Source organism: Soonwooa sp. (assembly GCF_032062245.1).
Lineage (GTDB): Bacteria > Bacteroidota > Bacteroidia > Flavobacteriales > Weeksellaceae > Soonwooa.
Window position 1 is genome coordinate 342517 of record NZ_DAMBQF010000001.1, and the last position, 40470, is coordinate 382986.

Annotated in this window: 39 protein-coding genes and 1 tRNA gene; 24 read left to right on the plus strand and 16 right to left on the minus strand. The window is 34.3% G+C overall.

The features are described from left to right. Positions 1-425 precede the first annotated feature (425 nt). Positions 426-499: transfer RNA gene (locus tag RT037_RS01575), tRNA-Asn, on the plus strand. 55 nt (positions 500-554) lie between these two features. Then, positions 555-863: a GIY-YIG nuclease family protein gene (locus RT037_RS01580; protein WP_313027551.1), complete on the plus strand. Its 309-nt coding sequence runs from the start codon at positions 555-557 to the stop codon at positions 861-863. 140 nt (positions 864-1003) lie between these two features. Here RT037_RS01580 and RT037_RS01585 read toward each other — a convergent pair whose 3' ends face one another. Both RT037_RS01585 and RT037_RS01590 read right to left on the minus strand, forming a co-directional pair. Beyond that, complete coding sequence (locus RT037_RS01585; protein ID WP_313027553.1) at positions 1004-1510, minus strand: hypothetical protein; 507 nt, start codon at positions 1508-1510, stop codon at positions 1004-1006. A gap of 65 nt (positions 1511-1575) precedes the next feature. Continuing rightward, the gene (locus tag RT037_RS01590; RefSeq protein ID WP_313027555.1) at positions 1576-3699 is read right to left on the minus strand and encodes a carboxy terminal-processing peptidase; all 2124 of its coding nucleotides are present in this window, start codon (positions 3697-3699) and stop codon (positions 1576-1578) included. 209 nt (positions 3700-3908) lie between these two features. On the opposite strand from RT037_RS01590, the gene surE reads away from it, so the two are divergent. Continuing rightward, positions 3909-4676, plus strand: coding sequence for a 5'/3'-nucleotidase SurE (gene surE / locus RT037_RS01595; protein ID WP_313027559.1), 768 nt, complete (start codon positions 3909-3911; stop codon positions 4674-4676). A gap of 35 nt (positions 4677-4711) precedes the next feature. Here surE and RT037_RS01600 read toward each other — a convergent pair whose 3' ends face one another. After that, complete coding sequence (locus RT037_RS01600) at positions 4712-5305, minus strand: 5'-methylthioadenosine/S-adenosylhomocysteine nucleosidase (protein ID WP_313027561.1); 594 nt, start codon at positions 5303-5305, stop codon at positions 4712-4714. A gap of 193 nt (positions 5306-5498) precedes the next feature. On the opposite strand from RT037_RS01600, the gene RT037_RS01605 reads away from it, so the two are divergent. Both RT037_RS01605 and RT037_RS01610 read left to right on the plus strand, forming a co-directional pair. Continuing rightward, the gene (locus RT037_RS01605; RefSeq protein WP_313027564.1) at positions 5499-5783 is read left to right on the plus strand and encodes a hypothetical protein; all 285 of its coding nucleotides are present in this window, start codon (positions 5499-5501) and stop codon (positions 5781-5783) included. A 3-nt stretch (positions 5784-5786) separates the two neighbouring features. Continuing rightward, the gene (locus RT037_RS01610) at positions 5787-6068 is read left to right on the plus strand and encodes a hypothetical protein (protein ID WP_313027567.1); all 282 of its coding nucleotides are present in this window, start codon (positions 5787-5789) and stop codon (positions 6066-6068) included. Between the two features lie 119 nt (positions 6069-6187). On the opposite strand, the gene RT037_RS01615 is transcribed toward RT037_RS01610, so the two are convergent. The 6 genes from RT037_RS01615 to RT037_RS01640 all read right to left on the minus strand — a co-directional run bounded on the left by RT037_RS01615 (position 6188) and on the right by RT037_RS01640 (position 11386). Beyond that, positions 6188-7591, minus strand: coding sequence for a radical SAM protein (locus RT037_RS01615; protein WP_313027569.1), 1404 nt, complete (start codon positions 7589-7591; stop codon positions 6188-6190). A gap of 9 nt (positions 7592-7600) precedes the next feature. Next, a complete protein-coding gene (locus tag RT037_RS01620) occupies positions 7601-7837 on the minus strand; it encodes a hypothetical protein (protein WP_312323402.1) in 237 nt (78 codons plus the stop codon). Next, the gene (locus tag RT037_RS01625; protein WP_312323401.1) at positions 7815-8600 is read right to left on the minus strand and encodes a prolipoprotein diacylglyceryl transferase family protein; all 786 of its coding nucleotides are present in this window, start codon (positions 8598-8600) and stop codon (positions 7815-7817) included. The genes RT037_RS01620 and RT037_RS01625 overlap by 23 nt, the downstream gene beginning before the upstream one ends. 57 nt (positions 8601-8657) lie before the next feature. Further along, positions 8658-9401 carry a 3-oxoacyl-[acyl-carrier-protein] reductase gene (fabG, locus tag RT037_RS01630; protein WP_313027575.1) on the minus strand — a complete coding sequence of 248 codons (744 nt, stop codon included), beginning with the start codon at positions 9399-9401 and terminating at the stop codon, positions 8658-8660. An 81-nt stretch (positions 9402-9482) separates the two neighbouring features. Then, on the minus strand, positions 9483-10157 hold the full coding sequence (rsmI, locus tag RT037_RS01635; RefSeq protein ID WP_312323398.1) for a 16S rRNA (cytidine(1402)-2'-O)-methyltransferase: 675 nt from the start codon (positions 10155-10157) through the stop codon (positions 9483-9485). After that, on the minus strand, positions 10157-11386 hold the full coding sequence (locus RT037_RS01640; protein ID WP_312323397.1) for a hypothetical protein: 1230 nt from the start codon (positions 11384-11386) through the stop codon (positions 10157-10159). The genes rsmI and RT037_RS01640 overlap by 1 nt, the downstream gene beginning before the upstream one ends. A 131-nt stretch (positions 11387-11517) precedes the next feature. Between RT037_RS01640 and RT037_RS01645 the strand changes: the two genes are divergently transcribed. From RT037_RS01645 to RT037_RS01670, 6 genes are all read left to right on the plus strand, one after another. Continuing rightward, positions 11518-12117, plus strand: a complete 600-nt coding sequence (locus RT037_RS01645) for a thymidine kinase (protein ID WP_313027581.1) — start codon at positions 11518-11520, stop codon at positions 12115-12117. Between the two features lie 15 nt (positions 12118-12132). Next, positions 12133-14580, plus strand: coding sequence for a bifunctional UDP-N-acetylmuramoyl-tripeptide:D-alanyl-D-alanine ligase/alanine racemase (locus tag RT037_RS01650; RefSeq protein ID WP_313027583.1), 2448 nt, complete (start codon positions 12133-12135; stop codon positions 14578-14580). A 2-nt stretch (positions 14581-14582) separates the two neighbouring features. Further along, positions 14583-16739: a patatin-like phospholipase family protein gene (locus RT037_RS01655; RefSeq protein WP_313027585.1), complete on the plus strand. Its 2157-nt coding sequence runs from the start codon at positions 14583-14585 to the stop codon at positions 16737-16739. A 4-nt stretch (positions 16740-16743) separates the two neighbouring features. Beyond that, a complete protein-coding gene (gene ybeY, locus RT037_RS01660; RefSeq protein WP_312324590.1) occupies positions 16744-17163 on the plus strand; it encodes an rRNA maturation RNase YbeY in 420 nt (139 codons plus the stop codon). Positions 17164-17222: 59 nt separating this feature from the next. Further along, positions 17223-19085: a tRNA uridine-5-carboxymethylaminomethyl(34) synthesis enzyme MnmG gene (mnmG, locus tag RT037_RS01665; RefSeq protein WP_313027588.1), complete on the plus strand. Its 1863-nt coding sequence runs from the start codon at positions 17223-17225 to the stop codon at positions 19083-19085. Between the two features lie 137 nt (positions 19086-19222). Next, positions 19223-20047 (plus strand): class I SAM-dependent methyltransferase, encoded by an 825-nt coding sequence (locus tag RT037_RS01670; protein ID WP_313027591.1) that lies wholly within the window; start codon positions 19223-19225, stop codon positions 20045-20047. Positions 20048-20266: 219 nt separating this feature from the next. Here the strand turns inward: RT037_RS01670 and RT037_RS01675 are convergent, their stop codons facing one another. Continuing rightward, positions 20267-21460: a phosphoglycerate kinase gene (locus RT037_RS01675; protein ID WP_313027594.1), complete on the minus strand. Its 1194-nt coding sequence runs from the start codon at positions 21458-21460 to the stop codon at positions 20267-20269. A gap of 635 nt (positions 21461-22095) precedes the next feature. Here RT037_RS01675 and rpiB point away from each other — a divergent pair. The 5 genes from rpiB to RT037_RS01700 all read left to right on the plus strand — a co-directional run bounded on the left by rpiB (position 22096) and on the right by RT037_RS01700 (position 26807). Further along, complete coding sequence (gene rpiB / locus RT037_RS01680; protein WP_313027599.1) at positions 22096-22527, plus strand: ribose 5-phosphate isomerase B; 432 nt, start codon at positions 22096-22098, stop codon at positions 22525-22527. A 54-nt stretch (positions 22528-22581) separates the two neighbouring features. Then, entirely contained in the window at positions 22582-24726 is a 2145-nt protein-coding gene (gene rnr, locus RT037_RS01685) for a ribonuclease R (RefSeq protein WP_313027602.1), read from the plus strand. A gap of 86 nt (positions 24727-24812) precedes the next feature. Continuing rightward, the gene (locus RT037_RS01690; RefSeq protein ID WP_313027605.1) at positions 24813-25499 is read left to right on the plus strand and encodes a LysE family transporter; all 687 of its coding nucleotides are present in this window, start codon (positions 24813-24815) and stop codon (positions 25497-25499) included. Between the two features lies 1 nt (position 25500). After that, positions 25501-26436, plus strand: a complete 936-nt coding sequence (locus RT037_RS01695; protein WP_313027609.1) for an LD-carboxypeptidase — start codon at positions 25501-25503, stop codon at positions 26434-26436. Between the two features lie 2 nt (positions 26437-26438). Then, on the plus strand, positions 26439-26807 hold the full coding sequence (locus tag RT037_RS01700; RefSeq protein WP_313027612.1) for a YraN family protein: 369 nt from the start codon (positions 26439-26441) through the stop codon (positions 26805-26807). 32 nt (positions 26808-26839) lie between these two features. Here RT037_RS01700 and RT037_RS01705 read toward each other — a convergent pair whose 3' ends face one another. Further along, entirely contained in the window at positions 26840-27346 is a 507-nt protein-coding gene (locus tag RT037_RS01705; RefSeq protein ID WP_313027617.1) for a superoxide dismutase family protein, read from the minus strand. A 192-nt stretch (positions 27347-27538) separates the two neighbouring features. Here RT037_RS01705 and RT037_RS01710 point away from each other — a divergent pair, with 192 nt between their 5' ends. From RT037_RS01710 to RT037_RS01725, 4 genes are all read left to right on the plus strand, one after another. Further along, positions 27539-29749, plus strand: coding sequence for a carboxypeptidase-like regulatory domain-containing protein (locus tag RT037_RS01710; RefSeq protein WP_313027624.1), 2211 nt, complete (start codon positions 27539-27541; stop codon positions 29747-29749). A 105-nt stretch (positions 29750-29854) separates the two neighbouring features. After that, positions 29855-30502: a hypothetical protein gene (locus RT037_RS01715; RefSeq protein WP_312321776.1), complete on the plus strand. Its 648-nt coding sequence runs from the start codon at positions 29855-29857 to the stop codon at positions 30500-30502. Positions 30503-30598: 96 nt separating this feature from the next. Further along, the gene (locus tag RT037_RS01720; RefSeq protein ID WP_313027629.1) at positions 30599-32719 is read left to right on the plus strand and encodes a prolyl oligopeptidase family serine peptidase; all 2121 of its coding nucleotides are present in this window, start codon (positions 30599-30601) and stop codon (positions 32717-32719) included. 96 nt (positions 32720-32815) lie between these two features. Continuing rightward, positions 32816-33250, plus strand: a complete 435-nt coding sequence (locus tag RT037_RS01725) for a hypothetical protein (RefSeq protein ID WP_312321778.1) — start codon at positions 32816-32818, stop codon at positions 33248-33250. A gap of 44 nt (positions 33251-33294) precedes the next feature. Here RT037_RS01725 and RT037_RS01730 read toward each other — a convergent pair whose 3' ends face one another. Together RT037_RS01730 and RT037_RS01735 are read right to left on the minus strand one after the other, a co-directional pair. Next, positions 33295-33765 (minus strand): YdeI/OmpD-associated family protein, encoded by a 471-nt coding sequence (locus tag RT037_RS01730; RefSeq protein ID WP_313027631.1) that lies wholly within the window; start codon positions 33763-33765, stop codon positions 33295-33297. 61 nt (positions 33766-33826) lie between these two features. Further along, positions 33827-35368 (minus strand): glycine--tRNA ligase, encoded by a 1542-nt coding sequence (locus RT037_RS01735; RefSeq protein ID WP_313027634.1) that lies wholly within the window; start codon positions 35366-35368, stop codon positions 33827-33829. 323 nt (positions 35369-35691) lie between these two features. On the opposite strand from RT037_RS01735, the gene RT037_RS01740 reads away from it, so the two are divergent. The 3 genes from RT037_RS01740 to RT037_RS01750 all read left to right on the plus strand — a co-directional run bounded on the left by RT037_RS01740 (position 35692) and on the right by RT037_RS01750 (position 37321). After that, a complete protein-coding gene (locus RT037_RS01740) occupies positions 35692-36024 on the plus strand; it encodes an SMR family transporter (protein WP_312321782.1) in 333 nt (110 codons plus the stop codon). Positions 36025-36383: 359 nt separating this feature from the next. Continuing rightward, complete coding sequence (locus tag RT037_RS01745; protein ID WP_312321783.1) at positions 36384-36578, plus strand: DUF4177 domain-containing protein; 195 nt, start codon at positions 36384-36386, stop codon at positions 36576-36578. Positions 36579-36631: 53 nt separating this feature from the next. Continuing rightward, positions 36632-37321: a VIT family protein gene (locus tag RT037_RS01750; RefSeq protein WP_374330173.1), complete on the plus strand. Its 690-nt coding sequence runs from the start codon at positions 36632-36634 to the stop codon at positions 37319-37321. An 8-nt stretch (positions 37322-37329) separates the two neighbouring features. Here the strand turns inward: RT037_RS01750 and RT037_RS01755 are convergent, their stop codons facing one another. Next, positions 37330-38379 carry a DUF389 domain-containing protein gene (locus RT037_RS01755; protein ID WP_313027641.1) on the minus strand — a complete coding sequence of 350 codons (1050 nt, stop codon included), beginning with the start codon at positions 38377-38379 and terminating at the stop codon, positions 37330-37332. 117 nt (positions 38380-38496) lie between these two features. Between RT037_RS01755 and RT037_RS01760 the strand changes: the two genes are divergently transcribed. Further along, entirely contained in the window at positions 38497-39198 is a 702-nt protein-coding gene (locus RT037_RS01760; protein WP_313027644.1) for a pseudouridine synthase, read from the plus strand. Between the two features lie 37 nt (positions 39199-39235). Here RT037_RS01760 and RT037_RS01765 read toward each other — a convergent pair whose 3' ends face one another. Further along, positions 39236-39550 carry a hypothetical protein gene (locus tag RT037_RS01765; RefSeq protein ID WP_313027647.1) on the minus strand — a complete coding sequence of 105 codons (315 nt, stop codon included), beginning with the start codon at positions 39548-39550 and terminating at the stop codon, positions 39236-39238. 313 nt (positions 39551-39863) lie between these two features. Then, the gene (locus RT037_RS01770; RefSeq protein WP_313027656.1) at positions 39864-40289 is read right to left on the minus strand and encodes a GEVED domain-containing protein; all 426 of its coding nucleotides are present in this window, start codon (positions 40287-40289) and stop codon (positions 39864-39866) included. Positions 40290-40470: the final 181 nt, after the last annotated feature.

Here is a 40470-nt window from a genome sequence, read left to right on the forward strand (position 1 = left end):
CCGAAACTTCGGGATTAATCAGAGGGTCGCTGGTTCGAGCCCAGCAGGAGGAGCTTTTTTACAAAACACTTACTTTAATTAGTAGGTGTTTTTTTTGTACATTAAAGTTAGTTGAAAAAATTTTCAATCCAGGTTTTAGTTCACTGGAGAGGCTTAGTCAGTTGGTTAGAGTCCCGAAACTTCGGGATTAATCAGAGGGTCGCTGGTTCGAGCCCAGCAGGAGGAGCTAAAAGACTTACAGAAATGTGAGTCTTTTTTGTTTTAAAATTCCTGATTGAATCAAAATCAAACAGACTTATCTAATTTTTTTTAATTCAGAATCAAACAGATAAGAATTTTTTGATTTTTTTTCTTTATTAAAGCATGATAGGCTTGATTTGAAACAAATTAATTTTTATATTTGCACCACTTCAAACGAAGAACATTCCTCCTTAGCTCAGTTGGTTAGAGCATCTGACTGTTAATCAGAGGGTCGCTGGTTCGAGCCCAGCAGGAGGAGCTTCTTTACTAAAACACTTACTTTAATTAGTAGGTGTTTTTTTGTACATTTAATTATGTATTTTATTTACATTCTTTACTCGGAAACTGCAAATCTTTATTATGTTGGATATACTTCTAACATAGAATTAAGATTGCAACAACATAACGAGCAAAACAGCTTTAATACGTTTACATCCAAACATCGACCTTGGAAGCTTGCTGCACTTTTTTCTTGCGGAGATCAAGAAAAAGAAGCTATCTCCATTGAGCGATTTATTAAAAAACAGCATAGTAGAAAGATTATAGAAAAGCTCGTCGATCCAGATTTTAGTCCAGACGGAACACTTAGTCAGTTGGTTAGAGTCCCGAAACTTCGGGATTAATCAGAGGGTCGCTGGTTCGAGCCCAGCAGGAGGAGCTTCTTTACTAAAACACTTACTTTAATTAGTAGGTGTTTTTTTGTTTAAACAGAAAAAGAATCTCATTACTGAAATTCCCTTTTTAATTTTAAGTTTTTGAAAGCTTAGCAACCAGTTCCTCCCTTAAATTCTGCTGAGCCTGTTGCTTTTGCTTTTTTATTGGTAACTTTTATTATTCCGTGGGCTTGCGCCGTGTCACTGTCAATACTTACTTCTCCTATAATGGCATCAATTATTACTTGGTAATTGTCGTCTTCTAATTTAATAGTGAATTTATTTTCGTCATCATTTTCTCCGGAACTAGATTCTTTTGTATAAAATTCAATTTGTTTTCCATCAATGTTTAAAAAGTTAAGCCAACCTTTTTCATCAGGCGCACCAGTTTGCATAAAAATTAAATCTTTATATTCTTTTTCTTTCCGATAATATTCGGTAATACAACCTATTCCGATTTTGTCATCTGGCACCGTAATCGTTCCAATTTTGATATTCTTAACACTAGGAATAGAATCAGATTGTTCAATTTTATTTTGAGACTTATTTTCCTCTTTTTGACAAGATAAACTTCCTAGACTAAAAACGGCTAAGAAAAAGATGCTTTCTAATTTCATAAATTTTAGTTTAATCAAAATTAAATTCTATTATGAAAAAAGCGCTCAATGATGAGCGCTTTTTATTATTTTGAAGATTGTTCTAAGGCGTCTAAAGTTTCCTTCAGATAAAAATCTTTCTGTAAATTTTTAATCCAATTTTCGGACTTTTTCGCAAAAGCTTCGTCTTTCTTTTCTCTTGCAACTTCATCTGCATGCAAACTAATTTTGAGACCATTATTGTATTTATCCAAAGCTTTGAATTTTTCAATCTGCGCTTTACGTTCTTTCATCAAAGCCATATATTTAGCTTCGTTCAACGTAATTTTTTCTTCTTTAGATAAAGCTTCTCTCCATTTTGCAGACTCTACAAGCAGTTGATAATTCGTATTATTTTTAATTTTAGAATCTATTGATTGCTGCAAAGATGCTGTATTGATGTTATTAACTTTATTGAACTTTGCTGGTGCAATTTTATCCCAAGGCAAAGCAAATTGGTCATAACGCTCCCCTATTTCTGCATAAGTATACAAATCTTGCATCTTAACGTCGGATTCCACACCTTTTCTCTGTGTCGACTCACCCGTGACACGATAATATTTTTGAATTGTTAATTTAAGATCACCAAAGTCATCGCTGGTATTTAAAAATCTGTTTAGAGACACAAAAGTCTGCACAGTTCCTTTACCAAAAGATTGTGGAGAACCAACAATTGCAGCTCTTCCGTAATCTTGCATTGCTCCTGTCAAAATCTCAGATGCAGAAGCCGAAAGTTCGTTTTGCATAATAACAAGCGGACCTGTCCAAACTGGCGCATTGGTTTTGTTACTAAGAACATTTATTTTTCCGTTTCCGTCTTTAACCTGAACAACTGGACCAGCATTGATAAACAAGCCCATAATATCAACAACTTCTGTTAATGAACCGCCACCGTTATTTCTTAAATCTAAAACAACGCCATCAACTTTTTGAGCTTTTAGTTTTAAAAGTTCAGCTTTAACATCGTCTGAAGCGTTTCTTCCTTTACTATCCTCAAAATCTGCGTAAAAACCTGGTAGATAAACATAGCCTAATTTTTTCCCGTTTGGAGAGTTAATAATCGAACTTCTTGCGTAAGTGTCTTCAATCGCAACTTCTTCTCTTATTAAGGTAACATCTTTAACTGTACCATCGGTTTTCTCAACAGTTAAAGTGACTGGCGTTCCTTTCTCTCCGCGGATAAGTCGCACCGCTTCTTCTGTCAACATCCCAACGACGTTAACTGGATCTTCTTTGGGTTTTGATCTAACTTTAAGGATTTTGTCTCCTTTCGCTAATTGTTTAGACTTCCAAGCTGGTGCACCGATTGTTAAATCGCCTAAATATAAATATCCTTTTTTCTCTTGGATTAAAGCACCAATACCAATAATTTTCCCTGTGAAATTAGTATCGAAATCTTCTTTATCTTTTGGTGAAAAATAATTGGTGTGCGGATCAAACACTTCTGTATAAGCGTTCATATAAACTGTAAACCAATCATTTTTCTTTCTCTTTTTGTAACGACGGAACATATCCGTAATCAAATCCTTAACCTCACCTTGCGCTTTGATTCTTTTTTGATCTGCAGAAAGGATTTCTAACTTAACTGTATCCTTTAGTTTATTAGCAATTAATGAGTCTTTTCTTTTCTTAGCAGATTCTTCCTTGTTATTCAAAGTTTCCATCTCGCGAAGAATATAATACTTAACATAACGCTTCCACTCAGCTTTTTGATCAGCATTAGTAGTTGCATTTTTCTTAAGTTTTGGTTCAAGAATCATACTGTCATCTTCATTGAGATCGATTGGCTTGCTCAAGATATCTTGTGTCATTTTATCGATATCATCCAATCTTTGATAAAGACGATCTGTTGTCGCTTTATAAAAAGTCAAATCACCGTTGTTAAGGTAATCATCAAGCTTGGTTTTATGTTTCGAAAACTCATCCATATCAGATTGTAAAAAAATTCTTTTGTCTGGATCTGCAGACTCAAAAAATTTATTATAAACTTCTGCTGAATAAGCATCATTAATAGGTTTTGGCGCATAATGCAAATACGAAAGTGTGTTCTTAACACTTACCATAATGGTTTGCATTTTTTCGTCGTCATTCTGTGGTGCGTTGAAACAAAACATCAGCGTCATAAGTGGCGCAAACATGAAGATTCTGTTCCATTTAAAATTCTTAAACATATAGATTACTTAAGTGATAAAATATTGGTAATTAGCTTTTGATTTTTGTTACAAATCTTTGAAAATTTATTTCTAAATCATAAGTCGAAGTCACATCAAATTTAATACCTTATTTTTATTCGACTGCTATATTTTAGCTAATTTTGTGATATTCTTTAAAAAAGAGCATCTACAAATTAAGATGCATCACGATATTTTTGAAAATTATTATGGAAAAACCTTTGATATTAGTAACCAATGATGATGGCATAACAGCGCCTGGTATTAGAAATTTGGTAAGTTTTATGAACGAAATTGGCGACGTTATTGTCGTTGCGCCTAACTCGCCACAAAGTGGAAAAGGACACGCAATAACCATTAATGCAACTTTAACTTATGAAGAAATAAATCTCGAAGGTCCACAAACCGATTATGCGCTAAGCGGGACGCCTGTTGATTGTGTGAAATTTGCACTCGATAAAGTTTTAACAAGAAAACCCGATATTGTGGTTTCGGGGATTAATCACGGTGCCAATTCTTCGATTAATGTTATTTATTCTGGGACAATGTCAGCGGCAGTTGAAGCTGGTGTAGAAGGTTTGCAAGCTATTGGCTTTTCGTTATTAGATTTTTCTTGGGATGCCGATTTTTCTCAAGCTAAAGAATATATCCAAGCGATCGTCAAAAAAGTTCTTGACAATCCACTTCCAAAAGGTGTTGTGTTAAATGTCAACATTCCTAAACTTGCAAAAGAAGAAATAAAAGGTGTAAAAGTCTGCAAACAAGCGCATGCAAAATGGGAAGAAAGTTTTGATGAGCGTGTTAACCCACACGGCAAAAAATATTATTGGTTATCCGGCTATTTTAACAATATGGACAAGTCAGAAGATGCTGACGAAACGGCTCTGGCAGATGGTTACATCTCAATCGTTCCTGTTAAATTTGACCTAACCGCGCATGAATATCTTAAAGAACTAGATACCATCATGAAGTTTTAAAATAGAAAACGGTCAAAATAATTTGACCGTTTTTTTTATCTTCCTAAAGCTTTACTCAAAGCTTCGGATGCTCGTTTAACTTCTGTTGTCCAATCGTCAACGGCATTGCCATCGGCGCCATCAGAAATATATTTTAAAGCCAAAAAAGGAATGTTTTCCAAATTGGCGACTTTAGCTAAAGCATAAGCTTCCATTTCTATAATATTGTATTCGTGGTTGTTATGTTCCATTTCGAATTGATCGCCCGTACCACAAATGCCTATCGGAAAATTTGGGAGTTCGATCCCGGTATTCAAGATAATCGCTGAGTTTTCGAAAGGTGTTTCGAATTTTGCAAAACCTAAAGCTGACACTTCCATATCACGTTGGATAAACTCTGTACAACACACAACACTTCCACGATCAAAAACAGTACTTCCTGCTGTACCAAGATTAATGATAATGTCTGGTTGATATTTCGCAATTGCTTTTGTTAAATGATAGGTTGCATTAACTTTCCCTACACCAACAAAAACTTTGTTATCCTTATCAAAATGACTACCAGCTTCGCTTTCTAATGCAAAAACAAAAAGCGGATTTTCATAGGTTTTAGTATTAATTGTAATCAAAACTTTATAGAATTTGGTCAAATATAGTTTTTTTTGATAAAATATTTTTCAAATTAAATATTTACGAATTTAAAAATTATTTTAAATAACTTTTATTAATTAAATTGATATTAAAAACGATTATTTTTCTATCATAATATCTTTTTAGTTATTAAATATAGTACAAATCCCTAATTTTATACTGGTTATATCATAACAAAAACCACTTTCTTAAATGATGAATTATAAAGACTATTTAACCTCATTCGGGATTGAAATGACCGACAAAGATTGGGAAATATATGAACCTAGAATTTTTGTCCAAGCCTACAAAAAAAATGATTTTATAATAGAAAAAGGCGAAGTCGAAAATCATCTTTCATTAATAACAACAGGTATTGGACGATGCTTTTTAAATAAAAAAGAAAAAGAAATCCCCGTTAATTTTCTTTTCGAAAATGATTATTTAACATCATACGAATCTTTTCTCACGCGAGAACCTAGCCAATACTCGATATAAGCAATGACCGACATGGTCTTGTGGCGCGCCACGCACGACAGTTTTTTACACTTTTTCGAACATTCATCAATCGGGAATTTTCTTGGTAGGATTTCTGCGGAAGCACTTTATCTTTCAAAAGCGGCACGAGAACTTTCTCTATTAACCGAATGTGCCGAAGAGCGCTATCTAAAACTTTTAAAAACAGACAAGAACTTATTGCAAAAAGTTCCGCTCAAATATATAGCTTCATATATCGGCGTTACGCCACAAGTTTTAAGTCGTATTCGGAAGCGAATTAATTAACCCAAGTTCATTTCATATTAAAACTAATAAAAGTACATTTGTGTCAGTATTTTAAATAATACTTCTAAAATCACAAATGATAAAAGGGTTTTGAGATGATTTTCAAAACCTTTTTTGCCTTAAAACAACACTCTTGTATCTTTTCTCAATTCCTCTAGACATTTTTGTTTGTCATCACGGTAAAAAAGATTCATGGTTTCAAACGGAATCAATTTTAAATCTTTATTTACGATGTGGACACAAGATTTTTTCACAGCTCGAACATCAAAATCGTGAGCATCCATAAAATTCATGATGATAATTCTGAACAAATTGTCATAACCCAAATCTGGCGCTACAACTTCTGGAAGACAACATAATAATTGATTAACTTTTGGCTGAACTTTATCAACAGAAATTCCAGTGCTGAAAATATCAATTAATTGCACTTTTAAACCCTCATCCTGTTCGTAAACAATGGTGTTTTTCGATTCATTATTCAGTAAATCAGCTGGATTGATGTATCGAGTTAAAGGAATAATTTCATCATTCAATTTTAAAATATATCCCATTGCCAAAGCATCTGGATTGCATGGAACAGGAATTAAATCATCAGAATTTAAAGCAGGAAACTGATTCAATATTTCTTGTCGAACTTCTGTTAAAGTAATTTTTTCTGCAGCAGAATCGTCGCGATTTCGTCCCGCAATTTCTACAGGTTGGAAGGTAATTCCGCGAACACATTTTTGTTTTAAAGCAAAATCGATGATTTTTCCGATTTCATCAATGTTTTTACCTTGTTGCAAAACAACAACCAGCGTTGTAGAAAGATTTAACTCATTCAATTTTGCTAAAGCTTTCATACGAACATCCGTCAAATTTTTTCCTCTGAAGTCTTCCAAAACTTCTGGTTTAAAAGAATCAAATTGAAGATAAACCTCAAATTCTGGGGCATAAGTTGCCAATTTTTCTGCAAAACCGGAATCGTTTGCAATCCGAATTCCGTTGGTGTTCAACATCAAATGTTTAATCGGTTTCGACTTTGCAATATCCATGATTTTAAAAAACTCTGGATGAATGGTCGGTTCGCCACCGCTTATTTGGACAACATCGGGCTCGCCTTCATTTCTTACAATCGTGTCGAACATCGCTTCAATTTCGTCCAAACTTCTGTGGCTTCCATAATGCGGCGAAGACATTGCGAAACAAGTCGGACAAGTCAAATTACAGCGGTCCGTAACTTCCACAATAGATAAACAACTATGTTGTTCATGATCTACACACAATCCGCAGTCGTAAGGACAACCGTAATTTACATCAGTCCCAAAATGCAAGGGCATTTCTGAGGCTTTGTTGAAATTCCTGATGTTTTTATAATATTCTACATCGGTTGCTATTTTAGTTTTGAAAAAACCATGATCTGGGCAACGTTTTGTCATAAAAACCAAATCGTCTTCAATAATAATTTTTGCGCCCACACGCTGCAAACATTCTGGACAAAGACTTATCGTATAATCGTAATAAGTATAATTTCTTACTGGCATAATTGTAAATTAAATTCCACCTCCGCAAATCATTCCACTAATCAATCCGCAAATAAGCAGACACACTAAAACTGTTCTCCAAAATTGACCTTTTGTGAGTTTTCTGCCAGCTTTGGATTCGTAAATTAATTTAAAAATTCCAGCAACTACTAAAGATATCACGAAAGAGGCAACAGCAATCATCGCTACAATCATCACTACAACCCCTTCTAAGTTGCCGACTTCAAGAATTACTAATTGGTTCATCTGAATATTGGTTTTGTATTTTGGTGTTGAAGGTTAAATATATTTTATAAATGTAATAAATAATCATAGAAAGACATACAACTTGAATGGTTCCAAGATTAAAAATAACGTCAACTTTAGGTTTAATAAAATCAAGTAAAAATCTAAAAGTGAAGTAGCTTATCATGAAAACTTGAAATACAAAACCCGATGGATACTTCCTTTTCTTTTCGATTTTTTTCAGAATAATCCAGAGGATGATGAGGAATACAATCTCATACAAAGCAACAGGATGACGTTTCACATTATCTCCTAAGTACATCCCGAAAACCGAATCGGTGGGAACTCCGTATGTTTCTTCATAAATTCCTGTGAAAAAGCAGCCGATTCTACCAATAATCATAGCAAGAATTAACGGAAATGTAATTAAATCTCCCGTGCTTTCTTTGTGTCCAACAATTTTCTTTGCGAATTCAACTCCTAAAAGTCCAAAAGCCAATCCGCCAACGATTGTATTATTCGACCAAAATGTTTTGAAATTAAACGCTTGTTCGACTAGTTTGTATGGATTTTCAAGATTTCCAATTAGTTTAGAACCAAACAACGCGCCTGCCGTTGCACCAATGAGAATCGCTAATGAAACATTTAAGTTCATTTTTTCATTGGATTTTCTTTTCAAAAAATAGTAATAGCGCATCGCAATGAAAATCCCTAACGATTCCAAAATTGGATGCAGCAATATATCGTGTCCGAAAAGATGAAGCGTAACAGGAAAATCTATCATAAAATGAAGATAAAAAAAAGCAGCCCGAAAGCTGCTAAATATTGTAAAAAATCTTGACTAAGTCAACATTCCGCCATCTACGTTAATCACTTGTCCAGTGATATAACCTGACATATCACTTCCTAAAAATACGCAAGCATTTGCCACATCTTCTGGTTGTCCACCGCGCTTCAACGGAATTGCTTCTCTCCAACCCTTAACCGTATTTTCGTCAAGAACAGCCGTCATTTCAGTTTCGATGAAACCCGGGGCAATCACGTTGCAACGGATGTTACGAGAACCCAACTCCAAAGCCACAGATTTTGAAAAACCTATAACGCCAGCTTTAGAAGCTGCGTAGTTTGCTTGACCAGCGTTTCCTTTAACACCAACCACAGAAGACATATTGATGATAGAACCCGACTTCGCTTTCATCATCGGTTTGATCACCGCTTTTGTAAGGTTAAATACAGAATCCAAATTCACTTTGATAATCGTATCCCAATCGTCTTTTGACATTCTCAACATCAAATTATCTTTCGTAATACCAGCGTTATTAATCAAAATATCAATTTGTCCAAACTCTACCATAACATCGTCTACCAACTTTTGTGCAGCATCAAAATCAGATGCATCAGATTGGTAAGATTTAACAGTTGTAATCTTAGAAAGTTCCTCTTCTAAAGCTTTTGCCTTGTCAACAGATCCTGCATAAGTGAAAGCCACCTTTGCGCCTTGCGCTGCAAAAACTTCGGCAATTCCTTTTCCGATTCCTCTTGTTGCACCTGTAATTAAGGCAACTTTTCCTTCTAATAGTTTCATATATAGTTTATTCTTTTTCTATTTTCAAATGTAGCGAATAATATTTTTATTGAATTTGAATCAATTTAAAAACACCAAATTTTAGACAACATTATTCACAATCAATACAATTTCTCCTTTTAAAGTTTTACTTTTGGAGAATTCAATTAACTCATTGATTGTACCACGTTTAGTTTCTTCAAACTTTTTCGAAATCTCACGACTAAGACTTGCCTTAGTTTCTTCACCAAAAAATTCTTTTATCTGCTCCAAAGTTGTATTAATCTTATGCGGACTTTCATAAAGAATGATAGTTTTCTTCTCTTCAGCAAGTTGTTTTAATTTGGTTTGACGACCTTTTTTCTGCGGTAAAAATCCCGCAAAATAAAAATCATGATTCGGCAACCCCGAAACAACCAAAGCCGGAACAAAAGCTGTTGCGCCTGGCAAGCATATCATTTCGATATCGTTATCAGCGCCAGCTTTTGCTAACAAATAGCCAGGATCCGAAATCCCTGGCGTTCCTGCATCCGTGATAATGGCGATGTTTTGACCACTTTGCAAATCCTGAATCACCTTTTCCGTCGCTTGATGTTCGTTGTGTAAGTGATAGGATCTCAACGGTTTCGAGACTTCGTAATGTCTTAATAAAATACCAGAAGTTCGGGTATCTTCACACAAAATATAATCGACTTCTTTCAGAACTTTAATTGCTCGAAAAGTCATGTCTTCCAAATTCCCAACTGGCGTTGGAACAAAGTACAAAATGCCTGACATTACAAAAATCTGTTTTCTACCAAAGTCCAAAGTCGTTGTGCGTAACTATCTGCCTTTTCCCAATTTCTATCATAATACAAATCGCTCAAAAATTCTTTAGCATCGTCAATATTATCAAATTCATTCAACTTATGAACAACTTGATTCAGCTCAACCTGACTATTTTTAAACAAGTGTTGTGTAAAGGCAATTTTATCATTTAAATCCAAACGGAATTCTGGTTTTGGTTTTGGCGCCTCCATATAATCAGTTGGCATATTGCTTTTACCAAGACTTCCACTATTTTTAGGTTCAGAAGTAGTTTCAGAAGCTTGTATTCTCTCTAAAGGATCATTATCAAACAAAGTTTTGTGAATACCTTTAATGTTAGATAATTTAATTTTTTTAGAATTTTGGTTGTCATCGGCATTTGATTTTTCAGTATCAAATAATGATTTTTTTTCTTCTTCTACATCAGAAATTTCATCTTTAGTATCTTCTATTTTTACTGAAGATTCACTTACTAATTCTTCTGATTTTGAAATAGTTTCAGTTAAATTTTCTTTAACTTCATTAGCATCTTCCGACACTGAGATTTCTGAAACCAAACTTGGCTCTTCAACAGTTTCCACTTTAGACTCCTCAACAGAATCCATCGCAAAAGAGAAGGTACTTTCATTGTTTAAAGAAGCTTCTTTTTCTTTGACAAGATTTTCTTCGTCTTTAGCAAGCTCTTCAACATCATGCTCCGTATCGTCATCTTTCAACATTTCGTTGTCTGACAAATCTAGGTGATCATTTTCAACTTCGTCATCATGATCAACATTTTCGATTTCCTCAGTTTTGTCAAAATCTTCGACATTTTCAGTCTCCACAATTTCTTCTTGATGCGCTTCCGCAAGAATTTGGTTATCGATTAAGTCCAAATCATCATCTTGAATATCATCTTCAGTAGCTTCGTTTTCAACGTTTTCAACTTGTGACGGTTCTTCAACATTATCATCTTCGGTTACTTCGAAAATTTCCTGTTCATCTACAACAGAAACAACGGGAAGAACTTGAGGTTTATTTAAAATTTGATTTAATCCAAAAGCTTCACTTAATTTTAGAAAATTGGTCTTTTCTGACAATTCTCGGATCAATTTTTCTTTCTGTAGTAAGTCGTCGATAGAAGAAATATCGTTTAATTCTTCAATAATATTTTGAATATCAAGAAACAACTCGTCATGGATTTCTTGCAGCCCATTCATAACAATCTAATTATCTTTTTCGTAATTTTGAAACTTAATTATAAGTCCACTTCAACCTGTCAAAACTTCAAAAAAACGAAGCAAAAATTTGTTGAAAAAAAAATGGCTTATATGAATTGCTAAATTAAAGAATGTTTTTAGAAAATACAATAAATCATTCTAAACAGAGTGGTTGGATGGAAGTCATCTGTGGATCGATGTTTTCAGGTAAAACGGAAGAATTGATTCGCCGATTACGACGTGCCGAAATGGCCGGACAAAAGGTTGAAATTTTTAAACCGAAAATCGATACGCGATATTCAGATGAAGATGTTGTGTCGCATAATCATAACAAAATACCAAGTACAGCGGTAGATTCTTCTAACGAAATCTTGCTACTTGGTTCAAATTGTGATGTTGTTGGTATCGATGAGGCGCAGTTTTTCGATGATGGTATTGTCGAAATTGCTAATCAACTTGCGAATGGTGGCACACGAGTGGTGATCGCTGGTCTAGATATGGACTTTCTTGGACGCCCTTTTGGTCCAATGCCTAACCTTATGGCAACGGCCGAATATGTAACAAAAGTGCATGCTATTTGTAAAAGAACCGGAAATCTCGCGAATTATTCGATGAGAATTTCTCACGGCAAAGATATTGTAGAACTTGGTGAGACCGAAAGCTACGAGGCTGTTAGCCGAAGAGTTTTCATGGACGAAGTTCTGTCAAAAAATAATCCGGAGTCAAAATAATGATTCCACAAAACAATGAAATATACAACTCAAGAGCTTGCTTTTTTTACCAATTCTGAACTGATTGGTAACCCAAAAATGATTGTCAAAAATTTGGCTTTCGACAGTCGTAGCATTTATTCTTCCAAAAACACTGCTTTTATAGCCATTAATTCTTCCAAAAATTCTGGCGAAAAGTACATAGAATCTGCGATCGAAAAAGGTATTGAAGTTATTATTGCAGAGAAAAAGACTTCCGACAATCCGCAGATTACATGGATAATTGTAAAGAATAGCTTACAATTCTTGAGGCAACTCGCCAAATATCATCTCGAAAATTCTTATATAAAAAGTATTGGAATTACAGGCAGTAATGGTAAAACGATTCTTAAAGAATGGCTTTACCAAAGTCTTTGGAACGAATATCAAACGGTGAAGAGTCCAAAAAGTTTTAATTCTCAAATTGGTCTTCCGCTCTCTTTGTTACAAATAAATGCAAAACATGAGCTGGGAATTTTTGAAGTTGGAATTTCTAAACCCAACGAAATGGAATTGCAGGAAGAAATCTTCCATCCCAACATTGGAGTTTTGACTTACATTGGATCAGCACATTCTTCGAATTTTGAAAATGAAGAAGAGCTGATTGATGAAAAAATTAAACTTTTCAAATATTCTAAAACTATAATATACAACGGAGATAAAGAATTGGTTAATAATAAAATAACTAACTTATATTCAAGTAAAAAATTAATTAGTTTTGGTTTTAAGTCAAATAATGACATTCACATTATTAATGATTATAAAAACCGTCAAGAACTTGTAAAAGTTAAAATTTTCGAAGATGAAATCGAATTTGAAGCAAGTACTCGCGATGAAGCAACTTTGTCAAATGCTTTAGCTTTAATTTCTGTTTTAAAAGAGCTTGGTTTCTCTAATTCAAAAATTGTTGAAAAAATCAATGCTTTACAAGCGATCGAAATGCGTCTAGAAGCTGTAGAAGGCGTTCGTAATAATTTGATTATCAACGATTCGTATAACTTAGATTTAGATTCACTTAAAATAGCTTTTCAGTTTATACAAGAATATAATAAGCCAAAAAAATCTTTGGTATTGACAGATTTTGTAGATTCAGATTCTCACAATCCTAGTTTCTACAAAGAAGTTATTGATCTTGTAAACGAGCAAAATTTTGAACAAGTTTTCTTAATAGGAACTGAAATTTCAAATTTTGCAAAAGATATCAAAACAAATGTTTTTAGTTTTGATTCAACATCAAGTTTTATTGAAAGTAAATCTTTTGAAGAGATTGATAATCAATTAATTCTACTAAAAGGTGCGCGAAAATTTGAGGTTGAACGCATCAAAGATATTCTAGAACTTCGTAAACATGAAACCCGATTAGAAGTTAATCTGAACGCACTTTTACATAACATTAATGTTCATAAATCGCTTCTAAAACCCGAAACCAAAATGATGGCAATGGTTAAAGCCAATGCTTACGGATTAGGAAGTTTTGAAATTTCAGAATTTCTTCAACATCATCATATTGATTATCTTGGTGTTGCAGTTGCTGATGAAGGTGCCGATTTAAGAAAAAAAGGAATCACCACTCCAATTATTGTGATGAATCCTGAGCAACATAGCTACAGAACGGTTATTGAGTACAATCTAGAGCCAGAAATCTATAGTTTCCGAGTTTTAGAATTGTTCTGTAACGAATTGAAGAAACTTGGTGTCACCGAAAAATATCCTATACATATTAAGTTAGAAACAGGTATGCATCGTCTTGGTTTTAAAGATCAAGAAATATTGCAACTAGCTGATTTTATAGCAAATAACAATATTAAAGTACAAAGTATTTTTAGTCATTTGGCAACAGCTGACATACCAAATGAGAAATCTTATGTCGAATTTCAATTAGAAAATTTTGAAAAGACTTCAAATAAATTAATAAATTTACTTGGTTATCAACCTATTCGACATATTTTGAATTCGTCAGGTATATTAAATTATACTGATAATCAATACGATATGGTCAGAATTGGGATTGGTATGATGGGAATTGCTTATAATGATGAGATTCAGAAAAAGCTTAAAAATACTGTAAGTTTCCAAACCGTTATTTCTCAAATTTCTGATATAAATACCGGAGAAACAGTTGGTTACGGTAGACGTTTTAAAGCTGAAAAAGAATCTAAAATAGCTACAATCCCAGTTGGTTATGCTGATGGAATTCCGAGATTAATCGGTAATAAAATTGGGAAAGTTAATGTACAAAATAAATTAGTACCAATTGTTGGTACAGTTTGTATGGATATGTTGATGGTCGATGTTTCAGATTTGGAAGCTAAAGAAGGTGATGATGTCATTATTTTTTCTGAAAAACCAAGCTTAATGGATTTTGCTACTTATTGTAATACAATACCTTACGAAGTTTTAACTTCAATATCACCTCGGGTAAAAAGAGTTTATATAAAAGATTAAACATGAAGAATTTTTGGATATTAATAGTGTTTTTGTGTTTTAATTTGTTTCAATCACAAGTTAAAGAGCCACTAGTCATACCCAAAAATGCAAAAATTGGTCTTTCGTTAAGTGGCGGCGGCGCTAAAGGCTTCTCACATGTAGGCGTTTTAAAAGTTATCGATTCATTAGGAATTAAAATCGATTATATCTCGGGAACCAGCATGGGCGCAATAATTGGAGGAATGTATGCGGCTGGTTATACAGGAAAAGATATCGAAAAAATTGTAATGGACACCGATTTTTATTCGTTAATTACGGATCCAACTTCACGAAAAGATGCTACTTTTTTTAATAAATCCGTTGACAAATATCTTCTAAATATACCATTGCAAAACGGTAAAGCTAGCTTTCCATCGTCTATTTCGACTGGTCAGCGTAATGTTTATATGTTGAAAGAGCTCCTGAAAAACGTATCAACAGTAACAGATTTTTCAAAGCTTCCGATTCCGTTTTTATGTGTTGCAACCAATCTAGAAAGCGGAAATATGCAAATTTTTGAAAAGGGTGATTTGGTTCAGTCCATTATGGCAAGTTCGGCGTTTCCATCATTGTTAGAACCTGTTAAGATTAATGATAGTTTGTATGTTGATGGCGCAATGACGGTCAATTATCCTTCAAAACCTTTAAAAGAAAAAGGAATGGATATTGTCATTGGTGTAGACCTTAACCAAGGTCTAGCAAAGCGTGATGATCTTAAAAGCATGATTTCGATTTTAAATCAAATTATAGATTTTGGAATTCAACGGGATACCAAAAGACAATATAAATACACGGATATCAACATAAAACCAGACTTGACAGGAATGACGGCTACAAGTTATGATAACAAAAAGTCTATTCTTGATAGTGGATATGTTGCTGCACATCGTTACGAAACAGTACTTGATCGACTTCCTAAACGCGAATACGAGCGTCTTAGAGTACCAATTAACCCAATATATAGCAATGTGTATAAGATTGATAGTCTCGTGCTAGAAAATGGTAAAATCTACGGTAAAAACTATGTTTTAGGAAAGATGGGATTGCGTACGCCATCCATGCAAACTTATGGTAGCGTTAACAAAATGATTGATAAGCTTTATGCAACCAACAATTATCGAATTATCAACTACGATATCGTTCAGAATGCTGAAACCAATTATTTAAAAATACAAGTAACAGAAGACGATACAAGACATTTCATCAAGTTTGGATTGCATTATGATGAGATTTTTAAAACTGGTTTATTATTAAATTATTCAGCAAAACGACTGTTATTTAAAAACACAGATTTATCTTTAGATTTAGTTGTTGGTGATAAACCGCGATATTATTTCAATTATTTTATTGACAATGGCTATATTCCTGGCTTTGGACTTTATGCATCTGGGATGAGTTTTGAATTATTAAATAAGAGCAAAAACGTTATCGAAGATTGGAAATGGTTCCGTAATGAAGCCTATCTACAATCTATCTGGAAAGATAGATATGCTTTGGGAGGCGGGCTAAGTTTTGATTATTTCGATACTGAAGATGCGTCTGGACAAAACTACAATTCGGACAGATATCTAAATCTTTATGCATTTGTAAAAAGTGATACGCAAGATGACAAGGACTTCCCTACTCGCGGATTTTATCTGAATGGCGAAGTAAAAGTTCTTGACGTATTTTCTAACGAGCTTGAGAAGAAACCTGTCCAAGCAAAGGCAGATATTAGGATGAGCTTTAGATTGTCCAAAAAATTCACATATAGACTTAATCTTTTTGGAGGATTTAGCTTTGGTGATGTTATTCCACATTTCTATCAATACAGGTTAGGCGGGATTTTCGAACAAAATTTTAATAATATAAAAGCCATGTCAGGTTATCAGTTTGGTCAAATTAATGATAATAACTTGATTTATGCTTCCAACGATGTGCAATTTAGATTTAACAAAAACTATTACATCATCGGTAATTTTAGCATTGCAAATATGTTCAAGGATTTTGGATTGGAAGATACGGCAAAAATTAGTTTTAGTTCTGTTGGTATAACTGCAGGATACAAATCGCCATTTGGTCAGATTAAACTTAATTTTAGTCAATCTATTAATAAACAAAAAGGAATTTTCAGTGTGATATTAGGACACTGGTTTTAAAATTATGATACAATTTTTCTTTGAAGATGTAGAGAATACGATTCAGCCGAACTATACAAATTGGCTTGAAGATTTAATATTAACAGAAGGTAAAAAACTTGGAGAAATCAATTACATCCTTTGTGACGACGAATATCTTTTAAAAATAAATCAAGATTTTCTTCAACATGATTATTATACCGACATCATCACTTTTGACAAAGTAAAGGGCAAAACAATAAACGCTGACATTTTTGTATCTTTGCAGCGCGTAATAGATAATGCGGAACAAATAGGAAAATCTAACGACGAAGAGTTGAGACGCGTCCTTGCACATGGCCTACTTCACCTTGTTGGATACAAAGATAAATCCGAAGCAGAACAAACAGAAATGCGTTCTAAAGAGGATTTTTATCTCGCATTATTTAGCGAAAAGTATCTTTAAATTAAAAATGTTTCACGTGAAACATTTTGTTTTTTTTTTTTTATTAAACTGAATGTAAAATGATATCAGAAATATATGACGTTATCGTCGTTGGTGCAGGTCATGCAGGTTGCGAAGCTGCTGCTGCTGCTGCCAATCTCGGTTCAAAAACTTTAATGGTTACCATGAACATGCAAACCATTGGTCAAATGAGCTGTAATCCTGCAATGGGAGGAATTGCAAAAGGACAAATTGTTAGAGAAATTGACGCTATGGGCGGTTATTCAGGGGTAATTTCTGATAAGTCCGCAATACAATTCAAGATGTTGAATCTATCAAAAGGTCCAGCAATGTGGTCGCCAAGAACACAAAATGACCGTATGTTATTCGCGCAAGAATGGCGTATCGCATTAGAAAACACGCCTAACCTTGACTTCTTCCAAGATATGGTTAAAAACCTTATTATCGAAGATAATAAAGTGGTTGGTGTTGTCACGTCATTAGGCATCGAAATTCGTGGAAAGTCAGTTGTATTAACTAACGGAACTTTCTTAAATGGTTTAATCCACGTTGGTGATAAACAACTTGGTGGCGGTAGAATGGGCGAACCTAGAGCATATGGAATAACCGAACAATTGGTTTCTTTAGGCTTTGAATCTGGCAGAATGAAAACTGGCACACCTCCACGGGTAGATGGTCGTAGCCTAGATTATTCGAAAATGGAGGAACAATCGGGTGATGAAAATCCGCAAAAATTCTCTTACTTAGATACTCCAAAACTAAAAGAACAAAGAAGCTGTTATATTGTCTATACCAACGAAGAAGTACATGAAGTTTTGCGTTCAGGATTCGATAGAAGTCCAATGTTTAATGGTACCATCCAAAGTTTAGGACCACGTTATTGTCCAAGTATAGAGGATAAAATTAATCGTTTTGCAGAACGTACAAGACATCAACTTTTTGTTGAACCAGAAGGCTGGAACACTGTTGAAATATATGTTAATGGATTCAGTTCTTCGCTTCCAGAAGATGTACAAATCAAAGCTATGAAGCTTATACCTGGTTTTGAAAATGTTAAAGTTTTCCGTCCTGGTTATGCGATTGAATACGACTACTTCCCTCCTACTCAACTTTATCATACATTAGAAACAAAATTAATTCAGAACCTTTATTTTGCGGGTCAAATTAATGGTACTACAGGTTATGAAGAAGCGGCTGGGCAGGGTTTAATAGCAGGTATTAATGCTGCTCTTAAAGTTCAAGATAAGCCTGAATTTACACTTAGTAGAGATGAAGCTTATATCGGTGTTCTTATTGATGATCTCATCACAAAAGGCACTGAAGAACCTTACAGAATGTTCACATCAAGAGCTGAATATCGTCTACTTTTAAGACAAGATAATGCTGATATTAGATTGACTGAAAAGTCTTATAATCTAGGCTTGGCAACGCAAGAAAGACTTGATCGCGTAAAAGACAAAATCGCTAAAAGTCAGCAACTCGAAGACTTCTTACGAGAAATGTCTTTAAAACCTGGTATTATAAATCCTATCTTAGAAAGTATAGAGTCAAGTCCTGTAGATCAAGCTTATAGAGCTGCACAAATCCTTACAAGACCTAATATGACACTTGAAAAACTGGAAGAAATTCCTGCCATTAAAGAGTTTGCAAGCCAATTTAATGATGAAGTTAGAGAGCAAGCTGAGATTAATATTAAGTACAGAGGTTATATTGAAAAGGAAAAAGAGAATGTATCTAAACTTAATCGTTTAGAAAATATCAAGATTCCTGAGGATTTTGACTTTACTAAAATCTCTAGTTTATCATCTGAAGCTAAACAAAAACTTAGTAAAGTAATGCCAAAAACTATTGCTCAAGCTGGTAGAATTAGCGGTGTTTCTCCTGCAGATATCAATGTTTTATTGGTATTTCTTGGTAGATAAATTGTGGATAACTTGTTAAATGTTCCACGTGAAACATTTATATAAGCTTAAAATATAGAAAAAGTATTAGATTGTGGAATTGTGGATAACTACAATTCCACTTTTAGAAAAGAATAAAACCTATTCATCAAAATTTAATGAAAATAAAAGATCATTTTCTTACTCAAGAAATTTTTGAATTAAAAGAAACCGAAACTAAAGGCGTTTGGAAAACCTCCCCTATTCCATCAAATCTTTCTAAATATTACGAAAGCGAAGATTACATTTCACACCATCAAGATAGCGGAAGTGCAAAAGAAAAATTATATAAATTCTTACAAGGTTTCAATCTTTCTTACAAGAAAAATATACTTTCAAAAAGCATAAATTCTGGACAAAATAAAAAAGTTTTAGACTATGGCTGCGGCGCTGGAGAATTTGTAAAATATATCGAAAATGATTTTAAAACTTTCGGTTTCGAACCAAATGATGATGCTAGAAATGCTGCAAAACAAAAAACTAGCAAGACCACTTTAGTATCGAATCTTGATGAAATTGAAGATCATTCTTTAGATGCCATTACGCTTTGGCATGTTTTCGAGCACGTGGAAAATCAAGAAGAAATGCTTTCTATCTTTTATAAAAAATTAAAAGCTGAAGGAAAATTAATTATTGCTGTTCCGAATCCAACTTCACATGATGCAATTTATTATAAAGAATTTTGGGCAGCCTACGACGTACCTCGACACGTTTATCATTTCTCAAGAAACGGAATGTTGAAACTTATGAACAACCATTCTTGGAAAGTTGAAAAAGTTAAGCCTCTCTTACTCGACTCGTTTTATATTTCGATGTTGAGTGAAAAATATAAAAATTCGAGCCTTTTTTGGCTTAAAGCAAGTCTTCGTGGAGCGATTTCTAACATAAAAGCATCTTTTTCTGGCGAATTTTCGAGTTTGATATATATTATCGGAAAAAAGTAGAAAATCGATTTTTGGCTATATTCTGAAAGCCGATTTTTGAGCATTTTGTGATTTTTTTGTGAAAACTTCAAAATTTTAGAAAAATAATGTGAATTTTAAAAATTCGACTACTAGCTTGAGAATCGCTCAAAAAAAATAATCAAGACCTTGACAAAATCTAAGACAAAAAAAACCGACATCTATTTGTCGGTTTTCATTTTTTTTATAATCTAAAAAGAATTAATCTTTGTTAATTGCAGCAACTCCTGGAAGTTCTAGACCTTCAAGACTTTCTAACATGGCGCCACCGCCAGTTGAAACATAACTAACCTTGTCAGCATAACCGAATTGCTTAACAAAGGCTACACTATCGCCACCTCCTACTAAGGAGAATGCTCCAAGTTTAGTGGCTTCTTCGATACTATCACCTAAAGCAATTGTACCATCAGCAAATTTTGACATTTCGAAAACACCAATTGGCCCATTCCAAAGAATTGTTTTAGAATTTAAGATCACATCATTAATTTTTGATCTCGATTGACGACCAGCATCCAATCCCATCCAACCTTCTGGAATTTCGTAAACGTTTACTTCTTCAGTATTCGCATCATTACTAAATTGATCAGCAATAATCACATCACTAGGCAAATAAACTTCAACTTTATGTTGCTTCGCTTTTTCTAAAATTTCTAAAGCTAATTGCAACTTATCATCTTCTACTAAAGAGTTTCCGATTTTGCCGCCTAAAGCTTTAATAAACGTAAATGCCATACCACCACCAATAATTAAATTATCAATTGCTGGTAAAATATTTTCAATAATAGTAATTTTAGTAGAAACTTTAGATCCACCAAGTATTGCAGTTACAGGTTTTTGACCAGATTTAAGAACTTTATCAATAGCTTCTAATTCTTTAGCCATCAACAAACCGAAAAATTTAGTTGAAGGGAAAAATTTAGCAATAACTGCTGTCGAAGCATGAGCTCTATGCGCAGTACCAAAGGCATCATTAACATAAGCATCACCTAGTTTCGAAAGTTGTTCAGCAAAAGCTTCGTCTCCTTTCTCCTCTTCTGCATGGAATCTAAGATTCTCTAACAACAAAATTTCACCCGCTTGTAAAGCAGCAGCAGCTTGTTCTGCTTTTTCACCAATCGATTCTTCAACAAACTTAACTTCTTTTCCTAAAACTTTAGAAACTTCAGAAACAATGTTCTTAAGAGAATATTTATCATTAACTTCACCTTTTGGACGACCAAGATGCGTCATTAAGATTACCGAACCGCCATCAGCCAAAATCTTATCAACTGTCGGTTTAACAGCAACAATTCTTGTATTGTCACTTACGTTAAGATTATCATCTTGCGGAACATTGAAGTCAACGCGTACCAAAGCTTTTTTGCCAGAAAAATTGAAATCCTTAATTGTTTTCATTCGTATTTATTAAATTTATTTCAGATTGGTTTGATATTTGAAACACTAGTTTCAACGATTACAAATGTAAGATTTCTCTTTAGCAAAAGACGAACTTTTCACACAAAAGATTCCACACCACTACAACAATCATTATCTAACAATTTTATTTATTTAAAAAAGAAAGAATATTGTTATTGTATATTGTAGTTGTGAGTTTTGTGGAAAAGTATTTTTGAAATTTTTGATAACATTTAATTTAAAGTCTATTCATATTCTATTAACATTTAAGATATTTGATTTTCAATAATTTAACTGAGTTTTCCACAAATGCTGATAAATATTAATAAGTCTAGATTATGGATATTTTAACTGGGGAATATATTTGGATTGGCACATCAAAAGTTTTTCAAGTTTGGGAATTGTTTTTCCATTTAGAAAGTGCAATATGAATTTTAATTCAAACTAAAAAGAACAATCTCAACCTAGTTTTCCACATTTGTTTTCGTAGTTTTCCACAGGTTTTGATAGGTAATATTAACAAAGTATTAATTATCGAGATCTTATTTAGTTATTCTTATCTTCCAAAGATTATCAATCAACAGAATAATATTAAATTTGTAGAAAATCTATCTAATATTATATAAAAGTAAATTATGAAAAAAATAGCTATTGCCGCTGACCATGCAGGTTTTGAGTATAAAGAATATCTTATAGAACAATTAAAAGATAAATACGAAATTCAGGATTTTGGGACACATTCTTTTGATTCTGTAGATTATCCAGATTTTGTACATCCTGCGGCTTCTTCTGTGGAAAACGGTGATAACGAACTTGGGATTTTGATTTGTGGAAGTGGTCAAGGTGTACAGATTACAGCCAACAAACATCAACAGATCCGTTGTGCGCTAGCGTGGATGCCAGAGATTGCAGCATTGTCTAGACAACATAATAATGCTAATATGGTCGCTCTTCCTGCAAGATTTATTGCAAAAGAGCTTGCCTTAGAAATCATTGAGAAATTCCTCACAACAGATTTCGAAGGAGGCCGACATCAGAACAGAGTCAACAAGATTGCTTGTTCTTAATTGTAAAAACCTTAGTATTTCTTAAAATATTAAGGTTTATTAATTTTTAAACCTATGAAAAGAAATAGAAGTCTAAAAAACGATCAGAAACTCATCGAATTAGGGAGAATTATTCTGCGTTTTATGAACCAAAATACCAACAAAATCTATAATTATAAACAGATTGCGAATGGTATAGATTACAAAAATCCAAGACAACGAGAATTGGTTATACAAGCCTTACATCGTCTTCTTGCGAGTGAAAAAATTAAAGAAACTGAAAAAGGTAAATACATCATCAACTTAAAAATCGAAGGTGCTTTAACTGGTATTATCGATTTTAACCAATCTGGTAACGCTTATGTAAGTGTCGAAGGTATAGAAGATGATATTTTTATCCATCAAAAAAATGTAAAAGATGCCTTACAAGGTGATAAAGTCCTTATTGTGACTTATCATTTTAAAGGAAAAAAACTAGAAGGTTCTGTTGTTAATGTTATCGAACGTGCAAAAGATACTTTTGTTGGGACTTTCCAAGATATTCCACATAAGGATTTTGGATTCGTAGTTTTTGATAAAAAGAATATGCATTCGGATATGTTTATCCCGAAAGATAAAGTCCATGATGCGACAGATGGCGATAAAGTCATTGTTAAAATGATAAAATGGGATGCGGGTAGCAAAAATCCAGAAGGCGAAATTATTCAAGTTCTAGGAAAACCTGGCGAACACGAAACCGAAATTCATGCAATTTTGGCTGAATATGGTTTGCCTTACAATTTCCCACCAGAAGTTGAAAAAGAAGCTGACGAAATCGATACCGAAATTCGTCCGGAGGAAGTTGCAAAACGTTGGGATATGCGAAATATTTGCACATTTACCATTGATCCAAAAGATGCAAAAGACTTTGACGACGCACTTTCTATTCAAAAATTAGAAAATGGAAACTGGCAAATAGGTGTTCATATTGCGGACGTTTCGCATTATGTACGTCCTGGGACTTTACTGGATGACGAAGCTTATGATCGCGCAACTTCAGTTTATCTAGTGGATCGCGTGGTGCCGATGTTACCTGAGGTTCTTAGTAACGGCGTTTGTTCGCTTCGTCCTAATGAAGACAAATACACTTTCTCAGCAGTTTTCGAAATGGATGATCAAGCTAAAGTTAAAAAACAATGGTTTGGTCGTACAGTAACGCATTCTGACAGAAGATTTACTTATGAAGAAGCACAAGAACGTATCGAAACTAAAGAAGGTGATTATCAAGAAGAAATTAATAAATTGGATGATCTTGCAAAGATTCTCCGTGATGAACGTATCAAAAACGGCGCGATTACTTTTGATAGAAGTGAAGTAAGATTTAATCTAGATGCAGATGGTAATCCGATTGGTGTTTATTTTAAAATTAGCAAAGATTCGAATCATTTGATTGAAGAATTTATGCTTTTAGCAAACAGAAAAGTGTCAGAATTTATTTCATTAAATAAAAGAAATGAGCCTTCTCACAACACTTTTATTTATCGTGTTCACGAAGATCCAGATCCTACCAAATTAAATGCTTTACGCGATTTTGTTGGTAATTTCGGTTACAAAATGAATTTAGCCAATGCTAAAACTACAACCGAATCTATGAATAAACTTTTACAGGAAGTAAAAGGTAAAGCGGAAGAAAATATGATCGAAACGCTTGCTATGCGAAGCATGAGTAAAGCTAAATACACCACCGAAAGTCTTGGTCATTACGGCCTAGGATTTGAGTATTATTCGCACTTTACATCGCCAATTCGTCGTTATCCAGATGTTATCGCACATCGATTGTTGCAACATTATCTAGATGGCGGCAAGTCGGTTGATGTGCACGAAGTTGAAGAAAAAGCTAAACATTGTAGCTCGATGGAGCGTCTTGCAGCCGATGCAGAAAGAGATTCTATCAAATACATGCAGGTCAAATTTATGGAGAAACATGTTGGCGAATATTTCAACGGTGTTATCTCTGGAGTTTCGGACTTTGGTTTCTGGGTAGAAATCCCTGAAAACGGTGCCGAAGGTATGATAAAACTTCGTGATTTAATCGACGATTCTTATAGTTTTGATGCTAAGAATTATGCGATCGTTGGTAGCAGAACTGGTAATACTTACCAATTGGGTGACCAAGTTAAGATAAAAGTTATGAAAGCTAATTTGTTGGCTAAACAGTTGGATTTCAAGATTATCAATTAATTATAATCATTAAGAATTTTTTAGTAAAGCTTAATTTAAGCTAAGGTTTATTAAAAATTCTTTTTCTTTGCAAGATACTATAAGCTATGTTAGAACTTATTTTATATGCAATTGTACTAGGAATCATGCTGAGTTTGGTGTTCATCGGGCCCATCTTTTTCCTCCTTATAGAGACAAGTTTTTCGCGTGGTCCCAAGCATGCTTTAGCATTGGACTTTGGGGTGATAACTGCCGATATACTCTGTATTGTTGCATCGTATTACGCAAGTGCCGACCTTGTGGAACTTATTGACAAACATCCCTCATTTTATCGGATTTCGGCGCTCCTCATTTTTATTTATGGCTGTATCATGATAGTTTCTAAAACCAAAATGCACATGAAGGGAGAAGAAAAACTTATCAGTCGTAATTATTTCAAAACCTTTGCTAACGGCTTTTTATTAAATTTATTAAATGTCGGGGTTATCTTATTTTGGTTGGTGACGGTAGTTTCCGTTCGTAATCAATATCCAGAAACTAATGATTTTATACTTTACATTGGGATTGTAATTTGTACTTATTTAGCGATAGATTTAGCGAAGATTTTCCTTGCAAAACAATTCCATGATAAGTTAACTCAAAAGGTTGCAAATGCCATCAGAAAGGGCGTTGGCGTTATCTTGATTATATTTAGTTTCTTTATATTTTTACAAAGTTTCAAAAAATTCAATCAGTTTGATAAAAAACTAGAAGAAGCCGAAAAAACTGAGGTTAAATACAAACGTTCGAAATAAAATGAAGTCTATTATTTTTCCTAAAAGTCTTAAAAAAGCTGATAAAATTGCTATTATTTCGCCAGCTGGTTCTGTTGAAGAATCGCAATTACAAAACACTTTAGATTTAATAATTTCTAAAGGTTACGAACCTATTTTGGGACAATATACTTTAGAGAAATTTCAAGATGGTTATAGTTACGCTGGTAACGAAGAACAACGTATTTCGGATATCAATTGGGCGCTCAACGATCCCGAAATTAATGCAATTTGGACAACACGTGGCGGTTACGGATGTCAACATTTGTTAGAGCATATCAAACTAACGGACTTTAAGAAAAATCCAAAATGGTACATCGGTTATTCGGACAATACTGCGGTACAAAGTTTACTTTTAAAGAAAGGTTTTGCGAGTGTCCATGGGCAAACTTTGAAGACTTCTTCTTTTGGCGTTAGCGAAGAAAGTTATGATTTGGTTTTTGATATTTTAAAAGGGAAAAAACTTAATTATACTTTTAAATCAAACGATTTTAATAAAAAAGGAAATACCGATGGACAAATTGTTGGCGGTAATTTAGCTTTGATTTATGCACTTTTAGGTACCAAATATTCTTTCGATTTTAAAGATAAAATTTTATTAATTGAAGATATCGGCGAGAATTTCTATGCGTTGGACAGAATGTTGATGAGCCTCGAATTGGCTGGTGTTTTCAGTAAAATTAATGGATTAATTGTTGGCGGAATGACCAATATGGGAAAAGAAGGCGAAAACAAAGCTTTTGAGGAGTCTTTTGATCCTTTCGCTTATCATTTGATAGAACATCGTGTAAAAGGCTATAATTTCCCTGTTTTGTACGAATTCCCTAATGGACATATTTTCGACAATCGACCAATTATTTTGGGCGCTGAAGTTGAATTAAACATTGGCAAAAAATCGGAAGTTATTTTTAAATCTTAAAAATGTCAGAACATTATGATTTCGGAAAACGCGCTGAAGATGCAGCTTGCGAATTTCTAGAGTCTAAAAAGTATCAGATTCTGGAACGCAATTTTCGATTTCTGAAAGCAGAAGTTGACATCATTGCAAAGCAAGATCAAAAACTTGTTATTATTGAAGTTAAAGCGCGAAGCGATAATCACATCATCAATCCGGAAGATGCCGTTAACAAAAAGAAAATGAAACTTCTTATTATGGCGGCTGATGGGTATTGTCAAGAATTAAATGAAGAATTGGAAGTAAGATTTGATATTATTTCTGTTCTTAAAACAAATACCAACGACTTAGAAATTCATCATATTGAAGATGCTTTCCAAAGTCATGAAATATAAAAACTCCGAAAATTTTCGGAGCTTTTGGTTTATTATTTTATCTCAACACAAGCGACTCTTCCACCTGAATTACCTGTTGGCTGCGTATGGAAATCATCTTTGTCCGCGTGAATAATGATCGCTTTACCGATAATATTTTTACTTTCATCCTTACATCCTATACACCATTTATCAGTTTTAAACTCCAATTGTGCCGTTCCGTTGGCATCAGCTTTTAGGTTTCCGATATCACCCATGTGGAAGTGTTCAGTTTCCCATTTACCATGTTGAGCGCCAGCAGGATTCCAGTGTCCACCAGTCGAAGTCCCATCTGTTGCCGAGCAATCCGCCTTCTCGTGAAGATGGATGGCGTGTTCTCCAGGTTTTAAATTATAGACATTAAGCTTCATGGTGACTTCCTTCCCTTTTTGTGAAAAATCTACATATCCTTGCGTATTAGTACCACTTTTTGGATAGATTGTGTAATGTTTATTTTGAGTAGAACAAGACGTTACTGCAACAGCAGCGCCCAAAACTCCGAGTAAAAATATAGGTTTCATAATCTTAAAATTTATATTGCTTTTTTGATTTTACAAAATATAAGCCAATCAGTTTGCTTACAATTAAGACTTGTGATAATAACAAAATTACTAAAAATTACCATTCAGTCTTGTTATTTTACCGTTCAGAAAAAATTAATTTTAATAAACGATTTTGGTATTTAATTTTGAGCCAGAAATAAACAACAAACTATGACTTCCAATTTTGCATTAAGAACAATGATTTTAGCTTGTACAAGCGTTGCAGCGTTTTCTTTTGCTCAGGTTAACATATCTGGAAAAGTGCTTTACAAAAACAAACCCGTTAAAGATGTTAATGTTAGCTTGAAAGATTCTTATGATGGCGCAACAACTGATGCCGAAGGTAATTACAAATTTCAAACTGATGAAAAAGGTGCTAAAATTTTGGTTTTTTCCCATCCAAAATATGAAAATTCTGAACAAAGTATTAATGTAGAATCAAATGATATTACAATTAATACAAATCTAAAAGAAAGTCTTAGCGAAATAGATGCGGTGGTGATTACTGCGGGAAGTATCGAAGCAAGTGATAAAAAGCGTGCTACTGCTCTACTGACGCCGCTTGACATCTATACAACTGCAGGAGCCGATGGACAAGTTACTGCAGCTTTAGGTTATCTTCCAGGTGTGCAAAAAGTAGGTGAATCGGAAGGACTTTTTGTTCGTGGTGGTACAGCTGGCGAAACCAAAATCTTTATAGATGGGACTTTGGTAAATAATTATTTTTCGCAATCGACGCCAGGATTATCGGGGCGAGACCGTTTTAATACGTCATTATTTAAAGGGAATGTTTTTTCGAGTGGTGGTTATTCGGCGCAATATGGACAAGCTTTATCTTCGGTTTTGTTGTTAGAAAGTGTCGATTTGCCGAGCAAAACTTCTTATGATTTTTCTTTGTCTCCTTTGTTTGCTGGAGCGAATTATCAAAAATTAAATGAAGCTAAAACCGCTTCTTGGGGCGTTTCTGCTAATTACAGCAACCTTGGATTAGTAAATGGCGTTTTTAATGCCAACACAGATTTTAGTAAAAGTCCTAATGGTTTTGGATCGGATGCTAATTTTAGGATTAAAACTAAAAAAGGTGGTTTCATCAAATATTACGGAAATTTCCAAACTGGAAGTATGGGCGTTAATAATCTTAGTTTGGAACCAAATATTGACCGAAGTGAAGTTGATCTAGAATCTAATTACACCTTCCAAACACTTTCTTATAAAGAAAAATTTGGAAAATATAAAGTTAATCTAAGTGCATCTTATAGTTTTAATCAAAATAATTTAGATTTTACAAATGTTGAAAATGGCATTGCTTCGGATACATTTGCAATCTATACAAAAGGAAATTATGTTAACGCAAAATCTGTTGTAGAACGCAAAATAAGCAAAATAAGTGTTTTCAGAACGGGTCTAGAATTTAATAATTCAATAGAAGATTCTCAGTTTGGAAGTTACAAAAAACATGTTACCGATCTTATTTCTTCTGGATTTGCGGAAACAAATTTAGCTGTTAACCGAAATTTTTCGTTGAGCCTTGGCGCAAGAGCCGAACATTCTAGCTATCTTGATAGATGGAACCTCGCACCAAGAGTTTCTATGGCTTATAAAATTTCTGATACTTGGGTATCCTCCTTGGCTTACGGAATTTATTATCAAAATCCTGAAAGCAAATTTATAAACTCAAATGCGCGATTAGGTTTTCAAAAAGCTGATCATTACATTTTCCAACTTCAACATAATACAGATGGGCGAAGTCTTCGATTGGAAGCTTTCTACAAAGATTATTCTTATTTGATAAAAACTGTGGGAAGTACTAGCTTTCAAACAGCGATCGACAACTCAGGAAATGGCTTTGCAAAAGGAATGGAGATATTTTGGAGGGATAGAAAATCCATCAAAGGTATCGATTATTGGTTGACTTATTCTTATCTCGATACAGAGCGTAATTTCATGAATTTTCCAACCAGTTTAACGCCAACTTTTGCTGCCAAACATACACTTTCGGCAGTGGCTAAAAAATTTGTTTTGAACTGGAAAACAGGATTTAATCTTTCCTACACTTATGCTTCTGGTCGACCTTATTATGATTTGACACAGGATTTTAACAGTAGCATCAGACATCAAGGTTATCTTAAAGATTACAATGCGCTCAATTTTAGTGTTAATTATGTACCAAGCATTGGCCGTACAGATAACAAAGCAAACACCGTAATTGTACTGGGCATTAATAATATTTTAGGAACGAAAAATGTGTTCGGATACAATTATTCTCAAGACGGAATGCGCCGTAGTCCAGTTTTGCCAGCTTATGATACTTTTGTATTTATTGGGGCGTTTATAAGTTTTGGCGTTGACAAAACCGATGATGCTATTAATAATAATCTCTAACGGTTCGGTATCAGAAATTGACGTTTCGGTATAATTTATTTTAAATCAAATACTTTTTGAACTTAAATTTAATCCAAGAAATTAAAACAACAAACAATTTATATTATGAAAAATTTAATCTTAATCGCAGCATTTATTTTTATCGGAGTTAAATCTTTTGCGCAATCAGCTTATGATAAAGCAATGACAGACAAAATATCCAAAGTTGAAACAACGATGAATCCTGACGATTTCACAGCTTTGGCTAATGACTTTGACAGAATCGGAACTAAAGAATCAAAACAATGGTTACCTTACTACTACGCTGCATTTTCAACAATCCAAAAAGGTAGATTGTTGATGCGTGCAAACAAACTCTCAGAATTGGATGCTGTTGCTGCAGAAGCTGATAAATACATTGCAAAAGCGGACGAACTTAGCCCAAATAATTCTGAAGTTTATGTTCTTAAAAAAATGTCTGCAAGCTTAAAAATGATGGTTGATCCAATGTCTAGATTCGTGACTTATGGACAAGAAGCGCAACAACACTTAGCAAAAGCAAAAGACTTGGATGCTAATAACCCAAGAATTACCGTACTGGAAGCAGAAGACACTTACTTCACGCCTGAGCAATTTGGTGGTAGCAAAACGAAAGGAATCGAACTTTTCAAAAAAGCTATTTCGCAGTTTGGGACTTACAAAATCAAAACACCTCTAGATCCTAACTGGGGAAAGATGGAAGCTGAATATTTTTTAGGTCTATCAGCTAAATAAAAATTATTAAATATTTCTAAAACTAAATCTTTCGGTTAAGCTGAAAGATTTTTTTATTTTGAAACTTTCTGTATTTTTGATAGAAATAAATATTATATGAAATTAAGAAATACTGTACTTAGTATCAGTTTGATGTTTTTTACCAATACTTATGCTCAGAAAATGAAATTAGGTTCTTACCCAAAAGCTGAAAAAGGAAGCCAAGTTGATAATTATTTTGGGACGCAAGTAGCTGATTCTTATCGCGATCTAGAAAATGACTCTCCAGCGACTAAAAAATGGGTTGACGAAGAGGTTGCTTATTCTCAAGATTATCTTTCGAAAATCCCTTATAGACAAGAGATTAAAAATCAATTAAAGAAGCTTTGGAACTACGAAAAAATCTCTGCGCCTTTTAAAGAAGGAGGTTATACTTATTTTTATAAGAATGATGGATTACAAGCGCAATCTGTTCTTTATCGCAATAGCAGAAGATTAAAAACAGCAGAAGTTTTTCTTGACCCAAATAAATTTTCAGAAAAAGGAACGACGTCAATGTCAAATATTTCTTTTAATAAAAAAGGAAATTTAGCGGCATATTCTATCTCAGAAGGTGGTAGCGACTGGAACAAAATCATCATTATCGATACCGAAACCAAAAAACAAATCGATGATACTTTAGTTGATGTTAAGTTTAGCGGTATTGCATGGCAAGGTGATGAAGGCTTCTACTACTCTAGTTATGACAAGCCAAAAGAAGGCACTGTACTTTCTGGCATGACCGATAAACACAAGGTTTATTTCCACAAATTAGGAACAAAACAATCTGAAGACAAATTGATTTTTGGTGGTGAAAAAATGCCAAGGAGATATCTAGGAGCTAGTTTAACAGAAGATGAAAGATTCTTAGTTATTACAGCTGCTAATGCTACCAACGGTAATGAGTTGTACGTAAAAGATTTACAAAAAGCTGGTGATTTTGTACAACTTGTAAAAGGTTTTGACATCAATGCAAGTGTTATTGATAACGATGGCGAAAATCTATTTATATATACTGATAAAGATGCGCCTAATGGCCGGTTGGTAAAGGCAAATATGGCAAATCCAACACCTGATAAATGGACTAATGTTATCCCAGAAACCGAAAATGTTTTAGGAATAACTTCTGGCGGTGGTTACTTCTTTGCAACCTACATGATTGATGCGATTGACCAGGTTAAACAATATGATAAAACTGGGAAATTAGTTAGAAATATCGAACTTCCAGGTAAAGGAAATATTGCTGGTTTTGGCGGAAAATCTAGTGATCAAGATGTTTATTTCACTTTTACAAATTATGTAACGCCATCTAGCGTATACCGTTATAACATCGCTGCGGGAACTTCTCGTCAAACGCAACGTCCAATTGTGGATTTTCAGTCAGAGAATTTTGTGTCAGAGCAGGTTTTCTTCACATCAAAAGATGGAACCAAAATCCCAATGATGATCAACTATAAAAAAGGTTTGAAAATGGATGGCAAAAATCCTACAATCCTTTATTCTTATGGTGGATTTAATATTAGTTTGCAACCAGCATTCTCTGTGGTTAATGCCATCTGGATGGAAAACGGAGGTATCTATGCTGTACCTAACATCCGTGGTGGTGGCGAATATGGTAAAAAATGGCACGATGCAGGAACCAAGCAACAAAAGAAAAACGTATTTGAAGATTTTATAGCTGCTGGAGAATATCTACAATCCAAAGGTTATACATCCAAGGATTATATGGCACTTTCTGGACGATCTAACGGTGGTTTGTTGGTTGGTGCGACGATGACAATGCGTCCTGACCTTGCGAAAGTTGCCTTCCCAGGTGTTGGCGTATTAGATATGTTGCGTTATAACAAATTTACGGCGGGAGCTGGTTGGTCTTACGATTACGGTACGGCTGAAGATTCTAAAGAAATGTTCGATTATCTAAAATCTTATTCGCCGGTTCACAATGTTAAAAAAGGTGTGTGCTACCCTTCTACAATGATCATTACAAGTGATCATGACGACAGAGTTGTGCCAGCACATTCGTTTAAATTTGGGGCAGAATTGCAGGAAAAACAGTCTTGTAAAAATCCAATTTTATTAAGAATTGAAAAAAATGCAGGTCACGGCGCAGGTCGTTCTACAGATCAAGTCATTGGTGAAAATGGCGATTTATTATCATTTGCACTTTTTGAAATGGGTATTAAATCTTTAAAAAAATAAATTTTAAATAAAATTCCTCGATAATTTTTGTCGGGGAATTTTGTTTTTGGAAAGTTATTTGCATGCTTTTAACAACTTAAAAATCAACCAAATTCTATGAAAACAAATCTTATTATAGCAACAGTTTTGCTAAGTTTAGTAAGTCTTTCTTGCAAAAAAAATGAAGGCGGAAACAAAGGCGTTATTTCAGAATCTTCATCATCAGAAACGACAGTTGTCGATAATAACGGAAAAGTTGATACATTAACAACATCAACAGAGCAAACAACTAATGGTAACCAAACCATCGAGACTTCGATAGCTTACAAAGGATTAGACGGGACACGCGCGAAGGCGACTTTCTCTTCTGGAAAAAGTGGAAAAACACTTGTTATCGAATCAGCAAATAATCAAAAATATCAATTAGATTTTAAATCTAAAACTGCTGATGGCGAACATTATGAAAGAAATGGTGTTTCTGCAAATACTAAAGGTGATTCTTTGATTATTTCTCAAGGCGACACCGAAATACCATTGGTTAAAGTTAAATAATTTACCAAAACTAAGATTAAATAAAAAAGGGATTTGAAACTCCTTCAAATCCCTTTTTTTCCGTCCAAGATCATCTCGATCATTTTAATTTTCCGGCGTTCGCGTGTCTCTTCTTTTTTGGCTTCTTCTATCCAACGGATATATTCTTTACGGTGTGTGTAGGACATTTTCTCGTAAAGTTCTTTGGCTTTTTGGTTCTCATACAACAAAATTTTAACATCATCAGGAACCACCACTACTCTTTCTTCTTTGTCTTTCCAAAGTTTAACATCAACTTGATCTCCAAACGTTTTTCCAAGTTGTTTTCTAACGGCTTGTGTTAAGCCTACACAATGTCCAAAACCCATATTAGCAAGACTTCCGCGGTATTCAACTTTGTCATCAAATATGACTTTTGTTTTAACTTGGCCTTTAGTCCCAAACAATTTTTGAACATCAAAAGGAAAAACAACAAAAGCGGCATTTATATCATCGTGTTGTTGGATTTGTGCTGAAAAAAGAATTGAATTTTCCATAGTTTAAAAATACGAAAAACCTCTCCGAAGAAAGGTTTTTGTTTTTAAAGATTTTTATCTCTTAAATTTTACTCAAAAGCGTTCTAAAGTTCACTTTATCGTCGATAATTCTTCTCAGTTCAGAAACCGGAACACGCTCTTGTTGCATCGTGTCTCGGTCACGTAAAGTGACCGTGTTGTCTGTTAATGAATCGTGGTCAACCGTGATACAGAAAGGCGTACCTAAAGCATCATTTCTTCTGTAACGCTTACCAATACTATCTTTTTCTTCGTAAATTAAATTGAAATCATATTTCAAATCATTGAAGATTTTCTCTGCATATTCGCCCAAACCATCTTTCTTCATTAGCGGAAGAATTGCAGCTTTTATAGGCGCCAAAGCTGGTGGAAGCGATAAAACTGTTCTTTCAGAACCATCTTCCAAAACTTCATCTTTTAGACAATGCGAGAATATTGCTAAGAACAATCTGTCTAGACCAACCGAAGTTTCTACAACGTACGGAACATAACTTTCGTTTCTTTCAGGGTCGAAATATTGTAATTTCTTACCCGAATGTTTTTCGTGAGCGGTAAGGTCAAAATCCGTTCTCGAGTGGATTCCTTCCAATTCTTTGAATCCGAATGGGAATTTAAACTCAATATCCGCCGCCGCATTCGCATAATGCGCCAACTTTTCGTGGTCGTGGAATTTGTAATTCTCTTGTCCTAAACCTAAAGCCAAATGCCAGTTCAAACGCTTTTGTTTCCATTCTTCGTAGAATTTCAATTCAGTTCCTGGCGGAACAAAGAATTGCATTTCCATTTGCTCGAATTCACGCATTCTGAAAATAAATTGTCTCGCAACAATCTCGTTTCTAAAAGCTTTTCCGATTTGTGCAATCCCGAAAGGCAATTTATGTCTTGACGTTTTTTGTACGTTTAGATAGTTTACGAAAATTCCTTGTGCCGTTTCTGGGCGCAAATACAAATCCATTGCAGAATCTGCCGAAGCTCCCAATTTCGTCCCGAACATCAAGTTGAATTGTCTTACTTCCGTCCAGTTTCTAGAACCTGTGTCAGGATCAGCGATTTCTAATTCTTCTATTAAAGCTTTCACATCCGCTAAATCATTATTTTCTAATGAACGAGCCAATCTTTTTAACGCTGCATCTTGCTTTGCACGGTATTCCAAAACTCTTGGATTGGTCGATTCAAATTCCGCTTTATTAAAAGCGTCTCCAAATCTTTTCGCCGCTTTTTCTATCTCTTTTTCAGCCTTATCTTCAAGCTTTGCAGCCCAATCTTCAACCAAAACATCGGCGCGGAAACGTTTTTTAGAATCTTTATTATCGATTAACGGATCATTGAAAGCGTCAACGTGCCCCGAAGCCTTCCAAATCGTAGGATGCATAAAAATCGCCGAGTCAATACCCACGATATTTTCGTTCAACTGAACCATTGCTTTCCACCAATATTGCTTGATGTTATTCTTTAGTTCAGCACCATTTTGTCCATAATCGTATATTGCCGAAAGCCCGTCGTACACCTCGCTAGAAGGGAAAATAAAACCATATTCTTTTGCGTGCGACACGACTTTCTTAAAAACGTCTTCCTGTTTTGCCATAGTTCCAATGAGTTATTATGCAAAAATAGGCTTTTCTTTTGTCCTAGTCAACGGTCGAGCAGCAAAATTATTAGGAGCCGGGAACCTGCTTTCGCTACTCGCTATCTTGCTATTTTTTTTCCTAGGCTTTGTCCACGCAAGATGAGCTCAAACATGCCGCTCTATCAGGGCTAGGAGATTTAGGATATTTATATAGTTTGGATAATAATCACCCAACTTCGTACTTTTTAAAATAAAATGAATATCCTATTTTCTCAGTACAAAAACGAATTAATTTTCCAACACACTTAAATTAATCACGAAATTTGTGTAAAATCAAAATTATGAAAGCAGGCTTTTTTCTTTTTATCGCGATTGTTTTTGAAATTATTGCCACCACGTTTCTCAAAAAATCCGAAGGTTTTACAAAGCTGATTCCTACCATTATTACAATTATAGGCTATGCCAGCGCATTTTATTTTCTCAGTCATACACTGAAAACCATTCCTGTTGGGATTGCTTATGCCATTTGGTCAGGCGTAGGAATTGTGTTGATTAGTTTGGTGGGAATGTTTGTTTTCAAACAAGTCCCCGATCTTCCAACAATCATCGGAATGGTGTTAATCATCGCTGGCGTTGTGGTGATAAATGTTTTTTCTAAATCTAATGTTCATTAATTTCGAAAATTTAAAAGTACGTCAGTTCGAGTGCTTTTTCGAAATGAAATGAAGAAAAAATATATCGAGAACTTATTATAAAACTTCTCGATACGCTGCGCTACTCAAAGTGACGTTGAGTCAAGTGTTTTAAAAAACTTATATTATCTTTACCCGTTGTGCATTTTGAGGTGTTTTCGTCACTTCGAGTAGATTTTTTTAAAAAAATCGTATCGAGAAGTTTGTAATTTTGAAGATAAATCTATTCTCGATACATTTTTTCTCCACTCTGTTACGAAAAAACACTCGAATTGACGAATCAAATATTAAAATGTTTCAAAATGCACAACGGGTTATCTTTAGAAAAAATTATTTAAAATATGAGAAAACGTTTCGAATACAAAACTGTGGAAGTTAAATCAAAAAGCGTGTGGACTAACGAAGTACCAACTGACGAAATTGATGAAACTCTCAATAAATATGGACAAGATGGTTGGGAACTTGTTGCGATAAAAGTAATTAGTTCTATGGGAACATCACTTTCGAATTTGTACACCTTTAAAAGAGAACTTTAAATCATTTCCTTTTCAGCGAAACTTCCTTAAATTTATATGACATTTCACTACTTATGAGAAAAATGGAAGAACATTATGTCACTCGAATTGGCTGGTTGCGTGCTGCAGTTTTGGGTGCGAATGACGGTTTGCTTTCCACCACAAGTATAGTTATTGGCGTTGCTGCGGCTCAAGCGACAAGAGATTCTGTGGCTTTGGCAGCTCTTGCAGGGATGATTGCAGGTGCAATGTCGATGGCAGCAGGAGAATATGTTTCTGTGAGTTCACAAGCCGACACTGAAAAAGCCGATATCGAACGCGAACGAAAAGAACTTGAGGAAAATCCAGAGTTTGAACTTCTAGAATTAGCTAAAATCTACGAAAAAAGAGGCGTTTCAAAAGCTACGGCTTTGCAAGTTGCCAAAGAATTACATTCTCACGATGCGCTAGAAGCACACGCCAAAGACGAACTCGGAATCAACGAAATTTCTGCCGCAAGACCTTTACAAGCGGCTATTGCTTCTTTCTTTTCATTTTTGGGCGGCGCAATTATCCCAATGATTGTTGCACTTCTTGCTCCAATCGAGAGGATGGTCTATTGGCAATACGGACTTGCCCTATTTTTCTTAATGGTCTTGGGTGCCATCGCCGCAAAAACAGGAGGTTCTAATATTCTGACAGGCGTTCTTCGTATCGGCTTTTGGGGGACATTTGCGATGGGAACAACCGCTTTAGTAGGACATTTTTTTGGAACAAATGTTTAAACTTTAAATTATTTCTGCTCGGTTTCTTTTAGTTTTTGTTTCAAATCGTTCATTTGAGATTGCAGGAATTTTATTTCGCTGCTTGTGGACGTTGTTTGCTTGGAATAATGCCAAACCAATTCGATGTCTTTATTCAGCATATCGTGTTCGTACAACTCGTTTTTCGATAAAAATGTGGAGTCGTTCAGAACGGTAATATCCAAATATTTTTTATCTCCTTTTTTGAAGGCTTTGTAGTTTACAATAGCTATTTCAGGTGTTTTATCTTCAATTTTTTTAATGTATTGGTCGGCTTCAATTCTAAAATTTTCTTTATTCCATTTTTTAACGGTTAAGAAAATACTTGGTGTCAAAACCAAAATCGAAAGAACGGTAATAATCAAAGTGGTCTGCTTACTTTTCCCTTGAGAATTAAGTAAATAATAGCGTTGATACCCCAAAATGATGCTCAAAATCCAGGTTCCAATCCCGATAAACACGCAATTCACCAAATAATAATACAAACCACCGAAAAAGTATTCCCAATTTCCATTGGCCAAACCAAAACCAGCCGTGCAAAGCGGCGGAATACAAGCGGTTGCAACCGCAACTCCTGCAATAGTTTTAATGGCTTCTTTTCGAGTTATCCCAATAAACCAAGCCAAACCACCAAAAAGCGCAATCATACAATCGAAAACTGTCGCTTCCTTAAATGCTTCCAACTGACTTGTTTCCGAATGAAAAGGTGTAATCATAAAATAAACTGTAGACGCCAAAAGACTGGTGACAATCATGATGAGCCAATTCCAAACTGAAAGCTTAATTAAGTTTTTATCATGAATTGAAAGTCCAAACGAAAGTCCAACAACGGGTCCCATCAAAGGAGAAATTAACATTGCGCCAATCACCGCAGCTTGACTGTTAACATTCAAACCAATGCAAGCAATTGCCATTGCACAAACCAATAACCAAAGATTATGACCTCGAAAATGAATGCCTTCTTCAATCTCGTTGTAGGTGTCTTTCTCCTCTTCTTCCTTAGAAAGCCGAAACAGGTTTATAATATTGAACAAACTCATCAAATTGATTTTATAACAAAAATATGTAAAAATTGGACTTACGCTTTTCATCATTTTATAAATTCTTTGTTTACACACACATTAAAAATTTCTACAAGAAATCTTTATTTTTGCAAAATGTTAGAAATTCTGTATCGTGACGAGCATCTTATCGCCATCAATAAACCCAGCGGCTTGTTGGTGCACAAATCCTATTATGCAGGACCTGCGGACGAATATGCGGTAGAAAAACTAACGAACCAAATTGGTCAAAAAGTGCATCTTGTTCACCGATTAGACAGAAAAACGTCAGGTGTTTTGCTTTTTGCTTTAAATAAAGAAACCTTGAAACTCATCAGCGACCAATTCATGAGTCGTGACGTTGAAAAGAAATACATTGCGATTCTTCGAGGTTGGACAAAAGATGAAGAAACCATCGATTACGACTTAGCAAACGAAAATGAAGTTATCCAAAATGCCATCACGTATTATCGTCGTTTACAAACATCCGAAATCGATTTGCCTTTTAGAAAACATCAAACTTCGCGATACTCATTTGTGGAAGCCATTCCTGAAACTGGAAGATTTCATCAGTTAAGAAAGCATTTTAAACATATTTTGCATCCCATTTTGGGTTGCCGAAAACATGGTTGCAACAAGCAAAATAAATTGTGGTTGCAGACTTTCAATATTACGGCGATGCCTTTGCATTCGCATCAGCTAAATTTTGTTCATCCGATAACAAGCGAAGAAATCTCAATTAACGCAAGCCTAAACGTCAATCCAGAATTTTTGGAAATCGCTAAAATTTTGAGTTTTGATTTAAAGCAATACATATAAATTAAGAAGGCTTAAATCAATTTAGACTTTCTTTTGTTTAGAAATTATAGCTCATTGCCATGCCATTACCAGCCGATTCTACTTTAAAATAAGGTTGAAATGCCATTGCTTCTTCATTTTCTGTAGCTACTGCTTTTTTGAAGTTTTTGACAGCTCCTGAAAAAAAAGGAATGCTCAACAATGCAATAGCTGCGCTAACACCAAATACTGTCAATCGAGCGGAGTTATTAGGCTTCACTTTAGAAGTCTCACCAAAAGGAGTGTATATAGTTGATTCATGTGAGTTAAAAAGGATATGACCCAAGCTCAAACCCATCCCGAAGCCTCCTGTATGTGCTAAAATATCACCCACCGTTTTGTTAGTTCTTCCTTTTTTTACAAAGATGATAGCTTCTCTATTGCTAAAAACTTGATTGTATTTTGAAATTTTGTAGTTTGTTCCATTTTTTTCGAACTTGCTTCCGTTGAATGTAACTTGCGCAAAGCTAACTTGACTTAATAAAGCGACGGATAATAGTAGTGTTTTTTTTCATAGTTTATTTTAGATTGGCGACTCTAGTTTTATTTTTTGAATTAAAAATAAAAATGCGGACATATTGCCCGCGCTTTCTTTCACTTTTACGATTTCGAATTGATCGTAAGTTGTACTTTGTCGTGTTTGGATGTTAATCTATTGTAGGGTTTGGATAGATTGTGGTTGTAGAAACTGAGGTTTCGTTTGTTCCTAAATTACCAGTAACTTTCAAAGAGTAATCTTCCACTTGTCCATAGTCAAAAGTTCTACAAGGATCTGTCCTGAAACCAGCATATTGTAAAACCAATATCATTCTTAATTTTGGTTTTTTAATAGCACTGCTTGGTACAGTAAATGGTATTTTGAATGGTTTGTTAAATGTTGGCAAGCCAGAACCTCCAATCATTTCATTAGCTCCAGAGAAGCTACCATCGTTGTTCCAGTCGATATATGCGCCATAAGTTTCAGCAGAACTTCCTCCTTGTGTTATGCTACTAAGAATTAGTAGGTTTTTTTTTATATTAATAATTATTGTTTTGGAGGCTGCAATATAGAAAAAAATTAATTTAAAATATATTTTTGGTTAATAATTAACCCTTTTTTTGTTTTTAATCAAAGATTTTTTATTTAAATATAGGTTTTTGAAAAGGATGCAATAATTGATTATTTAAATGAATACTTCATAATTGTGGAAAGATATTATAACCCGTAGTGCATTATAAAAAAGGTTACTCATAATACGAAAATTTCGTATATTG

What these genes read in the sequence shown, in the direction of transcription:
- RT037_RS01675 (WP_313027594.1), bottom strand. Translation starts at nt 21,460, where the DNA reads ATGAAAACAATTAAGGATTTCAATTTTTCTGGCAAAAAAGCTTTGGTA.
- rnr (WP_313027602.1), top strand. Translation starts at nt 22,582, where the DNA reads ATGAAAAGAAATAGAAGTCTAAAAAACGATCAGAAACTCATCGAATTA.
- RT037_RS01720 (WP_313027629.1), top strand. Translation starts at nt 30,599, where the DNA reads ATGAAATTAAGAAATACTGTACTTAGTATCAGTTTGATGTTTTTTACC.
- RT037_RS01585 (WP_313027553.1), bottom strand. Translation starts at nt 1,510, where the DNA reads ATGAAATTAGAAAGCATCTTTTTCTTAGCCGTTTTTAGTCTAGGAAGT.
- rpiB (WP_313027599.1), top strand. Translation starts at nt 22,096, where the DNA reads ATGAAAAAAATAGCTATTGCCGCTGACCATGCAGGTTTTGAGTATAAA.
- RT037_RS01695 (WP_313027609.1), top strand. Translation starts at nt 25,501, where the DNA reads ATGAAGTCTATTATTTTTCCTAAAAGTCTTAAAAAAGCTGATAAAATT.
- RT037_RS01745 (WP_312321783.1), top strand. Translation starts at nt 36,384, where the DNA reads ATGAGAAAACGTTTCGAATACAAAACTGTGGAAGTTAAATCAAAAAGC.
- fabG (WP_313027575.1), bottom strand. Translation starts at nt 9,401, where the DNA reads ATGAAACTATTAGAAGGAAAAGTTGCCTTAATTACAGGTGCAACAAGA.
- RT037_RS01605 (WP_313027564.1), top strand. Translation starts at nt 5,499, where the DNA reads ATGATGAATTATAAAGACTATTTAACCTCATTCGGGATTGAAATGACC.
- RT037_RS01625 (WP_312323401.1), bottom strand. Translation starts at nt 8,600, where the DNA reads ATGATAGATTTTCCTGTTACGCTTCATCTTTTCGGACACGATATATTG.
- RT037_RS01610 (WP_313027567.1), top strand. Translation starts at nt 5,787, where the DNA reads ATGACCGACATGGTCTTGTGGCGCGCCACGCACGACAGTTTTTTACAC.
- RT037_RS01620 (WP_312323402.1), bottom strand. Translation starts at nt 7,837, where the DNA reads ATGAACCAATTAGTAATTCTTGAAGTCGGCAACTTAGAAGGGGTTGTA.
- surE (WP_313027559.1), top strand. Translation starts at nt 3,909, where the DNA reads ATGGAAAAACCTTTGATATTAGTAACCAATGATGATGGCATAACAGCG.
- RT037_RS01670 (WP_313027591.1), top strand. Translation starts at nt 19,223, where the DNA reads ATGAAAATAAAAGATCATTTTCTTACTCAAGAAATTTTTGAATTAAAA.
- mnmG (WP_313027588.1), top strand. Translation starts at nt 17,223, where the DNA reads ATGATATCAGAAATATATGACGTTATCGTCGTTGGTGCAGGTCATGCA.
- RT037_RS01755 (WP_313027641.1), bottom strand. Translation starts at nt 38,379, where the DNA reads ATGAGTTTGTTCAATATTATAAACCTGTTTCGGCTTTCTAAGGAAGAA.
- RT037_RS01700 (WP_313027612.1), top strand. Translation starts at nt 26,439, where the DNA reads ATGTCAGAACATTATGATTTCGGAAAACGCGCTGAAGATGCAGCTTGC.
- RT037_RS01710 (WP_313027624.1), top strand. Translation starts at nt 27,539, where the DNA reads ATGACTTCCAATTTTGCATTAAGAACAATGATTTTAGCTTGTACAAGC.
- RT037_RS01715 (WP_312321776.1), top strand. Translation starts at nt 29,855, where the DNA reads ATGAAAAATTTAATCTTAATCGCAGCATTTATTTTTATCGGAGTTAAA.
- RT037_RS01655 (WP_313027585.1), top strand. Translation starts at nt 14,583, where the DNA reads ATGAAGAATTTTTGGATATTAATAGTGTTTTTGTGTTTTAATTTGTTT.
- RT037_RS01645 (WP_313027581.1), top strand. Translation starts at nt 11,518, where the DNA reads ATGTTTTTAGAAAATACAATAAATCATTCTAAACAGAGTGGTTGGATG.
- RT037_RS01760 (WP_313027644.1), top strand. Translation starts at nt 38,497, where the DNA reads ATGTTAGAAATTCTGTATCGTGACGAGCATCTTATCGCCATCAATAAA.
- RT037_RS01705 (WP_313027617.1), bottom strand. Translation starts at nt 27,346, where the DNA reads ATGAAACCTATATTTTTACTCGGAGTTTTGGGCGCTGCTGTTGCAGTA.
- RT037_RS01640 (WP_312323397.1), bottom strand. Translation starts at nt 11,386, where the DNA reads ATGAATGGGCTGCAAGAAATCCATGACGAGTTGTTTCTTGATATTCAA.
- rsmI (WP_312323398.1), bottom strand. Translation starts at nt 10,157, where the DNA reads ATGTCAGGCATTTTGTACTTTGTTCCAACGCCAGTTGGGAATTTGGAA.
- RT037_RS01580 (WP_313027551.1), top strand. Translation starts at nt 555, where the DNA reads ATGTATTTTATTTACATTCTTTACTCGGAAACTGCAAATCTTTATTAT.
- RT037_RS01615 (WP_313027569.1), bottom strand. Translation starts at nt 7,591, where the DNA reads ATGCCAGTAAGAAATTATACTTATTACGATTATACGATAAGTCTTTGT.
- RT037_RS01650 (WP_313027583.1), top strand. Translation starts at nt 12,133, where the DNA reads ATGAAATATACAACTCAAGAGCTTGCTTTTTTTACCAATTCTGAACTG.
- RT037_RS01730 (WP_313027631.1), bottom strand. Translation starts at nt 33,765, where the DNA reads ATGGAAAATTCAATTCTTTTTTCAGCACAAATCCAACAACACGATGAT.
- RT037_RS01690 (WP_313027605.1), top strand. Translation starts at nt 24,813, where the DNA reads ATGTTAGAACTTATTTTATATGCAATTGTACTAGGAATCATGCTGAGT.
- RT037_RS01735 (WP_313027634.1), bottom strand. Translation starts at nt 35,368, where the DNA reads ATGGCAAAACAGGAAGACGTTTTTAAGAAAGTCGTGTCGCACGCAAAA.
- RT037_RS01590 (WP_313027555.1), bottom strand. Translation starts at nt 3,699, where the DNA reads ATGTTTAAGAATTTTAAATGGAACAGAATCTTCATGTTTGCGCCACTT.
- ybeY (WP_312324590.1), top strand. Translation starts at nt 16,744, where the DNA reads ATGATACAATTTTTCTTTGAAGATGTAGAGAATACGATTCAGCCGAAC.
- RT037_RS01725 (WP_312321778.1), top strand. Translation starts at nt 32,816, where the DNA reads ATGAAAACAAATCTTATTATAGCAACAGTTTTGCTAAGTTTAGTAAGT.
- RT037_RS01750 (WP_374330173.1), top strand. Translation starts at nt 36,632, where the DNA reads ATGAGAAAAATGGAAGAACATTATGTCACTCGAATTGGCTGGTTGCGT.
- RT037_RS01740 (WP_312321782.1), top strand. Translation starts at nt 35,692, where the DNA reads ATGAAAGCAGGCTTTTTTCTTTTTATCGCGATTGTTTTTGAAATTATT.